Raw genomic sequence first — 56,159 nt, forward strand, 5'->3', positions numbered from 1 at the left:
ATGCTGGAGGACGTGGTGCGCTGCAATAAGTGTGGTTTTTGCCAGGAAGTGTGTCCTACCTATAAGGCCACCGGTGAGGAATTCTCCCTAGCTCGTGGCCGTAATCGTCTCATTCGCCTTTCCCTGGAAGGCACCTTCGATTTAATCCACAACCCGGAGATAAATCACCATATTTATTCTTGCCTCCTTTGCGGGGCCTGTGTCAATGCCTGCCCTTCCTCAGTTATCACGGATACCTTGGTAAAGGCAGCGCGAGCCGAGATCACCCGGGCTAAGGGGCAACCCTTCCCTATACGGTTGGCCTTGAGGGGTGTCCTGGCTAAGCAGCGCAGGCTAAGCCTGGGAGCCAAGGCTTTGCGTTTCTACCAGCGCAGCGGGGCGCGGTGGCTGGCCCGGCATACGGGGTTTTTGAAACTCTTAGGAGCTTTAGGGAAAGCGGAGGGGCTTTTACCTGATATTCCAGGTTATACTTTGCGGGAGCGGTTACCCCAGATCCTTAAGCCCCCGGCCCGACCCCGCCACCGGGTAGCCTATTTTGCTGGCTGCCTTATAAACAATTTCTTCCCCGCCATCGGGGAAGCCACCTTACGGGTGCTCCAACATAACGACTGCGAAGTGGTGGTCCCCTCTACCAATTGCTGTGGGATACCCCATGAAGCCTATGGAGATTTAGAGATGCTTTTGAACCTGGCGAAAGAGAATCTAGAGACCTTTAAGCAGCATCAGGTGGATGCCATTGTTACTGACTGTGCTTCCTGCGCCCACGGTCTACACAATTACGCTAAACTTCTAGAGGATGATCCTCATTATAGGGATTTGGCGCGGGAGGTGGCAGATAAGGTTCAGGATGCCGTAGCCTTCTTGGCTGCGCTGGGTATAAAAAAGGAGATGGGCTCCCTTGAAATAACTGTTACTTACCACGATCCTTGCCATGCTGTACGGGGGCTTAAAGTGAGAAAGGAGCCTAGAGAAATTTTAAGGGCCATTCCAGGTGTGAGCTTCGTGGAGATGAACGAGGCCGACTGGTGCTGCGGCGGTGCCGGCTCTTATAACGTCACCCATTACGAGATATCGCAGCGTATTTTGGAGCGCAAGATGAAGAACTTTAAACTTACAGGTGCCCAGTACCTGGCTACCTCTTGCCCGGCTTGCCTTTTGCAGCTCGCCCATGGGCTTAATGTATATGGTCTACCTGGGAAGACCATTCACGTGATGCAGCTCCTGGATCAAGCTTACCAGAAAGCTTTAAAATAAAAAGCCTGCCGACTTCAAGATAAAAAACAGGCGCCTTCCTAAGCATATCCTATCCCCCGACCGAATAGGAATTATCCTGGAGGTGCGGGGGATGTTTATTGTGGGGCGGCGTAAGGTTATACTTAAAGGGTTAGGGTGGCTTTTAATATTTTTAGCGGGGATGCTAGCCGGGGCCTACCTAGCCGATAGGCCCCCTTTGGCTGTCTTGGTGGGCAGAAGTAAAAGATTGCTTCCTATTTATAGTGTGGCCACTCAAGAAAAAAAGGTAGCCCTATCCTTTGACGCTACCTGGGGAGCCGAATATACTCCTAAGATTTTAGAGATCTTGCGCCAACATAACGTTAAGACTACCTTCTTCCTTACCAATATTTGGCTTAAGAAATACCCCGACGTAGCCAAAAAAATAGCAGCGGAAGGACATGAGATAGGCCTCCATTCAGCTACCCATCCCCATTTTACTTCCTTGACTGAAGAGCAGATGGAACAGGAACTGCGGGAAAACCACCGCTTGGTAGAGGAAATTACCGGATATAAACCTGAATTATTCCGGCCGCCCTTCGGAGATTATAACGATACAGTCATCAGGGTGGTGCAGCGCCTAGGGTACAAGGCCATCCAGTGGGATGTGGACTCTTTGGACTGGCAAGAACACCTTTCGGCAGAGGATATTTACCGCCGAGTCCTCAAAGGAATAAAACCTGGGTCTATAGTTCTCTTTCATAATAATGGAAAACATACAGCTACCGTCCTAGGCCCCCTCTTAGAGAAACTCAAGGTTGAGGGATACCAGGTGGTACCAGTGTCAGAACTCCTCCTTAAAGGGGATTACTATGTGGATCATGCTGGAGTCCAGCGTCCAGCGCGCTAAAAAGTAGCTTTAGGTATTTAAAACAAGCCTAGTCAGGCTTTTAAAGCATACGACTAAACTTAAGACGTAACCAAAGCAAACCTTTGCCCGTCAAGGTTTTGGGGGCAAGCGGAGCCAAGCAGGCTAGGGGCTAAAACTGGGGATGACCTAGGTTTAGAGGAAGTTGGAATGGATCCGGGAAAGATGCTATAATAGGGTAGAAATCGAAGGTAAGAGGGGAGAAGATCCTATTAAGACGCCTTTATGGGAGGCGGTTAAGGCTTACGTTCACCGGGGGATGTTTTCCTGGCATACACCAGGCCATAAAGGGGGCTCGAGTGCGGGCGCGGATTTCCGTGCCTATTTAGGCCGAACTGTATTCCAGGTTGACTTAACAGAATTGCCGGAACTAGATAATCTATACTACCCCGAAGGGGTAATTAAGGAGGCCCAAGAGAGGGCCGCTGCTTTTTTTGGAGCCGGCCATACCTTTTTCCTGGTCAATGGGGCTACAAGCGGTATTATATCTGTTTTCCTGGCCACTTGTCGGCCCGGGGATAAAGTTTTGCTTCCCCGGTATGCCCATCGCTCAGTATGGGCTGGCCTTATTTTAAGCGGGAGCTACCCAGTCTACCTACGGGGCCGTTGGCTATCTAGCCTAGGGTTACCTTTAGGGGTAGCGCCAGAAGAGGTAGAGGAGGCTTTAGTTCACCATAAAGAAGCCAAATTATTGGTTGTGGTGCATCCTACTTATGAAGGCTTGGTCCCCCCTACCCAGCGCCTGGTGGAGTTGGCCCACCAGCATAAAGTACAGGTTCTAGTGGATGCTGCCCACGGTTCCCATTTTGGGTTGGACGAAAGGCTTCCCCCTTCGCCCTTAAAATTGGGAGCTGATTATGTGGTCCAGGGTACCCATAAAACCCTGGGCGCTTTTACCCAAGCCGCTATGCTTCATCTGCGGCCCGGCCTGGATGTGGCTTCTGTGGCTGAGGCCCTCCGGCTAGTGCAAACCTCCAGCCCCTCTTATCTTTTGCTTACTTCTTTAGATGTAGCCCGGTATGAAGCTGAGATTCAAGGGTCTAAGCTCTGGTCCCAGGCGGTAGATAGGGCCTTAAGACTTAGGCAAAACTTACGGTCGTTGGGGCTCCCCTGCTTAGATGAAGGAGAAGTAGTAGGGGAGGCTACAGCAGGCCTAGATGTAACCCGGCTCGTTATACCTACAGTACCCTTAGGCCTTTCGGGCAGGGAAGTAGCTATAGCCTTACGAAGATTAGGGCACGAAATGGAGCTTGCGGCGGCTCGCTATGTGGTGGGTATCCTTACCCCTGCGGATGGCGAGAAAAGCATCCAGGCCTTGATCCGGGCCTTAAGCCAATTGAAAAGGGAAACGGTAAGATATAAGAGCCGGCCAGAAGGGGAGCCGCTGATCTGGGAGGGAATCTTGCCTCCCCTGGCTATGAGCCCCAGGGAAGCTTTCCTAGCCAGAAGACGCTTGGTTCCTGTCCGGGAAGCTCAAGGGAAGATAGCGGCCGAGTTGGTGGCTCCTTGCCCTCCAGGCCTTGTACTTGTGGCTCCGGGGGAAGTTTTGACGCCGGAAATTATAGCTAGGCTCACCTTAATCTGGGGCGAGAATTCCTTTATACAGGTAGTGGACGTATGAAGGGTGTTTTTATCACCTTTGAAGGCCCGGACGGTGCTGGTAAGACCACCCAGCTGAACCTCCTGGCCAACCACTTACAGCAAGAAGGATATAAAGTGTTATGCACACGGGAGCCTGGGGGGACTCCTTTGGCCGAGGATATCCGTAGGATCCTCCTTTCTCCTTGGGAGGAAGAGATATATGGGCTTACGGAGGTTTTTCTTTACGCTGCTAGCCGTGTCCAGCATGTAAAGAAAAAGATCTTACCTGCTTTGGCTGAGGGGAAGGTAGTACTCTGCGATCGTTTTACCGATTCTACCTTGGCTTACCAAGGTTATGGCCGGGGTATAGAACTGGAACTGCTTCATAGACTTAACGACCTGGCCACCGGTGGCTTGAAACCTGCGGTTACCTTACTACTCGATTTACCCCCGGAAGAGGGGTTGCGGCGTGGTAAAAAAGGAGGAGGGGGAACAAGGATGGACAGGTTAGAACAGGAGGATTTGACTTTCCACTATAGAGTAAGGCAGGGATTCCTGGCCCTTGCCCGGCAAGAGCCTAGGCGTATAAAAATTATAGATGCCCGGCAACCCGTGGAAAAGGTTTTCGCTGAAGTACTAGCCGCTGTATCACCTTGGCTTTGGAGGGCTAATTTTGAGTGAAAAGCTAGAAATCCTTCCAGCTCAACAATTGGAACAAGCCTTGGCTATAGGCCGCCTAAGCCATGCTTATCTCCTGGTGGGCGGCACCCCGGAAGAGAAACTGGAAACAGCCCGCCGGATGGCGGCAGCCTTAAATTGTACGGCCAGGCGAGAAGGCCGGGCTTGCGGCCTTTGCCCTTCCTGCCGGCAAGTGTTTAGTGGAAACCACCCGGACTTTCACTATCTTGAGCCTCGCGGGGCTAGCTTAAAGATAGACCAAGTACGCAAATTAGAGATAGAGCTAAAACTTAAAGCTTTCCAAGGAAGGGCCAAGGTGGCGGTTCTCAATAGGGTAGAGGATCTTACTTTAGAAGCAGCTAACTGCCTGCTAAAAATATTGGAAGAGCCTCCTCCTAACGTATATTTTTTCTTCTGGCGACCCAGCCGGATGCGGTTTTACCCACAATTTGCTCCCGTTGTCAGATCCTTTATTTCCCCTCCCAGGGGTTCCCTTCTGTTGGGTGGCTTTACTGGCAAGAGATCCTAGCCTCTGATCTTCGCCGGCTGATGTTAGAAATTTTACCCCGCCTGGAAAAGGAGGAAGATATCCTAGCTATAGTAGAGGGCTTGAGTTTGGCCTGCCGGGAACACCTGGTATGGGAGCTTACGGGTGAGGAGAGACTAATGCTTACGTATAAAGACCTACCGGGAAACCGGCGAGTAGCTCCAGCTGCCTTATGGAGGTGCTACCAGCATTTGAGCCGGGCGCGAGTTTATCTTGAGCAGAACGCTAACCGTCGCCTGGTTTTAGAGGTCACTCTCCTTAACCTTTACCGGGAGTTAACTTCTAGATCCCTATAGGCTGGGGAAGCTCTAGACTGTTTTTAAGATCTTTGGTAAAAGTTACTAGACTAAGAAAGAAGGGGAAAAGATTGGCTATTGTAGTAGGAGTGAGGTTTAAAAAGGCAGGCAAGATATATTATTTCAGTCCTGGAAGTTTAGAGTTAAAGGTGGGAGATAAGGTAATAGTAGAGACAGCACGGGGATTGGAATACGGCGAAGTGGTGGTGGGTCCTCGGGACGTGCCGGAGGAAGAGATTGTACCTCCTCTTAAACCGGTACTCCGGCGGGCCACCCCTGCCGATGAGGAACAAGTTAAGAAGAACAGGGAAGGGGAGCGGGAGGCTTGGGTCATTTGCCAACAGAAGATAGATGAGCATGGCCTACCCATGAAACTAGTTGATGTAGAGTTTACCTTTGATGGCAGCAAGATAATTTTTTATTTTACTGCCGAGGGCAGGGTAGACTTCCGGGAGCTTGTGCGGGATCTGGCCGCCATCTTCCGCACGCGTATAGAGCTACGCCAGATCGGGGTACGGGATGAAGCTAAAATCTTAGGGGGCTTAGGTTGCTGCGGGCGGGAAATCTGTTGTGCCACTTTCCTGGGCGAGTTTCAACCTGTCTCCATCCGCATGGCCAAGGATCAGTGCCTTTCCTTAAATCCTAGCAAAATATCTGGTTTGTGCGGACGCCTTATGTGTTGTTTGCGCTTTGAGGATCATATTTATCAAGAAGCCAAGCCCTTTTATCCTGAGATCGGAGACCGGGTTAAGACCCCCTTGGGTGAGGGGGAGGTGAGTTCCCTTAATATTCTTAAGGGTACGGTGGTAGTAGAACTGCCCGAACGAGGAGTAGTGGAATTTCGTAGGGAGGAAGTTGAGGAAATTGAGTGAATTAAGCCCACAAGATACGTTAATGGCCGCCCTGGCCGGGTTAGAGGTCAAGGTAGCCGAGATACAACGGGAATTAAGGAGGCTTAAAACCCTGGCCCGAAATCTGGAAGAGGAGAACAGCAGGCTCCGAACTTGGCTCGTGGAAGCTACTTCTGGATTTAAAGGAGAGGACAAGCTACGCCTTCTTTATGATCAGGGCTACCATATTTGCCCGGCCCAGTTCGGCCGGGTAAGGGGTACCGAGGGGTGTCTTTTTTGCCATAGTTTCCTGGAGAAGAGGGGATAAACTTGGCGGGTCACCTTTTCTTGGTAGGCACTCCTTTAGGAAACCTGGAGGACATAACTTTAAGGGCCTTAAGGGTTTTAAAAGAGGTAGACCTTATCGCTGCTGAGGACACCCGTAGGACCCGGGAATTGCTTTCTTACTATAACATCCACAAACCCCTTACCAGCTTTCACCAACATAATCGTAAAGAGAAAGGCCCGGTCCTCATCCGGCTGCTTAAGGAAGGGAAGGATATAGCTTTAGTTACAGATGCAGGCATGCCTGGTATTTCGGACCCCGGGGAGGATTTGGTGCGGGAAGCTTTAAAAGCTGATATAGAAGTAGTTCCGGTCCCAGGCCCTAGCGCAGTCATCACCGCTTTAGTTGTTTCCGGTCTACCTACCAGGAGGTTTGTCTTCGAAGGTTTTCTTCCCCGTAAGGGCAAGGAAAGGCAAGAAAGGATCGCAGAGCTAGCTACCGAGCAAAGAACCCTGGTTTTGTTTGAAGCCCCCCACCGCTTGAGCCGTACCTTACGGGAGCTGCTAGAGGCCTGGGGTGACCGCATGGTGGCTGTAGGTCGAGAGCTCACCAAAAAGTTTGAAACAGTTTTCCGGGGGACCTTGCACACAGCTTTGCAGTATTTCGAGGAGAATCCTCCCCGGGGAGAATGTACCTTGGTAGTGGCAGGAGCCCCTAAAGAAGCTCCAGCCTTCATCCCCGAGGAAGCGGTCCTCTTGGTGGAAGCCTTACAAAAGGCAGGGCGGCCGCGCAAAGAAGCCTTGGCTCAAGTAGCCAGGTTTTACGGCCGCCCCCGGCGGGAGATTTATAAAGCCTGTCTTCTTAAGAAGGCCTAAACAGCTATAGAGCTCATAGCTTGGGCACAATCCCGGCACACGTTTTTACCCCGGAAATTGGTTACGTTCTCAGCATTTCCGCAGAATACGCAGGCCGGCTCATATTTTTTAAGGATTATCTTTTCCTGGTCCACATAGATTTCCAGGGCATCCTTTTCTTCAATCCCTAGAGTACGCCGCAGCTCAATAGGGATTACGATCCGGCCTAGCTCGTCTACTTTACGCACAACTCCAGTGGATTTCAACATGGCTCTCCTCCCCCTTTCTTTCTACATGTTTCGACATTCTATCTACATGGTACCACCTTTTCCATTTCTAGTAAACTCGAAGGAAGGGGGAAAAACGGCTATTTTGACCCTTTATAGCCAAAACTTGACAGATTGCGGCCGCAAATTTATAATAACTCCTGAATTCGCAGAAAGGAGACGCCTTAGATGGGGGAGAAGGTTTTTTACGTCACTACCCCGATTTATTATCCTAGCGATCGCCTGCATATAGGCCATGCCCTTACCACTACCATGGCCGATACCCTGGCCAGGTACAAGAGGATGCGTGGCTATGATGTGTATTTCCTTACAGGTTCCGATGAGCATGGCCAGAAAATCCAGCGTAAAGCCCGGGAAGCGGGCCTTGCGCCCAAAGCCTATGTAGATCGTATTGTAGCCACCTTTAAAGAGCTCTGGCGAAGGTTAGATATCTCTTATGACGATTTCATACGTACCACTGAGGAACGCCACAAGAGGGTAGTACAGGAGCTTTTCCGCCGGATATACGAAAAAGGGGATATTTATAAATCCCAATACGAGGGCTGGTACTGTACCCCTTGTGAGACCTTCTGGACAGAGCGGCAATTAAAAGACGGCAACTGCCCGGACTGCGGCCGGCCGGTAGAGCTAGTAAAAGAGGAAAGCTATTTCTTCCGCATGAGTAAATATGCGGACCAGCTCCTTAAGTACATTGAAGAACATCCCGAATTCATCCAGCCGCCCTCCCGGCGTAATGAGATGATAAACTTTATCAAGGGAGGACTGGAGGATCTCTGTATCTCCCGGACCACCTTTGACTGGGGTATCCCTGTCCCCATAGATCCTAAACATGTGATCTATGTATGGTTTGATGCCTTGACTAACTATATTTCGGCCTTAGGTTACGGGACGGAAGACGACAGCCTCTTTAAGAGATACTGGCCAGCGGTTGTCCACTTGGTAGGCAAGGATATTGTCCGTTTCCACACTGTTATCTGGCCTACTATCCTTATGGCTGCCGGCATAGATCCCCCCCGGAAAGTTTTTGGACACGGGTGGCTCCTGGTGGAAGGGGGAAAGATGTCCAAATCCAAGGGTAATGTCGTGGATCCCATGGTCCTTATCGACCGTTACGGCTCTGATGCTATTAGGTATTTTCTTTTAAGGGAGATGCCTTATGGCGGTGATGGTTATTATTCTGAGGAGGCCCTGATCCAGCGCTTTAATAGCGACCTGGCCAATGATTACGGTAATCTTTTGAGCCGTACGGTGGCCATGATCGAGAAATTCTGCGCTGGCGTTATCCCACCACCTTCAGGAGAAGAAGAGGAGCTAGACTGGGAACTTAAAAAACTAGCTGCGAAAACTCCGGCCGAGGTAGAAGAGGCGCTAGAGAATTTCGAGTTTGCGCGGGCCTTAAGCTCTATATGGCAGCTTATAGGCCGGGCCAATAAATACATTGAAGAGACGGCTCCCTGGGCCTTGGCCAGGGATCCGGAAAAGAGATCGCGCCTTAATACTGTCCTTTACAACTTAGCTGAGGCTATACGCCAGGCTACAGTCTTATGCTCACCCTTCATGCCTGGTGTACCACCCCGGGTATGGGAGCAGCTAGGTATTAAAGACGTTGTCCATATCCACACCTGGGACAGCCTTAAAACCTGGGGAGGTATTCCCGCAGGTAGGCGAGTAAAACGAGGAGCTCCCCTATTCCCCCGGATAGAACTAGAAAAGGAGGACAGTGAGGGTGGAGAAACCCTCCAAGTAGAAGCCCGGAAGGAAGAAGTGGGTGAAGTCACCATAGAAGAATTTTCCCGCTTACAGCTTAAAGTGGCTGAGGTAATAGCGGCAGAAAAGGTCCCTCAAACTGACAAGCTTTTAAAGCTTGAGGTAGATCTGGGAGGAGAAAGGCGTACGGTGGTGGCTGGCCTGGCCAGGCATTATCAGCCAGAGGAGCTTGTAGGGAAAAAAGTGGTGCTGGTGGCCAACCTAAAACCGGCCAAATTGCGCGGGATCGTGTCCCAGGGCATGGTACTTGCGGCTGTGGATGGTGATAATTTAAGCCTCATTATCCCAGAAAGGAATATAAACCCCGGCGCCCAGGTCCGGTAAGGAGGGGGCTTTGTGGTATGAACCGGGAACTTATCGATTCCCATGCCCATCTAAATGATCCTGCCTTTAGCCCCGATCTTCCGGAAGTGATCGGGCGCCTTAAGCAGGCCGGGGTAGAAGCGGTAATTAATGTGGGATATGATTTGAGATCCTCACGGGAGGCTGTTGTTCAGGCCCATAACTGGCCTTTTCTTAAAGCTTCGGTGGCCGTCCATCCCCATGAGGCGGCCTCCTTTGACGAGGAAGGTGCCCGGGTTATAAGGTCCTTAGCTTTAGACCGGGTAGTGGTGGCTGTAGGAGAAACAGGCCTTGATTACTATAGGAATCTCTCCCCCCGGCGCAAGCAGGAAGAGGTTTTCCGCTGGCACCTTAATTTAGCTAAACAGCTTAACCTTCCAGTTATAGTCCACGACCGTGAGGCCCATAAGGATATTTTAAGGATATTACGACAGGAAGCTGACGGTCTCCCAGGGGGAGTGATGCATTGTTTTTCCGGTACCTGGGAGATGGCCCGGGCATTTTTGGACTTAGGTTTCTATATCTCCCTGGCCGGGCCCATTACCTTTAAAAATGCGGATAACCTCCGGGAGGTGGCGGCCAAGGTACCCTTGGAACGGCTGCTTATCGAGACGGACGCTCCTTACCTTACTCCAGCTCCCTACCGGGGCCAGCGGAACGAACCGGCTAACTTACGCTTTGTGGCCGAAGGGGTGGCTAGCGCCCGGGGGATACCTGTGGAGGAAGTTATAGAAGCTACCACCCTTAACGCCCGCACTCTATTTAGATTGTGAAAAGGGAAGGCTATAAAAACTTAAGGCCCGGTAAAACCCGGGCTTAAGTTTTCGGGCCTAGCTTTATCCCTGTAAGCATGAGCTTGCGGCGGGGTTCCCGCTGGGGTTTTTCTCTTTGCTGTCGTAGGTTTAAAGTATAAATTTATGGCAATAATAGTAAGCGCCGGTATTAGGGAATAGCTAGTAGCTTAACCCCTAACTGGACGAAGGGCTTTAGTCTGGAGTGGAAATTCCAGGCAGATTTGGCTAAGAAGCCTTTCAAGTCATAAGAATCATACTTTTAGTTAAGGAGTGAAAGTATTTGCCAGAAACCTTAGGTTACCGGGTTTTAAGGGCTGTTGTTTGCCTGGTGTTAAGCCTCTGGGCTCTGGTGGCTATAGGATGGACTGAACGCCAAGTTAGAATTGAGGCTGATGGTCATGCGTTTGAGCTAGTTACCAGAAGTTGGACAGTAGCCGGGGCTTTAGAGGAGGCTGGTATCCAGGTGGAACCTGAGGATCTAGTAATTCCGGATCCGGCCTCACCTATAACACCAGGGCTAGTTATTAGTGTAAACCGGGCTATACCTGTACGCGTTGAAGCCGATGGACAGCAAAAAACAGTAAAGGTTCCTGTACCTACAGTAGCTCAAGTGCTCACCGCGGCGGGACTTACTTTAGGCCCCCTGGATCGGGTGGAGACTAACCTGGCCGGGGCCGAAAACCTTTACCTAAAGGTCTTCCGGGTAACCCAGGAGATCGAGGTAAGGTCAGAGCCTATACCTTTTAAGATCGAAAGGCAAGCAGATTTCCGCTTGGAACGAGGAGTCCAAAAGGTGGTCCGGGAAGGTAAACCAGGGTTACGCTACCTAAAGTACCGGGTGACTAAAGAGAATGGGAAAGAGGTTAAGCGTGAGCTCCTTAATACTTGGGTAGAAATTCAACCCCAGTCCAAGATCATAGCTTATGGTACCCGGACTCCTGAGGTAGCAGCTACAGTGGCCGGGACAGGGAAAGTTTTAGAAATGGAGGCCACAGCCTATACCCATACAGGCAGTCCCACCGCTACTGGTATCTACCCTTACCGCGGTATTGTGGCTGTGGATCCCAAAGTTATCCCTTTAGGAACCAGGTTGTATGTAGAAGGTTACGGATATGCCTGGGCCCAGGACACAGGAGGGCTCATAAAGGGTCATCGCATAGATCTCTTTATGGATACAGAAAAGGAAGCTATTCTTTGGGGACGCCGGCGGGTGAGGGTTTATATACTAGACTAGGGCCATACTGTGGTAGGCAGAGGATAAAGGTAAACCGAGACTAAGCAGGAAAACTTTGGCCAGGTGTAGAATATATAGCTTGACGTAGAGCGTTGCCTGTTTTCAAGGGAGGCAGTCTGGTGGATGGTTGGATAACTGCCTGGCGCGAGGAGAAAAGGTTGCGGTCCCGTCGCCGCTCTTTATTTTTATTTATCGGTGCTTTACTATTGATCTTTGTGGGAGCGGGTTGGGGAATGTTTAACCTGGCCTGGAAAAAGGTGGTTTTAGATATAGACGGCCAGGAGAAAACCTTTCGCACTCGAGCCAGGACTATAGAACAGTTTTTATCTGAGGAACAAATAGCCTTAGCTTCCGAGGATGAGGTTTATCCTCCCCTTACCACACCTTTAAGCAACGGCCTACATATAGAGGTAAGAAGGGCGGTAGCCGTACGGGTCCTGGTGGATGGCAAGGAACAGGAAGTACGCTTGGTACCAGGTACAGTAGGCCAGGCCTTAAAGAAAGCAGGGATCTCCTTAGGCCCCCTGGATCGGGTAGAACCCCCAGATCTAGAAAGATTTATACAGCCAGGGGAGCTTATCAGGGTAATTCGAGTGGAAGCAAAGACCGAAACAGTAGAAGAGGAAGTGGATTACCGTATTATCCGGCGGCAGGACCCGGAGCTAGAGGTAGGGACCAGTCGGATCATTCAGTACGGACGTAAAGGGCTTAAGCGGACCGAGTATGAGGTGACTTATGAAGATGGGCGGGAGGTGAAGCGGGAAGTAATAAAAGAAGAAATAGTCAGGGAGCCTGTGCCAGAAGTGGTGGTCGTAGGAGCCTTAAGGGAGGTTTCTCGAGGTGGTCATACTTTACGATTTAAGCAGGCTCTATGGGTCACAGCTACCGCTTACACCCATACTGGTAACCGTACGGCTACTGGCACTGTACCGCGGCTGGGCACCGTAGCTGTAGATCCTGCCGTAATCCCCTTAGGTAGCCGGCTGTACATTGAGGGTTACGGGTTTGGACGCGCAGAAGATGTGGGAAGCAGTATCAAGGGTAACCGTATAGATGTCTTTTTGGAAACCCTTGAGGCTACCCGGCGTTGGGGTATCAGGCGGGTAAAGGTCTATGTACTAGAATAGGCGGCTTCAATTTCCTTTGTTATGCCGGGGCTTTTGTAGTATAATAAATGTGCCGGAGGGGAGTAAAGTTGTACCCTGCTGTAACTAGCCCCGGCCAGATTATCTCGTTGCTTAAGTCTAAGGGGTTAAGGCCCTGTAAGGCGCGGGGGCAAAATTTTCTTATAGACGCTAACATTGCCAGGAAAATAGTAGAGGAAGCAGGTTTAAGCGCAGCCGATGTAGTAGTAGAGATAGGCCCTGGCCTGGGAGCCCTGACGTGGGAGCTAGCCCAGCGGGCCAGGCAGGTTATAGGTGTAGAAATCGACCGAAATCTTGTTCAGGTGCTGCGCGAGGTCCTGGCGGGGCAGCCTAATGTGTCTTTGGTAGAGGGAGATGCCCTTAAGATAGATTTCGATGAGCTGGTAGGGAAAACCTTAGGGATCGAGGGTAGGGGGAGGTTACCAGCCTACAAAGTAGTGGCTAACCTTCCCTATTATATTACTTCCCCCCTTTTAAACCATCTTTTGAGCAGCGATTTTCACATTGACCGCCTTGTGCTTATGTTACAGCTGGAAGTAGCTGAACGTTTAGTGGCCAGGCCGGGGACCAAGGACTATGGCATGTTGACTGTTTTTACCCAGTACTTTGCGGAGATCCAGTGGGTAATGTATGTGCCCCGGACGGTGTTTTTCCCGCGCCCGGAAGTGGATTCGGCAGTAGTTCGACTTTATAAGCGTTCCCATCCTCCGGTGGAAGTCGGGGATGAAGAATTTTTCTTTCGGGTAGTGCGGGCGAGTTTCTCCAAGCGGCGCAAAATTTTACCCAATGCCCTTAAGGAGCTGGCTGGAGGCCGCGAGGCAGTTTTTAAAGCTTTAGATACCGCCGGGATTGCGCCTTTCCGGCGAGGGGAGACCTTATCTTTAGAGGAATTCGCCAAGCTAAGCCGGTGCCTTAAGAATGAGTTGGGAAGAAGGTGAACCGGCAGTGCATTTCATAAGTCCTACTAAAGGCCGGCTTACACCCGAAGAGATGTTTCAAGACATAATGGCTTTTATAGAAGGAGCACCTGACGCCCAGTACAAGGTCATCATCGGGACAGATTCCCAGGCCCGGGTGAGGACCTGTTTTGTAACGGCTGTCATTATCCACCAGGTAGGTAAGGGTGCGCGCTATTATTATCGTAAGAAGTACCAGCGAAAGCTAAGCTCCTTACGCCAGAGGATTTTTATTGAGGCAGCTTTAAGCTTAGAAGTAGCCAGCTTCTTGGCCCAAAAGCTAGCAGAAAACGGGCATCCTGATCTAAACGTGGAGATACACCTAGACATCGGACCCAATGGGGATACCAAGGAGCTTATCCGGGAAGTCGTAGGAATGGTGGTAGGAAGCGGGTTTGCGGCCAAGATAAAACCCTATTCCTGTGGGGCTACTAAAGTGGCTGATAAATATACTAAGAGTGGATGAGGAAGGGCGGCACACAACTGGAACAGAAGTGCCGCCCTTCCTTTTTAGGTTATGGGGTTTAAATAGCGAAGACGTGGTTGCCGATGACCGCTATTATCTTACGGGTCCATACCCAAGGGCTGGTGGCTGTAGCTGGATTCCAGAAGAAGAGGGCTCCACCGCTAGGGTCTTTACCCGCTAAGGCTTCCCGTGCGGCTTGGTAGGCGGTAGCATTGGGTTGTAACCATATTTGCCCGTTGGTAACCGATTCAAAGGCATCGGGCTCATAAATCACCCCAGCGATGGTTTTGGGGAAGCGGCCGTCTCGGAGGCGGTTTAAGACCACCGCCGCCACGGCAACCTGGCCCGCATAAGGTTCCCCGCGGGCTTCGGCGTAGACAAGGCGGGCCAAAAGATCAAACTCCTCGGGCGTATACGATATCTTTCCACCCCTAGAGGCAAGACTTAAAACCCCTCTCTCAGGGATCCATAAGGTTTGGCCTGGATAGATGTACTCGCTGGTAAGCCCGTTAGCTGCCATTATTTCTTGATAGCTTATCCCGAAGCGAAGGCCGATGAGGAACAAAGTATCACCCGGTTGGACTGTGTAGTTAGTACCGGACTTGGTGGGGATCCATAGCACTTGACCAGGATATATCCAGGCATCCTTTAAACCGTTGGCTTGCTTAATCTCCTCCGCTGTGACATTGTAACGCAGGCCTATGAGGAAAAGGGTGTCACCGGGCTGTACAGTGTAGGTAGCAGCATATCCGGCGTGGGGGTGGAAGAATAGAAATACACTAAAGGCTATGGCGAAAGCCAAAAAATACATTTTTTTTCTTTCTCTGTACTTAATGGCCATCAACTCCTTTTCTGGCTACCGCCTGCCAGCCCCTTACCATTATACAGGAAAGGGGGGAGCCCCGTCATTACAAAATAGTTGGCAAGCCCGGTATTTTATGTTAACAATCTCCCTTCCCTTTTCCCCTACATAAACTGGTAATAAGAAAACGTTAAAGCTTTAGCACTAGAAAGGACAAGGAGGGAAGGGAAGAAAATGGCTGGGATAAAGCCGGGAGATATAGTAGCCCGCCTTTCCTATGGGAAAGATATATTTTTCAAGGTTAAAGCTGTGATAATTACTGACCAGGGTCAAAGGACAGCCTTGCTTAAAGGGTTGGATGTGCGGCTTAGCGCAGATGCCCCCCTAGAAGATCTCGAGCTCCAACCGGCCGAACAAGTTTTATTTTATCGGCACCAGGATATACATCGCTGTAATTCCTATTTCCGTCGGGCGCGGGAACGGCAAGAAGCAAGGCGGGAGGCTTACTTAACTTGGATGGATGTGGCCGCGGGTTCAGAGGGAACCCAGAGGGGAGCCCCAGGGGAGGGGGAGGGTTTTTTTGAGCTTCCCGGCAGGGTGCTGCATGTAGACGGCGATGCTGAATACCTGGACCGGTGTCTCCATGCCTACCAGCAGCTACGCCTGCCGGTAAGGGGGTTTTTTGTAGCTGAGGAGGAGCAAGCCTTTAGGGTTCCTGAATTGCTTTCCCGTTATACCCCGGATATTTTAGTACTTACGGGCCACGACGGGTTGACTAGGCAGAAGGGGGATATGTCTAGTTTAGACAGCTACCGGCATTCTAAGGACTTTGTGGCTGCTATTAGAGCTGCTCGGAGGCTAAGGCCCAGCCACGATGATCTAGTGATCTTTGCTGGAGCCTGTCAATCCTATTATGAAGCTTTGCTTGAGGCAGGGGCTACCTTTGCTAGCTCCCCGGCCCGTATCCTTATCCATGCCTTTGATCCTTTACTGGTAGTAGAGAGAGTAGCCTACACCCCTATCCACGAGACAGTGACGCCCCAGGAGATAATTAAAGATACCATCACCGGGGAAGGTAGTATTGGCGGGGTAGAGATCAAAGGAAAACTGCGGTTAGGTTATCCCGCGTCCCCTCATTTAAGATTTCTTTCTGCCACTTCCGGCTAAAAAAGGTTGGCTTAAAGGCAAAGTAATATAGCGCAAATCGATACCAGGTTACAAGAAAGTTTACATCCCTTAATAAAACCGTAACAAATCCATAATATTGGCTTAATATAGGGTTCGGGCTTCTTGACATAAGGACCATAATTCTAGTAAAATAAAATACCAATCTTGACATCCTCCGACCGGCATATTATAATAAGGTATGTATGCCGGGAAAGAGGGTGGTATGGTTGGCTGGGAAAGAAGTTCTAGCTCTTATTAGGCAAGATTTGGAGGCCCGTGTGGGCCAAAAGATAAAACTGAGAGCTAATCGGGGTAGGAAGAAGATTATTGAAAAGGTAGGTATCTTGGAGAAGACTTATCCGAACATTTTTGTTATCCGCCTGGAGGAACAGAGAAGCCCGGAACGCCGCATCTCCTTTAGCTATGCTGATGTTTTGACCGATACTGTAGAACTTATGGTGGAAGGTGAAGAAGGAGATATTCGGATAGGCGCTAAGGCGAGGAGCTAAGGGGTATTCAAAGCCCTAGCTCCTTTTTAAATCTTAGAGCATCAATCTAGGGATCTTTTATTGTTAACTCTTTTTCTATTGGTCAGCCTATATGATGTGGCAAGGAAGGCGTACCGATGAACCGAACTTCTGAACTTAGTGAAGTATTAGCCAGGTGGCGGGCTACCTTGCTTCAAAAGAAGAATGTGGTGGCTGTGGGGTACGGGTTTAAGATACGCGGAGGTAGGTCTACTGATATTCCCGCCATCCTAGTCTACGTGGCTCGCAAAGTACCCTTAAAGAACCTCCCCCCTAAAGAGCGTATACCACCTTGGGTGGAAGGTTGGCCTACTGACGTGGTAGAAGCCGGAGATATAAGGGTTTACCGCACATAATTCCCTTAGGCCTCACCCCATACTAAAAAGGGGTGGGGCCTTTTGTATTTTGTAGTTCAATCCCTATGATGCCCATGCTGTGGAGGAAGCGGTGCGTCTAAAGGAGGTTATGGGGGTCTGTCCAGCTCGCGTATACCCCTGAGGGGTGCCTTGAATGCGGTACCTGCCGTTATGGGTGTGCCCATGATAATATAGACTGGCGGTATCCTCGGGGTGGCTTTGGGATAATGCACAAATGTGGGTAAAAAAACATAAAAATACCTTAAGCCAAGGGCAGTTTAAAGAAACTTTCCCTTCTACCCTCGACCTGGATGCCTAATATATATTAAGGAGTAAGTAACACATAAGAGCAACAAATTATAACAGTAAATGGAAGGATAACATTTAGCTCCCCAAGGGGCTAGAAAGAGTCTTTACTTTAAGGGAGAGGAGAACATGGGTTGGCGTATCGGATTGGATCCTGGCCATGGCGGGCCTGACCCTGGGGCGGTAGGGGCTAGCGGCCTTATGGAAAAGGAAGTAACTTTAGAGGTAGCCCTTATGTTGGGGGAAAGGCTGTCCATAGCGGGCTGTGATGTAGTATTCTCCCGGCGCGAAGATGTAGATGTATCCTTGCCCGAACGAGTAGCTCTTTTCAACCGCGCTAAAGTAGACCTAGTTGTAAGCCTTCATGTTAATAGCTCATCTAGTCAGGAAGCCTCTTATCTCAGCACCTATATCTTAGCGCCTGGAGGGCAGGCAGAAAAGGCGGCCCGTTTTATCCAGAAGGAAATGGTAGAAGCTCTAAAATGGCCCGATGGCGGGGTACGGGAAGCTAACTTTTATATCCTGCGGGAGACGGAAGCCCCAGCCGTACTGGTGGAGATGGGTTTTTTAAGCCATCCCCAGGAAGAGGCTGCCCTCCGGCGCAAAGAGACACGCCAAACCCTAGCCTTAGCTTTGGCGCGGGGTATAGCTTTATACTTGGGGCTTAATCCAGATGTTTTTTCGTTACCTCAAGACATAGAAGGGCACTGGGCGGAAGCTATTATACGCCGCTGCCTTGAGCTGGGCCTCCTTAAAGGTTATCCTGATGGAACCTTTCGGCCAGACCAGCCTGCTACCCGGGCGGAACTAGCAGCTGGTCTTTTAAATCTTCTAGACAGGATACAAGCTTCTCGTTTATAATAAAAGGGGGTGTAACTTAGCCCTTGCGCGTGCGTTATAAAGTGTGGCTGGAGGAGGGAGAGCACGTCTTTGGTGAGGGGCTGTTCACCCTTCTCCGAGAGATTGAGCAGGAAGGGGCTATCAATAGAGCAGCCAAAAATTTAAGCATGTCCTACCGCCAAGCTTGGGGCCGTATCAAAAAAGCTGAAAAGCGGCTGGGTTTTCAGCTTCTTTTAACCCGGACGGGAGGGGAAGCTGGAGGTGGGGCAGAGCTAACCCCCCAAGGGAAAAGGCTTCTGGAAAGCTACGACCGCTTCCGCCAGCAAGTGGAGGAAGCCATCCAGGACGCCTTTAGAAAAAACTTTGGAAAATTATAGGGAGCTAAAAAGGGTCGGGGCTTTTTGTTAAGAAAGGGGGCCCATACTTTTTTAGCCTTCGTTATGCTTAAAAAAACATAAGGATCATCCAGCAAATCCTCTCCTAATAGGGGAAATAAAAAAATGATAGAGAGGAAGTAAAGCAATGCAAAAGAAAAAAGCGGTTTACTTGAGTTTCTGGGCAGCAAGTATTGTTTTGCTGGTACTCACCCTTTCTAGTTGTGGGTCATCTCAGAAACAATCTAACACAGCGGCGCCTGGTATAAAACCCGCTACTAAAAAAGAAGTCATCCTGGCTACTACTACCAGTACCATGGATACCGGCCTTCTCGATGTACTCCTCCCCCTCTTTGAGAAAAAGACAAATTACGTAGTAAAGCCCCATGCTGTAGGCACAGGCCAGGCTTTGGCTATGGGGGAACAAGGGAATGCCGATGCCCTTTTAGTTCATGCCCCGGAAGATGAGGTTAAACTGGTGGAAAAGGGTATAGCTATTAACCGACGCCTAGTTATGCATAATGATTTTATTATAGTTGGCCCTCCCGAGGACCCGGCCCAGGTTAAAGAAGCCAAGACAGCGGCTGAAGCCTTTAAGCGCATAGCAAGCAAGCAGACCCTTTTTATATCCCGGGGTGACGATTCCGGCACCCACAAGAAAGAAAAATCTATATGGAAAATTGCTGGCATAAAGCCTTCTGGCAAGTGGTACCAGGAAGCGGGGGCGGGCATGGGACAGACTTTAAACATAGCTTCAGAGAAGGGCGCTTATACCCTTACCGACCGGGGAACTTACTTGGCTCTAAAGAAAACTTTAAGGCTGGCCATCCTTTTAGAAGGGGAGAGATCCCTCTTAAATATTTACCATATCATGCAGGTTAACCCAGAAAAATTCCCCCAGTTACCCATAAACAGCGAGGGGGCCAAGGCTTTGGTGGATTTCTTCATCTCCCCAGAGACTCAAAAAATGATTGGCGAATTCGGGAAAGACAAATACGGGGAACCCCTTTTCTTCCCAGATGCCGGTAAAAAAGAAGAAGAGTTAGGCAGGTAGAAGGCGCTGGAAATATTAGGCAAAAAGAGCCAGGAATATCAGGTAAAAAGAATAACGAAAGAAGAAAAGAGTAGCAAAGTATTTTTGGATAAATTAAGAGGCGGATTAAACACTAAAAGGGAAATCTTGGGAAGTGAAAAGGCATGGAGGCGCTCTGGGAAGGCCTTCTTTATGGGTTTAAGCTCCTTATAGGTTTGGATCCCGGTGTTTTAGAGGTTGTAATTTTAACCTTTAAAGTGAGCGGCCTGGCCACTTTGGTAAGCATTTTGATAGGAGTACCTTTGGGGTTTCTACTGGCTTTTACCTCTTTCCCAGGCCGGCGTTTTATCGTGAGCCTCATCAACACTTTCATGGGGCTTCCCCCTACGGTGGTGGGCCTATGGGTAAGCTTCCTCCTTTGGCGGAGCGGTCCCTTAGGGCGCTTAGGCCTTATCTATACTCCTACGGCTATGATCATAGCCCAGGCTGTTATTGCTGCCCCCTTGGTGATAGGCTTATCCATGGCTGCTTTTCAGCAATTACCTGCCCGGCTTCCAGTCCAGATTCTAGCCCTGGGCGCCTCCCAGACCCAACTTTTCTGGTTTTTGCTGAGGGAAGGGCGCCTGGGTCTCCTAGCCGCAGTAATCGCAGGTTTCGGGGGTGTGATATCTGAAGTAGGCGCTTCTCTAATGGTAGGAGGTAACATCCTCCACCAGACGCGGGTTTTAACTACGGCCATAGTTATGGAAGTAAGCCGGGGCAACTTTCCTATGGCCTGGGCCTTAAGCTATATTCTCCTGGGTTTAAGCTTTAGCATAACAGCGGTTTTGACTCTGCTCCAACAAGGGAGGCGGAAAGCGTGGGGTTAAACTTACGTTTAGAAGGAATTAAAGTAGTAAAGGGAGGCCGCCAGGTGCTAGCGGTGGATGAACTTTATATCGCAGGGGGAGAAGTCTGGGGGTTGCTGGGGCCCAATGGAGCAGGTAAGAGCACCCTCTTGCAGGTGGTAGCCCTCTTAGAAAGGCCAGACCAGGGCCGTCTTTACTTCGATGGCGAGCCCATTATCTGGCGACGCCGGGAGTTATTGAGACTTAGGAGGAGGCTTTCCCTGGTCTTTCAAGAACCCCTCCTTCTTAGCACGACTGTATATCAAAATGTGGCTCTGGGCTTACGCTTCCGGGGGATGGAGGAAAAAGAGATAAGCCGAAGGGTAGAAGGATGGCTTAAGCTTTTGGGTTTAAGCCATCTGGCTTCCCGTTATCCTTGGGAATTATCGGGGGGCGAAGCCAGGAAAGTTAGCCTGGCTCGGGCTTTAGTGCTGGAACCCCACCTTTTACTCTTGGATGAGCCCTTTACTGGTCTAGATCTTCCTACCCGCACCCTTTTCCTAGAGGAACTCCGCCGTATAGTTAAAGAGAGGAACATCACAGTTCTCTTTGTTACCCATGATTATACCGAGCTTCCCCTGCTGGCTGACCGGGTAGTCCTCCTTTCGGAAGGAAGGATTTTAAGCACAGGGCGGCCGGAAGATTTGGTATCTCTCCTGCCAGGAGCAAGATCCCTGCCTGGGCCTGGACAAAGGTTCCTTCCATTCGTTACAATACAATCAGGGGGTTAGCCCTAAGAATAAAAGAATAGAGGAAGCGGAAGATGCCAGGCAAAATTTTAGTAGTGGATGATGAACCTGCCATTTTAGAACTGGTAACTTATAATCTAGAACAGGCGGGCTTTTCTACCCTCACGGCCACTGATGGGGAAACGGCTTTAAAGTTGGTAGAGGCTGAAAAGCCCGACCTAGTTATCCTAGATATCATGCTTCCTAAGATCGATGGATTCGAGGTATGCCGCACTATTAGGGCCCGCCATAATACACCTATCCTTATGCTTACGGCGAGGAGGGAAGAGGTGGACCGGGTGCTAGGCCTTGAATTAGGGGCCGATGATTATCTAGTCAAGCCCTTCAGCCCCCGGGAGCTCGTGGCTAGGGTCCGGGCAATACTACGCCGGGTAGCTGAAGCTGGTGGCCGGAAGGATGGCCTTATAATTGTAGGTGATTTAGTCATCAACCCAGAAAGCCATGAAGTCCAGGTAAGGGGGAAACCGGTAGAGCTCACCTTAAAGGAATACCAGCTTCTAAAGTTCCTAGCGGAGAATCCTGGGCGGGTTTTTACCCGCGAAGCCCTGCTAGATAGGTTGTGGGAAGGGGACTATTTTGGAGATACCCGTACCATAGATGTGCATATCCGCCACTTGAGGGAAAAAATAGAAGAAGATCCCAGCAACCCCCGTTATATCTTAACCGTACGGGGAGTAGGGTATAAGTTCCGCGAAAAGTGATCTCCCCCGTGGAAGGGTAGGGCTTCCCGCCTTGTAAGACTTAAGGGAATTCCTCTTAAACCCGTGCCTTAAACTTGGTGGCGCGGGTTTTGTTTTACTTTCATAAGGGCTCGGGTTAGGGCGCTATAGATATCAGCGCGGTACTGGGTTTCCAGCATGGATGCTTTAGTGTACAAGGCCCCCTTTTCCCTCACCACGTACCGGGGCGGTAGCTCATTTAGGGCCAGGGCTGCTATATCATACCGGCAAATTTCGCACTTACAGGCTTCGGGGTCCTGTTCTAACACGGTATCTAGCAATTCCCACACGCAATCTTCCATATAGTTTTTAAGGGTAAGTTCCTTAGGCACTGCCTCTCGCTCCTTTAAGATTACCTAAGTTTACTTTAAGTAACTTCACCAAGGGATTCGTTCCTTAAGGTTTTCTTTCCTTCACGGGGGAAAAATAATTTTTTAGAGGGAGACTTATGGGTGTATATCTTATCGGCGGAAACGAAGATCGAGAAGAGCGCTGCGAGGTTTTACGGGGGTTTTTGGAGGCTGGTGGGGGAGACCAGGCCGAGGTGGTGGTTATACCGGTGGCCTCTCAGAACATGGAGGAGGCCGGGGAGGTATATTTACGGCTTTTTACCCGCCTGGGCGCAAAACGGGTAGAAGCTGTAGCCCCGACTACGCGGAAGGAGGCTAACCAGGAGGCCCTGGAGCGCTTGGTAGAGAAAGCTAAAGCAGTATTCTTTACTGGCGGGGACCAATTAAGGCTCACTTCCCTTTTAGGAGGAACCAACTTGGACCGTGCCTTGCACCGGGCCTTCCAGCGCGGTACTTTAATGGGGGGTACTAGCGCGGGTGCGGCGGCCATGAGTTCCACCATGATCGTAGCTGGAGAGGGGGAAGTAGCACCTCAAGTTGATGTGGTACGTATGGCCCCTGGCCTGGGGTTTATCCGCGAGGTCATCATAGATCAACATTTTGCCCAACGAGGTCGCTTGGGCCGCCTTCTTGCCGCTATAGCCTACAACCCCTATATACTGGGGTTAGGTATAGATGAGGATACCGCAGTATGGGTGGATGGGGATAGATTGCAAGTATTAGGAAGAGGTACGGTTACAGTGGTGGATGGCCGGGGTATTGAGCATACTAATATATCTATAGCTGGGCCAAAACCCTTGGCCCTTACTGGTGTGGCTCTCCATGTTTTGCCAGCAGGTTATGGCTTTAATTTGGATACCCGGTGCCCCCTACCCCCTTTAAGCTAAACCTTCCCAACTTACCTTTATCCTTTAACATCCGGTATAATTTTCCTTTGGCTGGTTAAACTAGGAATCGGTTGGGAGGGAATTAAGGATTTTATGAAAATACTCGACTTCCGGGCCCTAGAGGGGCCCAATATCTTTTGCTTGCGCCCGGTGCTGGTGGCCCGGCTCGATTTAGGGAACTATGCTGAGGTTAATACTGGCCAAATCTTAAGTTTTGGGGAAAAACTTATGGCTACCTTGCCGGGTCTTAAGGATCACCATTGCTCCCGGGGATATAAAGGGGGATTTCAGGAGAGGTTGCTGGAGGGGACTTACCTGGGTCACGTGGTGGAACACGTCGCCCTAGAGCTCCTCTGGCTGGCCGGTGAGGAGGTTTCTTACGGCAAAACCCGGCATACCCAAACCCCCGGGCTGGTAGAGATCATCCTGGAGTACAGCTGTAAGAAGGCTGCGGAAACAGCCCTTGGTCTTGCGGTGGATTTGGTCTTAAGCCTTCTTCAGGAAAAAGATTATAACGTCCAGGCCACCCTAAAAAGGCTAAAGGAGGTTCTCGATAAGCACCGCCTGGGCCCCAGCACAGAAGCCATTGTAGCTGCCTGCCGTCGCCGCGGTATTCCAGTACGGCCCTTAGGGGAAGGAAGTTTGCTCCAGCTGGGGTACGGCTGCCGTAGCCGCCGGATATGGGCTACTATAACTGAAAACACTAGCTGCCTAGCCGTGGATATAGCCAGGGATAAGGCTTTGACCAAAAAGCTACTAAAGGAGTTCGGCTTGCCGGTACCCCGGGGGTTGGTAGTTGAAAGCCCGGAGGAAGCAGTAACTGCGGCCCATGAGCTGGGTTTTCCTGTAGTAGTAAAACCCCTCCACGGAAACCAAGGGAAGGGTGTTTTTACCAACCTTAAGAAAGCCTCCGAGGTTAGGCGGGCTTACCGGGAGGCGGCAGCCTACGGTCCCGTTCTGGTCGAAGAGCATCTTCCTGGACGTCAATATAGGCTTTTAGTGGTTAAGGGAAAATTTATAGCCGCTTCCGAGCGCTTGCCCGCGCAGGTTGTGGGTGATGGCCAGCATTCCATCCGGGAGCTTATTAAACTAGCCAATTTAGACCCAGCCCGCGGCGAAGGTCACGACCGCCCCTTAACCAGGCTGCCTTTAGATAGCCTAACCCTTTTTACCTTAAGGCGCCAAGGATGGTCCCTAGAGGATATACCTCCTAAAGGTACAGTCATCCTTTTAAGGGAAAGCGCTAACCTAAGTACGGGCGGGACCGCGGTAGATGTAACTGACCGGGTTCACCCCCGTAATGCCGAATTAGCTATAGAGGCGGCCAGGATCATCGGCCTGGATGTAGCTGGGGTGGATATGATCTGCCCCGATATTACCCGCCCGTTAACTACTGGAGGGGGTGGAATTGTAGAGGTAAATGCAGCTCCAGGAATCCGTATGCACCATTTTCCCACAGCTGGTCAGCCCCGGGATGCCGCAGCGGCCATAGTGGAAAGCCTTTTTCCTCCGGGAGACGATGGCCGCATCCCCATTGTATCTATCACGGGCACCAACGGTAAAACTACCACAGCCCGCCTTATCGCCTATATCCTGGGCTTGACTGGTTTAACGGTAGGCCTTACCACCACCGATGGGATATATATTGGAGGACGGCTAGTGGAAAAGGGAGATGCGGCGGGTCCAGCTAGTGCCCGGAGGATCTTGGCTGACCGGAGGGTGGAGGTGGCTGTGCTGGAAACAGCCCGCGGAGGGATTTTGCGGGCGGGGCTAGCTTACGACCGGGCGGATGTAGGTATTGTACTTAACGTTAGCGAAGATCACCTGGGTCAATATGGGGTGGAAACCTTGGAAGATTTAGCCTACGTTAAATCCCTGGTGGTAGAAACAGTCAAGGAGGACGGCTGGTCAGTGTTAAATGCCGACGATCCTTTAACAGCACGGATGCGGGATCAAGCCCGGGGTAAGGTCATATTCTTTAGTTTAAACAGCCGTAACCCTATAGTGGTAAATCACCTAACTGGTGGGGGTACGGCCGTCTATACTCAAGCTGGCTATATCTTTATAGCCCAGGGGAGCTTAAAAAAGAGGCTTCTGCCCGTTTCCGCAGTAACTTGCGCCTTTAAAGGTCTGGCCCGCCATAACCTGCAGAACGCTTTAGCTGCTGTAGCTGCCTGCCTGGCTTTAAATATCCCTTTTTCTACAATAGCCCGGGGTTTAAAGGAGTTCGGCCGGGTACCAGAGCATAACCCAGGGCGCCTGATGTTCCAGGAAATTGGCGGGGTTAAGGTTATTATAGATTATGGCCATAACCCGGCAGGTTTTGAGAGCGTGCTTAAGCTAGCCAGGCAGATCTCCCCTGAGGTAATAGGGGTAATCGGGGTGCCGGGGGACCGGCCGGACAGTTCTATCCTTAAGAGTGGAATGGTGGCGGGCCGCTTCTGCTATCGGCTGGTCATAAAGGAAGACAAGGATCGGCGGGGCCGGAATCCCGGGGAGGTAGCTAGCTTGCTACACCGAGGAGCCTTGGCTGCGGGGCTTTCTCCGGAAAGGATAGAAGTGGAGCTTAAAGAGAAGGAGGCGGTTAATAAAGCCTTAATGAGAGCGCGACCTGGCCAGGTAGTAGCCATTTTTTACGAGGAATTAGAGGTAGTTTGTCAGGTAGTTAATAGGTTTAAGAGTGAAAAAAGAGGATTTTTGCTAGATATGGTGTATAATTAAGGGACAGGGGATTTTGGTCTTAAGCTTTTACTGACCTTAAGAAGGAATGTGAGGTTCTTTTGCAGGAGATCACCTTACGGGCTTATGCCAAGATCAATTTAACTTTAGAAGTTAAAGGGACCAGGGACGACGGATACCATGAAATAAGTACTATCTTCCAGAGTATAGCCCTGCACGATACAGTGACCTTGCGACGAGCGGAAAGTATCGAGCTAGAAGTTAAGGGGATGGAAGGGCTTCAAAGGCCGGAGAATCTGGCCTGGCGGGCGGCCGCGCTCTTGCGGGAAAGGTATCCTTTTCCAGGGGTAAAAATAATCCTAGAAAAAAATATACCTGTAGCTGCTGGCCTGGCTGGGGGGAGTACCGATGCCGCAGCTGTCCTTATAGGCTTAAATTATCTTTTCGGTTTAGGCCTTACTCCTGGTATGCTGGCTTGCTTAGGGGAAAGGCTGGGTGCCGATGTACCCTTCTGTATCCTAGGGGGTACTGCCCTGGGTAGGGGAAAAGGGGAAAGGTTGCTGCTTTTACCTTCTCCTCCTCGCCTGTGGCTGGTTATAGTTAGACCCTCCTTCGCTGTTAGTAGCCGGGAAATTTATGCAAGTTGGGATGCTGGCGTAGGCGGTAAGGATTTTGTGTTACCCCAAGAAGAAGAAGCTGTGGCAGCCTTGTATCATGGTGACCGGCAAGCTTTAGTGGCTTCTTTAGGCAATGCCCTGGAGAAGGTTACCTGTACCCTTTATCCTGAGGTGAAGGCTATAAAGGAGCGCTTGTTGGCCTATGGGGCAGAGAAGGCCGTCATGTGTGGCAGCGGCCCGGCTGTCTTCGGGGTAGTCCCTAACCGGGAGGAAGCGGAGAGGATCGCCCGGAGGCTAAAACCTAAATACCCGGATACCTTCATTACGCATACTTTATAAAATCACGTGTTATAAATTTATGCTCCTTGCTGTTTCTGTTTTGTTCTATGAACTTTGTGCCTAACTTTGCCTTTCGCCAAGCTAGAGTTTGGAAAGCAGGTTTTTCAATAGGGAAACTTGAGACAATTTAAAGATGGGGGAGTTTAAATTCCGGAGGGAGATATTTATGAAAAATATACTAGCTGGGAAGCTAGAAAACTATAAGCCTCTACGGGAGATCGTCTTTGAAACTTTGCGCGAAGCCATCATTACGGGCCAGCTCAAAGCAGGGGAGCGCCTGATGGAAGTACAGCTGGCGGAAGAAATGGGGGTAAGCCGTACCCCTGTCCGGGAAGCCATCCGCAAGCTGGAATTGGAAGGCTTCGTAGTCATGATACCCCGGAAAGGAGCTTATGTGGCTGATATTTCTACAAAAGACATCGCTGATGTTTTTGAAATACGGGCTGCCCTGGAAGCTTTGGCTGCTGCCCTGGCCTGTGAACGCATTACCGAAGAAGAACTGGAAGAACTTGAGCGTCTACTTGTACGGGTGGCTGAATGTGTAGAAAAAAACGACTTAGAAACCCTTATTCAAGTAGATACCCAATTTCACGATGTCCTATACCGTGCCAGCCGCAACGACCGGTTGGTCCAGATAATAAACAACTTAAGGGAGCAGATCCAGCGGTTCCGTACTACTTCCCTGGCTACTCCTGGCCGCATGCGGGAAACCTTGGAAGAGCATAAGGCTCTGGTGGAGGCTATTGCTGCCCGGAACGTTGAACTTGCTCAACGTCTGGCCCAGGAGCATATAGAAAACGCTGAAAATCGCATGCTAGAGGCCATCCGGGAAGAGATGCGTGCACGCCAGGGGGAAAGCTCATAAGTTAAAGAAGGGGTAAAAGGGCATAAAGGAGGTTTTGTATAAAAAAGCTCCGGTTATTAAGAAGCTCCGGTACGGTTCCTTTATTTTTGAAGGGTTAGGACTTTAGGAGGTAAAAGGGATGAGGAACATTGACGGGATAGTGCTGGCCGGGGGTAGCCCGGGGAAGGGAGAGATTTTAGGAGCCACCACCGAAGCCCTCCTCCCTGTGGGTGGTCGTCCTATGGTTACGTGGGTATTACGGGCACTACAAGATTCAGGCTGTATAGAGCGCCTGGTCCTGGTGGGACCGCCGGAGCTTTCGACATTAGCCGAAGAAGAGGGGGTATACTGGGTTTTAGCTGGGTCTTCCGCTGTAGAAAGTGCCTTGAACGGGTACCGGGCTTTGGAGGGGAGCAGATGGCTTCTCTTGGCTACAGCCGATCTCCCCCTTCTTACCCCCCAAGCGGTGAGGGATTTTTTAGAGCGCTGCCTTAAGGTAGAGGCAGACCTTTATTATCCCATTATTACCCGCCAATCTGTGGAGGAAAAATTCGGGGGAGCTCGCCGCACATATGTGCGCCTTAAGGAGGGGACCTTCACAGGGGGCAACTTGGCCCTTATGCGGGCGGACGCCCTTATGCCTTGTGCCCTTCAGGGGGAAAAATTAGTTAAGCTGCGCAAAAGCCCTTTAGGCCTGGCCAGACAGATAGGCCTTTTGTTTATTTTGAAATTTATTTTAGGCAGGCTTACCCTAGCGGAAGTGGAGAGGAACTTTTCTCATCTTTTAGGAGTCCGTGGGGTGGCTATAATTACTCCTTATCCAGAGATAGGTATGGATGTAGATAAACGGGAGGATTGGGAGCTGGTGCGCCGGGTCTTTGACTCGGCAACATTTCTGGGGGGAGGGTAAAAGGTGGAGGGAGTAGTAGCCGTCATCTTGGCGGCCGGCGAAGGGAAGAGGATGCGTTCCGACTTACCCAAGGTTCTTCACCGGGTAGCGGGTAGGACCCTCGTTGAGCATGTGTTGGCGGCTGTGGAGGGAGCCGGTATCCACGAGATCGTTTTGGTGATAGGCCATGGGGGTGAGCTAGTACGTTCTTATTTAGGTCCTCGCTATAAATATGCCTGGCAGGAAAGGCAGTTGGGAACAGGACACGCCCTGGCCCAAGCTCAAGAGCTTGTGAGGGGAGCCTCGACCCTCCTAGTATTGTGTGGCGACACCCCCTTGCTCCGGTCCTCCACCCTGGCTGCCCTGGTGGCTGCCCACCGGGAGGAAGGGGCTGCGGCTACCTTGCTGGTGGCTTGTGTGGAGGATCCCACCGGGTATGGCCGGGTGTTGCGCGACTCCCATGGTCTAGTACAAAAGGTAGTGGAAGAACGGGATGCCACCCCCGATATTAAAGCTATTAAGGAGATTAACAGTGGGACCTATTGTTTTACCGCTTCCCTGGTCTGGCCAGCTCTAGAAGAGATAAAGCCTTTAAATGCCCAGGGTGAATATTATTTAACAGACATAATTGAGCTTTTCTGCCGTAGGAATGAAAAGGTCCAGGCTATAAAATGTGCAGATCCGGAGGAAATCTTAGGGGTAAACGACCGGGTGGAACTGGCCCGTGCTGCTCAAGTACTTCGCCGGCGAATAAACGAGGAACTTATGCTTAAAGGGGTGACTATAGTAGACCCCGCTACTACCTTTATCGATGCCGGGGTAGAAGTGGGCCGGGATACAGTGATATTACCCTTCACTTTTTTAGAAGGGAGGACCTCTATTGGTTCCCGTTGTATTATTGGACCCCAGACTACCGTAAAGGATAGCTCCATTGGGGAGGAAACCTCCATAAGTTACTCCGTTATTTGGGAAAGCGTAGTAGGTTCCCGTTGTCAGATAGGCCCCTTCGCTTACTTGCGACCGGGAACAATTTTAGCTGACCGGGTGAAGGTGGGGGATTTTGTAGAAATCAAAGCTTCACGGGTGGGCGAGGATAGCAAGGTACCCCATTTGACCTACTTAGGGGATGCTGAAGTGGGGAAAAACGTGAATATCGGAGCGGGCACCATTACCTGCAACTACGATGGCCACCAGAAATGGCCCACTATAATAGGCGATGGAGCTTTTATCGGTAGCAATACCAACTTGGTGGCGCCGGTAGAAGTGGGGGAAAAGGCTTTAATAGGCGCGGGTTCCACTATAACTAAAAATGTACCGGCAGGAGCCTTGGCTTTAGCTCGGGCCCGGCAGGTCAACCTTCCAGACAGAGGCCGGGCTAAGCTAGATAAAAGGGAAAGGTCGGGTGAGGGATGACCAGCGAAACAGATATGCTAAAGATCTTCACAGGCAATGCCAACCCTAAGCTCGCCCAGGAGATCTGCGCCTACCTTAAGGTGCCCCTGGGGAAAGCTAAGGTGGGGCGCTTCAGCGACGGGGAAATAAGCCTAGCCATAGATGAAAGCGTGCGGGGGGCTGATGTCTTTGTAATCCAGCCTACCTGTAACCCGGTGAACGATAACCTAATGGAACTTTTAATCTTGATAGATGCCCTGCGGCGGGCCTCGGCCTGGCGCATAACAGCAGTAATACCATATTATGGATATGCCCGCCAGGAGCGGAAGACCCGGGCGCGAGATCCCATTTCAGCTAAGCTGGTGGCTAACCTCATTACTGCTGCTGGGGCAGACCGCGTCCTCACCATGGACCTGCACGCTGGGGCCATCCAAGGTTTTTTTGATATACCGGTAGATCATTTGACAGCCATACCTATCCTGGCCGATTACTTTAAGGCCTTAAATCTTAAAGAGCTGGTTGTAGTCTCGCCTGACGTGGGGGGTGTGATTCGAGCCCGTAATCTAGCCGAACGGCTCAAGGCAGAAATAGCTATCATCGACAAGCGTAGACCCACCGCCAACGTAGCTGAAGTAATGAACATAATTGGCGAAGTGGAGGGCAAGACAGTAATCATGGTAGATGATCTCATCGATACCGCTGGAACCATATGTTTGGGTGCACAGGCTTTAAAAGAGCAAGGTGCGCGGTCCATCTACGCTTGCTGCACCCACCCGGTGCTCTCCGGGCCTGCCGTGGAGAGGCTGGAGGCGTCCCCCATTGAGGAAGTAGTGGTTTGCAATACCATTCCGGTACCCGCGGAAAAGAATACGCCTAAGCTCCGCCATCTCTCAGTGGCTCCCCTTTTAGGGGAGGCCATCATACGTATCCACCGGGACGAATCCGTCAGTACCTTGTTTGATTAAGAGTCGAGATCCAGTGCCAAACTATGGGTTAAGCTTTAACTTAAGGAGAAAGCAAAACTTATTTTCCTTGTTTCCTTTTGCCCGGGAAAATCTAGTTGGGCTTTAACGGTTTATCCTTTTGGCTTAAGCCAGGTAAACGCTTAAGGTACCGGTTTAAACTCTGGCCCCATTTTTCGGTAGCTCTTGAGGCAGCTTCCCAGCTAGGCCAGCTCAAAGCACCCCGTCGGCGCTGGATGAGGTTGGGGGCTTCAGCCTTGGCAATTAAAGCATCGCGGCCGCAGGTGCGGATGGTAGAAGCCGGAAGTAAGGTATGGCCTTGCCACAGCTTCCCTTTTAACTCCAGCTCTTGTATTTTACCGTCCCGGGGATCAAAAAAGAAATCCTCTACAGTACCTAAGACGACCCCCTCTTCTGTTATTACCCTGGCTCCCACCAGGGGCAGAAGTTTCTTAGCTAGCTCCTCTAGCTCAGGTAGGGAGCGCAAGTTTACTACTGCTGAAGCTTCATCGATGGTCACGGCGTGGCTACCAATATTTTTCACATGGCTGTACGGTATTACAGGTTGCTCTTTAAACCAACCCTTACGGTCTAGGATAAGGCCAGCTATTTTTAAGTTTTGGAGATCGAGGAGGAGCCGCTTTACGCGCCCTACTACTTGCCCGTCGGCTAGGCTTATTACAGGCATTCCCAGGATTTTTTTACTGCGGTGCAGCATTCTTTTCACCTCCCGGATAGAAAATGTTTATGCTTAAGATGACCAATTTATGCTACATTATAATTTCAGGAGAAAGGGGAGAATTACATTTTATGGAAGCCAGTGTATTAACAGTTCAGCCTAGGCAGAAAACCGGTAAAGGACCGGCTCGTCGTTTAAGACAGCAAGGTTTGTTACCAGCAATTTTATACGGCCGGGATGCGGGGAATCTTCCCATAATGATTAAGCTAAAGGAACTCCAGAGGGTTTTAGAAAGGGAAGGGGAGAGGGCCTTAGTCAAAGTCCATCTGGAAAAGGATGGTGCAAGACAAGAATACATGGCCCTACTCCGGGAAGTCCAGCGCGACCCCATACGGGGCGACCTGCTTCATGTAGATCTCTACCAGGTTCCGGCCGGAGAAAAGATCACTGTTACGGTACCTGTGGTTTTAGAGGGCGAACCACGAGGGGTCAAAGCTGGGGGTATCCTCCAGCACGGTTTATCAGAGCTGGAGATAGAATGTTTACCTGCTGACCTGCCGGAAGCCATTGTGGTGGATGTGAGCGGCTTGGACGTTGGTGACCATCTTACCGTGGCCGATATTAAGCCACCTAAAGGAGTGAAGATACTTTCGGAACCCGAGGGCCTCATTGCCACCGTGGTGGAACTGGAGAAGGGTGAGGAGGCCGAGGCCGAAGAGGAAGGGGGAGCTCCTGAGGGAGCTTAAAAGGAGACGGTATAACGTTTGAGGCAAACGGGGAGGATAACCGGTGAAGATGGTTGTGGGCCTGGGTAACCCAGGCCCCTTGTACGAGACCACGCGCCATAATGCTGGTTTTATGGCCTTAGATCTCCTGGCCGATGAATTAGGGATAAACTTTACCCGGGAAAAGCAGGGGGCCCTCATAGGCACAGGTCAAATAGAGGGCCGGCGAGTTCTTTTAGTTAAGCCCCTCACCTTTATGAACCTTAGCGGCCAGGCGGTGGCCGGGCTCGCCCGCTGGTACGGTATATATCCTCAGGATATTCTAGTGCTTTTAGATGATCTGGACCTGCCCCCCGGACGTTTGCGCATCAGGCCACGGGGTAGCTCAGGCGGACATAAAGGTTTAGCCTCTGTACTTGAAGCCCTGGGGACCGAAGGGGTACCACGTGCCAGGATCGGTATTGGACGACCTCCTCCGGGTAAGGACGTGGTGGAGTACGTCTTGGAGCCTTTTACTAATCAAGAATGGGAGGCTGTCCGTCCCATTCTAATACGGGCCGCCGAAGCCGCCCGTTTTTGGATCCTAAGCGGAGACATAGAAGAGGTCATGAATCGATATAATTGTTAAAGCATAGCGAAGGCGGGAAGGAAACGATAATTGCCGGAATTAAAGGCTGTTTTGGTTGGATCTTTAGCTGCAGTTCTAGCTTGGCCTGTCAACCGTTTCTTTCTTCCTAAATGGAGATTCAACATTTCCCTTTGGGGCCCCCTCTGGGAGGAAGGACTGAAAACAGGCTTGGCCCTCGCCTGGGGGGGTTCCTTGTTCTTTGCTCATTTTACCTTTGGGCTCATCGAGGGAGCCTGGGAATGGAGCTGGGGGCGAAAGGGTGCGGCTTGGGCAGCTATAGGAGGGCATACCCTGTTTGGCCTGGCCGCCGTCCTGGCCTGGTGGGCCTCTAATTCCCCCTTTTGGGCTTGGGGAGCGGGAGCCTTGCTACATATAGGGTGGAACTTATTCCTTTATTTTCTCCATCGCCAATTTCCTTCTCCTTGACTTAAGGAGGCTGGGCGGGCTATAATGGAAAAAGCAAGGCCCTGGCCTAATAGAGGGCCTTTTAGTATGGAAAAACGAGAGGTAAACGAGAGGGTATATGTATAATCACGGACTCTTGCAAATCGTTAGAGATAGCGCACAATTTCACAATCTCGCGGAAGGCCTCCGGCGGGGGCTTGCTGAACAGCAATTATATGATATTCCGGATGGGCTAAAAAGCCTCTGGGTTACGGCCATGGTAGCCCATTTTCAACCCCTACTGGTCATAACGGCTTCCTCAGAGGATGCCCAGCGCCTAGCTGCTGACGTGGATGCCTTCTGGCCTGGAGAAGGGATTGAATACCTGCCGGCAGGGGAACTTTTGCCCATAGGTGTTCATGCCTATAGCCCTGAGATACCCGCCCAACGCATACGGGTTTTAAGCGATTTATTGCGGGGTAAGGCCAAAGTAGTGGTTATGGCTGTAGAAGCCTTGGCCGGCAAGCTTCCACCCCCAGACCTTTTCCGCTCCACCCTTTTAACTCTAAAAGTAGGACAGAATATCGACCGTGAGAATTTGCTAGACCGCTTGGTCCGCTTGGGGTACCGCCGGGAGGAAATAGTGGAGGCGCCCGGTCATCTTGCTGTACGGGGTGGGATTATCGATATCTATCCCCTGGGTGCCGAACAACCAGTAAGGTTAGAATTTTTTGGGGATGAAATAGATTCTTTACGCGCTTTTGATCCGACTACGCAGCGTTCGGTACAAGAACTGGAGGAAGTAGTTATCACCCCAGCCCGGGAAATGGTGGCTCCAGAGGAACGGGAGCTAGGGCTTGCTCGCCTGGAAGAGGAATACCTAAGGACATTAGAGCGTTTAAAAAAGAGCCGGCCCCAGGCTGCCCGGGAGCTAGAAGAAAGGATGGACCAGCTTTTGGCTAGCCTTAAGGCTGGCGATTGGCCTGAAGGGGTAGATCAACTAGGCCCCTTTTTCTATCCCCGGTTAGCCAGTATCCTCGAATATTTCCCCCGGCCGCCTGTGCTCATCCTTGACGATCCCCAGCGGTTGATGGAAGAAGCCAAGCGGCGGGAAAAACACCGGGTAGATATCTTTACCCAGATGTTAGAAGGAGGATTAGCTTTACCTTCCCAGGGAGAAGCCTACGCTACTGTAGCAGAACTGGAGAATTTGTTTGCGAGGTATCAGCGGATATACTTCTCCCTCCTTCCTCGGCGGGCTACCCCAGGAGTACGCCAGATTATAGGTGTAGGTGCCCAGTCTATTCCTGCCTTTCAAGGGAAAATAAAATTTTTAGTCCAGGAATTATCCCGCTTTCGCCGGGAACAGTACCGTATTATCCTGATGGTCGCTGATCCTGGACGCATAGAGGCTTTACAGCAGAATCTAGGGGCGGAAGGCTTAGAGACAGTAGCCCTAAAAGATGTATCCTCTCCGCCCCAGCCGGGCCAAGTGGTGGTGGTTCCCGGCCGGCTTCGCCAGGGCTTCAGCTGGCCCCAGATGCGCCTGGTTATCTTGGGAGACGCTGAGCTTTACGGGCCCGTACGCCGTCCCCGGAAGCATAAAGTGGTCCGGGAAGGCCTGCGTATAAGCTCCTTTGCCGACCTTAAAGAGGGGGACTATGTGGTTCATGTTCATCACGGTATCGGCCGGTACTTGGGTATCCAACAATTGGAAGTAGAAGGCATTAAAAAGGATTACCTGGTCATACAATACGCAGGTAACGACCGGTTATACGTGCCCATTGATCAGATCTCCCTGGTCCAAAAATATATTGGGGCGGAGGGGCATGTGCCGCGCCTTTATCGCCTGGGAGGTAATGAGTGGGCTAAAGTTAAGGGCCGGGTACAGGAAGCTGTACGGGCTATGGCCGAAGAACTTTTAAATCTTTACGCTACCAGGCAGACTATACAGGGGCACGCCTTTTCCCCAGATACGCCTTGGCAACGGGAGTTTGAGGAAGCCTTCCCCTACACGGAGACTCCCGATCAGCTTAAAGCCATAGCCGAGGTCAAGGCCGATATGGAGAGACCTAAGCCTATGGACCGGCTCTTGTGTGGGGATGTGGGGTACGGCAAGACAGAGGTGGCTTTGCGGGCTGCCTTTAAGGCGGTTATGGATGGGAAACAAGTAGCTGTGCTGGTACCCACTACTGTTTTAGCCCAGCAACATTACAATACCTTCAAGCAGCGTTTTGCCCCTTATCCCATAAAGGTAGCTGTTTTAAGCCGTTTCCTTTCACCTAAGGAACAGGCGGAAACTGTGGCGGCCCTGGCCCGGGGAGAGATCGACATCATCATCGGTACCCACCGGCTTCTTTCTAATGACGTCACTTTTAAAGACCTGGGCCTAGTTATAATCGACGAAGAACAGCGCTTTGGGGTAGCCCATAAGGAAAAGCTTAAGCAACTCCGCTATAGTGTGGATGTGTTGACCATGACCGCCACTCCTATTCCTCGAACCCTGCACATGGCCCTGGCTGGCGTGCGGGATATGAGCCTTATCGAGACGCCGCCGGAAGATCGTTTTCCGGTCCAGACTTATGTAGTGGAGTATAGCCCGGAACTGGTGCAGGAGGCCATCCGGAGGGAACTGGAACGGGGCGGCCAGGTATACTATGTCCATAACCGGGTGGCAGATATCGACCAGGTAGCTTTCACCTTGCAACAGCTGGTACCTGAAGCCAGGATAGCTGTGGCTCACGGCCAGATGCCGGAGGAAGAACTGGAAAGGATAATGCTAGATTTCATCGAGGGCCATTATGATGTCCTGGTCTGCACTACCATTATTGAGAATGGACTAGACATCCCTAACGTCAATACCCTGATTGTAGACGAGGCTGATACCTTCGGCCTAGCCCAGCTCTATCAGCTTCGAGGTCGCGTGGGGCGCAGCAATCGCCTGGCCTATGCTTACTTTACCTACCGGCCAGATAAGGTTTTAGGGGAGGTGGCGGAAAAACGGCTGGCCGCCATCCGGGAGTTTACTGCCTTGGGTTCAGGATATAAGATCGCCCTCCGCGATCTCCAGTTACGGGGTGCCGGGAATCTTTTAGGCCCTGAGCAGCACGGCCATATGCTGGCTGTGGGTTTTGACCTTTATTGCCAATTACTGGAGGAAGCTGTACGTAAGCTTAAAGGCCAACCTATACCTTCTGAGGTATCTACGCCGCGCGGTGCTTCCGTAGAGCTTAAGGTAGACACCTTTTTAAGTGACGATTATATCCCTGATGCTAGCCTCAAGATGGAATTTTACCAGAGGTTCCTTGCGGCCAGCAGCGTGGCGGAGGTAGATGAAATAGCAGCTGAAATGATAGACCGCTTTGGCTCCCCGCCCCCGGCGGCGGAAAATTTAATTCTTATGGCCCGCATAAGGCTTTTGGCTGGCGAATTAGGTATTACCAGCGTCCAACAGCGCGGCGGGGAAGTAGAACTCAAATTCAACGATAAACCAGTCTTAAAAGGGGAAAAGCTCCTTCAGCTTTCCTCTTTCTTTCCACGTCGACTTTCCTTTTCTTCCGCTGGTGGCTTGGCCATCAGGGTGCGCATTAAGGGTCTGGACAGCCATAGCCTCCTTAAACTCCTGCAGGAACTCTTAAGCCGTATGCGAGAATTAGCCCAGGCTTAAGGCAGCTTAAGGAAAAACATGAATAAACACCTAAAGGGGGTTATATACTAACAGTGAAGCTTGAACCCTTGCCAGCCACCCAGGGAGGAAAAGGGGGGAAAATTAGTGAAAGCAACAGGCATAGTTCGGCGCATAGATGATTTAGGTCGTGTGGTGATACCTAAGGAGATCCGCCGGACCTTACGCATCCGCGAAGGCGATCCTCTGGAGATTTTCGTGGATCGGGACGGAGAAGTAATCCTAAAAAAGTACTCTCCCATCGGCGAACTAGGCGATTTTGCTAAGGAATACGCTGATGCCCTGCATGAAGCCGTCGGGCATATCGCCTGTATTGCCGACCGGGACAACATCATAGCTGTAGCCGGCGCCCCGAAAAAGGAATTCCTGGATAAACCCATCGGCCCGGCAGTAGAGAAGGCTATGGAAGAACGCAGATCAGTGATTATTAACAATCCTGGAGAGCACATTTTATGCAAGGAGTGCCCCGAGGATACAGAAGGCGAACCTTGCAAATTCTCCGCTGAAGTTATAGCGCCTATTATCGCGGAGGGAGATCCCATTGGAGCTGTTATCCTTTGCTCGAAGGACCCGAATGTTAAAATGGGGGAGATGGAGTTAAAACTTGCGGAGACAGCGGCAAGCTTCCTAGCCAAACAAATGGAGCAATAAAAAGAAAAAGTGCAGGCCCCTTTATAAAAAGGGGCTTGTTTTTTGGTTAGATTGCCAGGTAAAATAAAGGCGGCATAGAGAAGCCTTGGGAACGGCTGATTCTAGAGGACTTAAGGTGGCGGATCACTTCCCCATGCCCGGTAGATGTTATATTGCAGGCTTAGGTCCCGGGAACCCTGAACATATACCTCTAGCCTTGTGGCAGTTGCTAGAACAAGGTTCTCGCCTCCTTTATTTGCGCACAGCCTACCATCCAGCTGTCAAAGCCTTGGAGGAGCGCGGGATTAAGTTCACCTCCTTTGATCCCCTTTATGAGACAGCCGCCTCCTTCGAGGAGCTTTACCGAGAGATAGTGCGCACTCTCTTACGGGCCGCAAAATCGCAAGAAGTAATATATGCGGTTCCCGGCCATCCTCTGGTAGCGGAGGTTTCTGTTAGCCTCCTCCTTAAAGAGGCCGGGGCCCAAGGGATAGAGACGCCCCTCATCCCAGCTTTAAGTTGCTTGGACGCTGTCTTCGTTGCCCTGAAACTCGATCCGACTAGTGGTCTGTTTATCCTGGATGCCCTGGCTTGGCCTGGCCGCCCGTGGAACCTGGGGCAAGGGGCCCTTATAACTCAAGTTTATAACCGGCGGGTAGCTGGGGAGGTTAAGCTTAAGCTTATGGATTTCCTTCCTGATGAGCACCCTGTGGTGGTGGTTAGGGCTGCCGGAGTGCCAGGCGAGGAGAGGATCCGGGAGATACCCTTATACAAGCTAGACAGGATAACTTGGCTAGACCATTTAACCACCCTGTACGTAACCCCCTATCCAGAAGGGGATAAGTATACCTTAGAAGGGCTACGGGATCTTATGGCCCGCCTCCGTGGTCCTGAAGGTTGCCCCTGGGATAAACAGCAAACCCACCAGACCCTTAAACGTTACCTCCTCGAGGAGACCTATGAAGTTTTAGAGGCTCTGGAGGAGGGCGATATGCATAAACTAAGCGAGGAATTGGGAGACTTACTGCTACAAGTAGTCTTCCACGCCCGGTTGGCCGAGGAAGAGGGCTTTTTCAACTTGCGGGATGTAGTGGTGGGTATTGTAGATAAAATGATCCGGCGCCATCCCCATGTTTTTGGCCAAGCTAAACTTAAGACAGCCCAGCAGGTCTTAAAGCGCTGGGAAGAGATCAAAGCCCTAGAAAGGAAGGATAACGGCGAGGAGGCCCTTTTACAGGCACCCCGGATCCTTCCAGCCTTGCTTCGCGCTTTAAAGGTACAGGAACAAGCCGCAAGGGTAGGTTTTGATTGGCCGGAAGTAAAGGAGGTGTGGGCTAAGGTCTACGAGGAACTGGAGGAGCTTAAGGCTTCCGTGAACATAGGTGAGGAAGAAAAAATTACTGAAGAGGTAGGGGATGTGCTTTTTGCCCTGGTGAACTTGGCTCGCTGGCTTAAAGTGGAACCCGAGACCGCCCTTACTAAGACCATCGACAAATTTTGCCGTCGCTTTCATTATATAGCGGAGGAAGCTCGTCGGCAGGGGCGGAAGCTGGAAACCATGACGCTAGAAGAGATGGACACCCTTTGGGAGAAAGCAAAAAATTAAAGGTATACTAGCTGGTAATGCAGGAGAATGTTGGATTTTGGCGAATAAGGTATAAGGTTAGAAACCATTATTAATAAAAATATTGTAAAGGAGGGTCGGTACTTGAACAAGGCCGAATTAGTAGCCAGCGTGGCGGAGAAAGCCGAAATGACCAAAAAAGATGCTGAGAAGGCTGTGAATGCCCTCTTTGCCAGCATCGAGGAGGCCCTGGCCAGGGGGGACAAAGTACAACTGGTGGGTTTCGGCACCTTTGAGGTGAAGGAGCGTGCTGCCCGGGTGGGCCGTAACCCGCGGACTGGCGAGGAGATCTCCATCGCCGCCACCAAGGTACCTGTATTTAAGGCTGGTAAAGCCCTGCGGGATGCAGTTCTTAAATAGGCAGGTTTAAAGCTTAAGTTGCGGCTGGATAAATTTTTGAAGGTTTCTCGGTTAATTAAGAGGCGGACCCTGGCCAAGGAGGTCTGCGAGGCGGGCGCAGTTCAGGTTAACCGGCGGCCAGCGAAGGCCAGTACAGAAGTTAAGCCCGGCGACATCATCACGTTAACCTTAGGGCCCAGATGGCTGATTCTAGAAGTCCTAGCCACGCCAGACCATGTGCCTGCCGAAAGGGCCAGGGAACTTTACCGTATCTTGGAGGAAGGCAGGGTTACCTCTAATTTCCAGGCATAGCCTCACCCAGGGCCGTTGATACTACTTCCAAAAGGAGAAGGGTGGGAGGCTATGCCTGAAAGAATTAGAAGGTGGACTGCCTTCACGCTGCTCGTGGCCCTCGCCTTGGCTATAGCTGTAGGAGCCTTTATCCGGGGTGGCCGGGCCTTCCGGCGGCCACTGGGGGTAGGTCAAGAGCCCACCATCTCCCTGTACCTCCACAAGACAGGCGAAACCAAGAGTATCAAAATGGAAGATTACATCCAGGGTGTGGTGGCAGCGGAGATGGACCCTAATTGGCCTGTCAATGCCCTGGCGGCTCAGGCCATCCTAGCCCGCACCTTTACCCTAAAAAAAGTCCAAGAAGGTGGAGTGAAGGCACGGGGAACAGATGCCTCCACCAGCACTGAAGAGTTTCAAGCCTATGCCCCGGAGAAAATAAACGATAATGTTCGGCGTGCAGTGGAGAATACCCGTGGTCTAGTCGTTAAATCGGGTGGGCGGCTTATCAATGCCTGGTTTCATGCTGCGGGAGGCCCCCAGACAGCTGCTTCAGCGGTAGAAGGTTTAGATTTTCATCAAGAACCAGCACCGTATGTGCATAGTGTTAAGGATCCTGGGTTGGCCATCGCTCCTCCAGAAGATAAAGCTTGGAGCGCAAGCTTCAGCAAGGACGAACTAGCCACGGCTGTCCGCAAGATAACCGGCCAAGATCCCGGCCCTATCACCAGTGTGCGCATAGCTGAAAAGGGTCCTTCTGGTCGGGCCACCAAGATTGAAGTGGGGAAGCTAACTGTAAGCGGGCCCGCCTTACGGCTAGCCTTAGGTAGTGATCGCCTCCGCTCTACTTTCATAACTGGGGTAGAGGTGCGGGGAAACCGGGTAATCTTCCGAGGACAAGGCTATGGCCACGGGGTAGGGATGAGCCAGTGGGGCGCCCGGGCCCTGGCCGAACAGGGCAAATCCCCGGAGGAGATCATAAAATACTTCTTTAAGGATGTAACCTTGGAAAAGGCCTGGTAAAACCCAGGCTTTTTTATTTGGGTAACATAGATTCCCCCTTAAGGCCATAAGAATAAAAAGGGGGGAGTAACCGTGGGCGAGGGGCAACACCGGGTGGAAGTATTCGAGCGCCAAAACATTTGTGTAAGCGGAGTAGTACAGGTTATGGGATACGATGAAGAAGAGATAATCCTAGAGACAACTTGCGGACTTTTGATTCTTAAGGGTAAAAATTTCAATATTTCCAGCTTAAGCCTCGAGAGCGGCACTTTGGAAGCTAGCGGTTTCTTGCATTCCCTAGATTACCGGGAGGAAGGAACCGCCAAAAAAAGCTTCCTCCGCCGGATCCTTAAATGAACCTACCTTATGGCCCCTGGCTTACCTTTCTGGCCCTAGCTGGCTGGGGGATAGTCCTGGCCTTTTTACTGGACTGTTACCGGATTTGCCGTTACTACTGGCGGCCTTCTCGCTTGGTAACCCAGGTTACCGACTTAAGTTTATGGCTGTTCCTCCTAGTTTTTACTTTCTTCCTCCTTTTCCTTATTAACTGGGGAGAATTTCGGGCTTATGTCCTAGTAGCCTGGGCCCTAGGCGCCCTCCTCTATAGTCAAGGCAGCCACCTGGTACGCCCTTGGCTTTACCGCTTATTCCGCTTCTTCCCCTTTCCCCACCATAACACTCATCGCCGAAAAACCTAAACCCAGGTCCTAAAGGTCTTAGCCCCAAGGTCCTAATAAAATTTAAGCCGGTCCTAGAGAAGGATTTTTTAAGCACCAGTCGAATAATAAATGTACTAAGTTTGTCCACAGATTGTACACAACCTGTAGATAAAAGGCTACAGGAAGGCCTGCCTCTGTGCACATAGAGATTCGCGGTGTAGAGAAACTAAGCTTCCGGGAAAGACAAGTAGTAGCCCTTAAAGAGTCTGGCCTTAGCAATGAGGAAGTGGCCCGGCGTCTGAATTTAAGCCCGAGCAGCGTGGCTACCCTTTACCACCGGGCCCGGGCCAAGGGTTACCAAGTTGTGATCATCCTGCCGGGGGAAATCTTGGGGCTCCCGGAAGGAGAAGGAGAGGATTAGTCTGCACCCTTCCCAGAAGCCCTCTTATTCACCCTTTAGACCTCTTTTTCACAATCCCCAGGGGCCATCTTATCGTTCCTTCCGTAAGACTCCTTCACCCCTTTCCCCTGCCCCGTTACCAGGGAAAGGCCATCGCCCAGGCACGCCTTTTCGCCTTCCTCGGGTGCTTTTACTCCTGGGTATGTTTTATCTACTTTATTCTTTTCTGCATTTAGGGATAAACCTTTACCAGGTAGAGAAGGAACTAAATTTTTATCGGCAGCAGAAAGCAGCCCTCCTGGCTGAGCAGGCCCGCCTACAAGAAGAGATACAGAAGCTAAACAGCGATACTTACATTGAGCGAGTAGCCCGGGAAGAGCTGGGCTTTATTAAACCTGGAGAGAAGATTATCTTACCCGCCCGGCCTGCTCCAGATATCCCGCCTTATGTTCCGCCACCACCGGGGCATGAATTCCGCGACTAAAGTTCTTTTCTAACCTAAACCCGCGTATATATAGGGGTAGGACAAACCCTAGGATGCTGGGGATCACTGGCGGTTGGGGGGCATTTTCCTTGCGCAAACTCTTGGGTATTGCCATAATTTTCCTTTTTGCCCTAGTGATCATCTTACCTTCCCTTATTATTAAGGGCTTAGGAAGCTTACGCGGCCCAGTGGAAGTGGAGACCCAGGAGCGGGTAGTTCGCCTTTGGGATCAGGCCCGGGGTGAAGTTATCGTCCTTCCCCTGGAGACCTATGTAGCTGGTGTAGTGGCGGGAGAGATGCCAGCCGAATTTGAACTGGAGGCCCTTAAGGCCCAGGCTGTAGCGGCCAGGACCTATACCCTAAAAAAAATAGAAGAAGCTCGCGCAAAACCGGACTCCAAGCATCCCCAGGCGGACCTGTGTACAGATCCCTCCCATTGCCAAGCTTGGGTCCCGGAGGGGGTCTTAAGACAGAAGTATGGATTTTGGCGGGGCTTGCGGTATGAGAAAAAAATCCGTCAGGCTGTAGAAGCTACCCGGGGCTTAGTACTCACTTACCAGGGCGAGCTCATCGTACCCGTATACCATTCCAACAGTGGGGGCAGGACGGAGAGCGCAGCGGCTGTGTGGGGTTACGATATACCCTATCTCCAGAGCGTCCCTTCTCCTTGGGACCGGGAGGCGCCGCGCTTCCGGAATACGGTCACCTTTACCCTGGCTGAGCTAGACCAGAAGCTAGGGGTCAACCTCTCGGTGGTTCCCGCTGCCGCCCTTATTCCTCCCAAGGGGCAAGCCATTAAGGTAGAGGAGTACACCCCCACAGGTCGTATTAAGACTATAAAGATCGGCAATAAAACCTTTAAAGGCACAGAACTGCGGCAGCTTCTGGGCTTAAGTTCTACTGATTTTACCTGGCAGGTCCAAGGCGATCGCATAACCTTTATAAGTGTAGGTAATGGGCATGGTGTAGGTTTAAGCCAGTACGGAGCGAACGGTATGGCCAAAGAAGGGAAGAACTTCTTGGACATTCTCTATCACTATTACCGGGGTGTGAAAGTGGAAAAAAGATGAAAGAGAAAGGGAGGTAGACGGCTAAATCCGCCCTGGAAATTGCGCCCCATCGGTTTTATAAATTAGGTATAAAAAGGTAAAAAATGGGGTAGACTCTGGCCGAGGTGAGGCTCATGGAAAAATTCTTTAAACTTTTAAAGCAAGAGGCTGCCCACCTGGGCCAGATAGGGCAGATTTTAAGGCGAAAGGGTTTCTATCTCCTTTTCTTGACTGCCTTACTAGCCGGTACTTATTATCTGGTAACCAACACGGCCGTGTTCCAGGGCAAGGTCAAAGTGCACCCATTACCTATAGAGAGTCCGGCCAAGGCCCCGGTAGAGCCCCTGCCGCGGGAAGCCTTAAGCGGGTCGGAGACTGTACCGCCAGAGCTTAAGGATAAAACGGGAGCCTACTCAGCACAGGCAACCCCCCATACCACTCCTTTAGATCAGGAAACAGCTACGAAGGGGAAAGAGCTAACTTTAAACCGGCCTTTACCAGGTAAAAAGGCGGTTTCCTTCGGTTTCGCTTGGTCGCAGGCCTTCGGGGACTTTCGGTTCCACCCTGGCTTGGATCTAGAGGGCCGGTTGGGGGAGGAAGTCCGGGCTGCTACCTCCGGTACGGTCTCCCTAGTAGAATATAGTGACGACTGGCGCTACCGGCTGGTGATAGATGCGGGCGACGGTTATCAGGTTATCTATGCTCACCTGGATTCCGTTAAAGTGACTAAAGGTAGTAAGGTAAAGCCAGGGGATGTGCTGGGTACCTTGGGCCAGCCTGGCCGTGCCGAAGCTTCTAGCTCCGTCCATCTTCATCTTGAACTAAAGAAAAACGGGCAAGCCCTCGATCCAGCTCCTTACTTGCAATAACCTGGTCTTTTTTAAGCAGCCTCCCAATAAAATTTATAGGGGATTTGGAATAGGGGAGGCTGCTCCATGCAAGACCATATCCGCGAGCGGGTGCTAAAAATAGCCGCCTACCTCGTACAGCACAACTGTACTGTACGGCAGGCGGCTATTGTTTTTAGAGTCAGTAAAAGCACGGTCCACAAGGATGTGACCGAACGCCTGCCGCGGCTAAATGAAGATCTGGCGGGTAAGGTACGCCAGGTTCTGGATCAAAATAAGGCGGAGCGGCATTTAAGGGGAGGGGAGGCCACCCGGAAAAAATACCAGGAGAAAAAAGAAAGGAGGATTTCTCCTCCGGTTGCAGAATAATACCATCTAGGCCAGCCATATCCATCAGACCGGGGGAGAGGAGGAAAACCCATAAAAGCTATGTTCGGCTTAAGCCAGGACTTAGGCATCGATCTGGGAACAGCCACTGTACAGGTTTACCTTCCAGGACGGGGTATTGTACTGAATGAGCCGTCGGTAGTAGCTTTAGACCGTGAGAGTAACCGTATCATTGCCGTAGGAGAAGAAGCCCGGCGGATGCTTGGGCGTACACCGGGAAATATCATCGCTTTACGCCCCTTAAAGGAGGGGGTTATTGCTGATTACGACAGCACGGAGCGCATGCTCCGCTATTTTATTGCTAAGGCCTGTGGCGGGCGCCAGAGCTGGATCAAACCCCGGGTTATGATCTGCATTCCTGCCCAGGTTACTGGCGTAGAAGAGCGGGCTGTGCGCCAAGCCGCCCTTCAGGCTGGAGCCAAAGAAGCTCATCTTATTGAAGAACCTCTAGCGGCGGCCTTAGGCGCAGGCTTAGATATCTCCGAACCCAGCGGCTCCATGGTGGTGGACATAGGAGGGGGTACCACCGACATAGCCGTATTATCCTTGGGGGGCATAGTTTGCAGTAACTCCATTAAAGTGGCGGGGGACAAATTTGATGAGGCCATAATCCGCTACTTGCGCCGGGAGAAAAATCTTATGATAGGGGAAAGATCGGCAGAAGAACTAAAAATCCATATCGGTACAGCCCATTTAAGTTCTAAACCGGAACCGCGGGAGATGAACGTACGGGGCCGCGACCTGGTGACTGGTCTTCCCCGAACAGTAACCGTGACCTCCGAGGAGATCTTCGAAGCCATCCAGGATCCCCTCTGGCGGGTAGTAGGAGCGGTTAAGGAGGTCCTGGAGCGCACTCCCCCGGAGCTGGCCGCGGATCTCGTGGATAAAGGTATCGTGATGACCGGTGGAGGAAGCCTCCTTCATGGATTGGACCGGCTTTTAAGTGAAGAGACAGGATTACCTGTATACATAGCTGAGGATCCTATCTTTTGCGTGGCCAAGGGTACAGGGAAAGCCCTTTCCATGTTGGATACCTTAGGGCATATTACCCGTAAAAGATAGTTAGAAGCTAGTTTTAGTAAAGATTAACCTAAAAATAGCTACCTTCAAAATATAAAAACTTAGGCAGCTACCGGTATGTACCCCGGTGCTGCCTAAATTGTAACTTATACCTCCTAGACCACCTTTTTCTTAGGTAGGCGGGGCTGCTTAGTTTTGCTAGCCTCGATCTGCTCGTCAATATCCATAATGCGGACCAGGATCTCCGCCCGGTCTTTTTGAGGGGCATGTACCCATTGTTCCAGGAGGGCTCTTCTTTCGCGGAGGAGGCTGCGCTGGATGTCCCTCACCTGGGGTTACCTCCTTTCTTAGGTTACTTAAGTACCACTAAATTAAGTATGTGTTTTTTCTTTCCACTCTATTATAGCATAAAGGGACCGACTTTGTGAATTATTTCTTGAGAAAAAAGTATGAATTCTTTGCTTTAGCTAGCTATTTTTTATGCCCTTGATTAGGTAAAAGGAATTAAGAGGAATAACGTTGTTTATGTCGAAAGTGAAAATGTAATGGTAAAGGAGGGGGGCACTCTGAACCTTAAAGGTACTTTACACCAGCTAAATAAGATAATACTTAAAAGGCGAGGGAGCCTGGGGCTACCCATTAGCATCTTCCCTTTATTTCTAGTCTTGCTCCTTACCTTGGTAGTAGCCGGGTACATTATTTTTCTGGGAGGAGGGCGGGAAGTCCAGGCTAGCGGTCCCTTACCTGGTAGCAACGAGGACCCTTTAGTAACGAAATCTTATGTAGAAAAGTATGTGAATGAGCGGATACAGGAACTTAAGAAAAGCTTGGATGAAGAGCTATCAGAGCTTAAGAAGAAAATTTCCGAGCTTCCTACAACTCAACTTAAGCAAGTTATACTAGCTATAGGCAACACTACAGCTTATGTAAACGGTGTGCCTTACGTTCTACCCGTAGCCCCCTATCAGGACCAGGCTACAGGTACTTCTATGGTCCCTTTTCGTTTTGTGGGGGAAGCCCTAGGAGCGAGGGTGGACTATAAGGGAGACACCAACACGGTAAGTTACACCCTGGGGTCCACATCGGTGGTATTGACCATCGGCTCCCGCCGTGCCCTTATTAATGGTGTGGTGCGGGAGCTACCAGCAGCACCTAGACTAGTGGGAAGCACGACTATGGTCCCTCTCCGGGTGGTAAGTGAGGGCTTAGGAGCCCAAGTACAATGGTACGAAGGGACCAAGAGTATTACTATAAATCTCCCTCCCCTTTAATCCTATTCCAAATTTAAGTTTCCAAAGCGAAGGGAAAGGAGCGAAAGCTTAAGTTGGAAGAGGAATTCTGGGGAGAAGCCCAGGTCCAAAAGAAACCCTCCCGAAAAAGGAGCTTACTTCTACAAATACTAGCTTTTATTTTGCTGGGGGTCCTTCTTTTTACCGGTTTCGGAGTGGCTGGTTATCACCTGGCCGCTTACCTGCTGGGACAACCTATAGCCATGGGAGACACCGGCCAGGGAGGAGAGGGAGCCCAGACTAAGATACCTGCTGCTGTCCTCCTTATCGGGGTAGATGCCCGAAAGGAGGACGAGCCTTCTCGATCCGATACCATAATCCTGGCCTTTTTTGACCCTTCCGGGCACCGGGTAGATTTATTATCCATCCCCCGGGATACTTATGTACGCATTCCTGGATACGGCCCTGACAAAATCAATGCTGCCCATGCTTTAGGCGGTCCCCAGCTCCTTATGGAGACCATAAATAGTTTTTTAGGTGCCCGGGTAACTAAATATGTAGAACTGGACTTTCAAGGCTTTGAGAAGATAGTGGATATCCTAGGCGGGGTCGATATAGAAGTGGAAAAGCGCATGTATTATCCAGAGGAAGGTATCAACTTAAAACCTGGCTTTCAACATTTAAATGGACATGACGCTTTAGCTTATGTGCGTTTTCGTAACGACCCCGAAGGTGATATTACCCGTATAGGCCGGCAGCAGAAATTCCTTAAAGCCATGCTCGACCAGGCCCTCCGCTTAGGCAGTCTACCTAAGATCCCCAGGCTTGTGGCTGAGATAAACAAATATGTCCGTACTAATTTAAGCACTATGGAGATGATCAGTCTGGCTCTTTTCTTAAAGGATATGAACAGCAGCGCTGTAATAACCCACTTGGTACCCGGCGAAGGGAAATATCTTAAAGGGATAAGTTATTGGATAGCGGATCAGGAAAAGCTTAAAGCCGTGCTGGCCCAGATTCCCTACTGGCAAAAGAGGTATCCATAAAAGTATTCCCTAAGAAATCGTCATGCCATATCCGAAAGAAAGCTAGCCCCAAATTATACCTTTAGGGAGGTCGTCGTCAATACAGAAGGCCAAGTCTTGCCAGGTGTTGGGCTGCCGGGTAGATGGATTTACCTTAAAAGAGGCTGTAGAGCTTTTAAGCTGCTTTATTGCTTCAGGCAAACCCCATCATGTAGTTACCCTTAACGCCGAGATGGCCTACCGGGCCTTACACGACCCCGAACTTAAAGATATTATAAACCGGGCCGATCTAGTCACTCCCGATGGAGCTGGCGTTGTGTGGGCTACCCGGATCCTAGGTACTCCGGTGCCAGAGAGGGTAGCAGGCATAGATCTGGTACAAGCTTTAGCCTGGCAGGCGGCGGAAAAAGGCTGGCGCTTATTTTTATATGGCGGTGTTCCAGGGGTGGCGGAGGAAGCGGCGCGGAAACTAAAAGAGCGGCACCCGGGCCTTAACATAATTGGAACTTCCCACGGGTACTTAAGTAAAGAAGAAGAAAGGGAACTTTTACAGCACCTTAAGGAGAACCGTCCCCACCTACTCCTTGTAGCCTTGGGTTCGCCTAAACAGGAATATTGGATAGCCCAGCACTTAAAAGAACTCGGGGTCCCGGTGGCTATAGGTGTAGGAGGGAGTCTAGATGTACTGGCAGGACGTATCAGGCGGGCACCTCGCTTTATGCAGGGCTTAGGCCTCGAGTGGTTATATCGGGTTTTGCAGGAGCCGAAGAGGGTAAAAAGGGTCCTTGCTCTACCGAAATTTATAATAGCGGTGTTAACTCAAGCAAGAAAACTGAAGAGGACAAAGAGGCTAAAGTAGAGGGCTCATGCAGGGAGGGAAGGAGTCATTTCGAGAAAAGCTAGTAGGGCAAGCTTCGTTTTGATTTTTCTTTTTCTCTTTACCCCCCTTATTTCTTGGGTTAAATTTTATGTAAACTCTTTTCCCCCCTCTTTCTTAAGCGATCGCGCAGCACACGTTATAGGAGCCGAGGCTTTGAGGGCACCAGGGCTGGTTGTGCCAGGAGGTTTAAAGGGCCAAGGGGAAGTGGTAGGGCTTGCTGATAGCGGGCTGGATACCGGGAAGTTAAATGATCTTCATCCGGATTTTCAGGGCCAACCTGGCCGCCTGCCTAAAATCCTTATGCTTAAAAGCTGGGCAGGTCGAAGTATACCCGATGATCCCTTGGGCCATGGTACCCACCTAGCCGGGATAATAGCAGGTACAGGTTTAGCTTCGGGAGGTAAATACATAGGGATAGCCCCGGAGGCCAGCCTCTACTTTCAGGCCCTCCTAAATGAGGAGGGAGAAATTTCCCTCCCCCTAGATCTAGGGGATCTCTTCCGGCCGGCTTATGCTGCTGGTGTGCGGATACATGTGGACGGCTGGGGAGGCGGCCCCAACAAATATAGCGATACTACCCGGCAGGTGGACTCTTTCGTCCGCAGCCACCCCGATTTCCTCCCTATTTTTGGCGCTGGCAACAGTGGCCCAGTGCAGGGAAGCCTTACCTCCGAGGCCAATAGCAAAAATGCCCTGGTAGTGGGGGCGAGCCAATCCGTAAGGCCAGCTCTAAGCCCTGATGCCCAGGATGCTTTAAAACAAGCCCCCTTTTCTAGCCGGGGCCCTACAGGTGATGGCCGGATAAAACCTGAGCTTCTAGCGCCTGGCGCAGGTATTGTGGCCCCGCGCTCCCGGTTAGTTCCCTCTAATTTTCCGGCTAACCCCAGCTACCGTCTAGAAAGCGGTACGAGCCAGGCGGCGGCTGTTGCTGGAGGAGCGGCTGTACTTTTACGCCAATACCTTAGAACAGAATACGGGCTAAGTAATCCTTCGGCCGCCCTCCTTAAAGCCGCCCTTATTAACGGCGCCCGGGGAGGTTTTTCTTTTTCGGAGGGGAGCGAGACCTTCGGTATCTTAGACCTGGCCGGAACTATCCTTTCCCTGGAAGAAAAACTTATGCGCTTAATAGACGAGACGTGGGGTTTGGCGTCGGGAGAGACAGCTAGCTACGAGTGGGAGGTAAAGGATACGCGTTTTCCCCTCAAAGTTACCCTGGCCTGGACCGACCCCCCTGCCCTGAGCGGAGCTAGCCCCGCCCTGGTAAACGATCTAGACCTGGTAGTTTTAGGGCCGGATGGTACAGAATACCGGGGCAACGATTTCTCGGGTAAGGGGATTAAAGATAATCTCAACAATGTGGAACAAGTTTACATAAAAAACCCCCTTCCTGGCCGCTACCTTATCCAAGTAAAGGCTTCACAAATTAAGGAGCCGGCTGTTACCGGGAGCCCTTCCCCCCGGCAGGACTTCGCTTTAAGCTTTGGCCAGGTGCTTTATCACGCTATAGTTACTGATGTTGAGGCTGGGGGCCGTTTAAGGATGGCTGGCGGTGAGATTATACCCTTTCCCCCTGGGGGGGTTAAAAACGTGGTGAACGGGTATATCTCATCTTCTAGTCCAGAAAGTATCCTTCCTGGCTCTGACCTTTATTTAGGCCCCAGCACAGCCTATGTAGTCGGGGCCACCTGGCAGGCTGGTGGTATTCAAGTACTTGCTACCCCTGGCGGTGAGATGGTTGTGGAGATAAGCCGGGAGGCCCGGGAAGGGGGCTTTTACCTAAACCCCCTGGCTAAAGAGGCCTTTTTCTTAAACGGCCGCCCAGCTAATCCACAAGATATACCAGCGGGTGCAGAGGTTACAGCCAACCTTAACCCCTCCACCCTCACCCTGTGGCGCGTTCTGGCCAGGGTTGTGGAACGGGAAGGATTTGTGGCCAAGATAGATAAGGAAGAGAGGAAAATTTGGCTTTGGGGAGAAGATAAACCCTACACAGTTGCTCCTCGCGCAGGCGTCTCCTTTGGCGACCGTCTAGTAGCTGTGGACCGGTCTGATCTCCCCTGGGGGGCGCCGGATAAGGGGGAGCTGGAAGGCATCCTTCCTGGTATGGCCGTACGCTTAAGTATTTCCCCTTGGACGGGTGAAGTATTATATCTTGAAGTCAAAAGAGAGATGGCCCTCGGCAGATTAACCAGCGTGGATGCTGTTTCTGGCCGGCTAAGCTTAGAGGGAGGGGTTACTTTAGAGCTTTTCCCTGGAGCCCCAGTCTTTCGCGACGGCCGGGAAACGAACCTTAGTGGCCTAAAAATAGGAGACTGGGTGCAGGCTTTGACCTTGCCGGGAGAATATAAGGTTATTTCCCTTAAAGCCTACAGCCAGGTGCTTTATGGTCGCTTACTTTACATAAGCCGGGAAAAAAGCCTTCTTTACCTGGTGGATAGTTTTAACCGCTTCCATGTCTTAAGCTTAAATCCTACTGCGGAAGTTTACCGCTGGGGCCTTGAAGCTGGCCGGGAAGCCCTGGCGGCTGGTGACTGGGTGCGGGTAATTTTGGCCCCTGGAAAGGAAGAAATTTTGCGGGTGGACATAGCCCTGCCGGTAGAGGAAAAGGAAGCGGTACTTGCGGGCTGGGATGAAGACCGGGAAGCCCTTAAATTAGCAGACGATACCGTCTACCCCGTGTCCCGCGCCACCCTCGTTACTTTAGGCGGCTACCGGGTACCCGCCCGCGATCTCCCGCCAGGGCTTAAAGCCCGGATAGTATATGTCCCTTCGTCAGAAGGCTTTCTTCTTGCCCAAGTTATAGCGGAAGTGCCGCCAGGCCGTCCGGCCCCGGAGCTAAAGGTTTCTGCTTTTTCCCGGGGAGGGAAATACTATCTTACCGGCTGGACCAGTGCTGACCGGCTCTATCTTTATCGCGAAGATGGAAGCTATCAATTGGTAAACCTTTTACCTGGTGGAAGCTTTTCTTTAGAAGCACAAAGCTTAGAAGATAAGAGCTGGCTTTTAGTAGCCTTAGACCAGCGGGCAGGGGCTATAACGGCTCAGAAGGTGGAGCTAGGAGGAGAAGTAAGCCTTCCCTTCTGGGATACTTACGGCCACTGGGCCGCCCAGGATATAAAAGAGCTTTCCCGGCAGGGGCTCCTGGCTGGCTATGAAGACGGGTCTTTCCGGCCGGATAAACCTGTAACGAGGGTAGAGTTTATAGTATTCCTTGATCGCCTAGCGGGGATGAAAGAAACGGGCCCCAAGGAAGCTTGGAAGGGCCTCCCTGCAGAGCTTCCCTTTACAGATGCCCAGGAAATTCCTCTTTGGGCTAAAGAAGCGGTAGTTAGAGTCTACGTCCGGGGATGGCTTAAAGGTTTTGATGATGGTACTTTGCGGCCTTTGTCTTTCCTTACCCGGGCGGAAGCTGCTGCTTTTCTTATACGGTATATGGGAAGCCATGCTCCCTCCCCCGCTACTTTCCTGCCTTTCCGGGATGGGGACGAGGTCCCCCTCTGGGCCAAGGATACAGTGGCCAGAGCTTATGCGGCAGGTCTTTTGCGCGGGGTAACTCCCGATACCCTAGCTCCCCTTTCTCCCCTTACTCGCGCCCAGGCCGCTACCTGTTTAAAGCGTCTTTTAGATGCACTTCCTTAAAGAACCCACTCCCTTTATTTCTTCCTTTACTTGTTTTAACTAAATCTTGTAGCGTATAATTAAGGAAGACATTGAGGCGGCGCTAAGGTTCGCCGGTTCTTTTGTTAACTACGGGGAGCAAGAATGGCCCCGGAAAACCCTATTTAAGGTGCGAAAGGTAAGGGGATAACAAAATGCAAGATATTTTAGAACTTATTCTAGAGAGGATCCGTGAGGTGGCCGACCCTGACAAAATCATTCTTTTTGGTTCCCGCAGCCGGGGCGACCAGGATCCCCATAGCGATTACGATCTTTTAGTGCTAAAAAGCGGGGTGAGCAACCGTCGGGCCCTGGCTCAGAAGATATATAAGAGCCTGGCTGGGATACCGGTTTCAGTTGACATAATAGTGGAGACGCCGGAAAGGGTGGAAACATATCGAGAGGCGTCCGGGTTTGTTTACCGGGAAGCCTTAAAGGGGATAGTGGTTTATGAGAAAAGGGAATAAAGATAGGGCCTGGGAAGTGTGGTTACAGAGGGCTAAAAGCAACCTAGCCCGGGCCAAGCAGGGCCGCCAGTCCGAAGATATACTTTTTGAAGATCTCTGCTTTGATGCCCAGCAGGCGGCGGAAAAGGCCCTAAAAGCCCTGCTTCTCTACCTTAACCTTGATTATCCCCGCACCCATTCCATCGGGCATCTTTTAAGCTTAATAGAGCGGCGGGGAAAAATTCCTATACCACAAGAGGTAAGGGAAGCAGTAACCCTGACAGATTATGCTGTCACCACCCGCTACCCCGGCGACTGGGACCCGGTGGATGAGGAGGAATACCAAGAGGCTGTGCGCCTGGCTGAAACCACTTATAACTGGGTTTTGGAGGAAATTGGAAAGCAGGGATACCGCCCTCGGTTGACATAATAGTGAAAGTTGAAGGGATAGGAACATACCGGGAGGGGAGTTGAAGCGGAGTGAAAGCAGAGCCTTAAAGGCCTTCCTGAATATCATTGATAGGAGCTAGCTTTTAGGATAAAATGGGGGTGAGAGGGTTGGGTTTGGAGGAATTATCGCCTCCCTGTTGCGGCGTTGATGCGTGTATGATAGATCCTAAGCCTCGTCCGAATCACAGGATTTATATAGAGGTTTTAAGGGAGATGACCCCAGAGCAGCGGTTGGCCAAAGCCTTTGAGCTATCCGCCTTAGGCAAAGAACTTTTTTTGCATGGATTACGAGAAAGGTATCCAGATCTTTCGGAAGAAGAAATAAGAAAAATATACCTGGAGCGCATTAGTAAATGTCACAACAGAAATTATTAGAGAAGGTTATTTGTGCTCTAGAAAACGCAGGTATCCAATATATGTTAACTGGTTCCCTCGTTTCAAGCCTTCAGGGAGAACCCAGATTAACCCATGATATTGACATAGTTATCTCCCTTCCCAAGGACGCTGTAAACAAACTATTGGCCGCATTTTCTCCCCCAGATTATTATCTTAGCAAGGAAAGTATTTTAGCTGCTATTGATGAAAAAAGCATGTTTAACTTACTCGATGTAAGGGAAGGGGATAAAATAGATTTCTGGATATTGACAGATGAACCCTTTGATAAATCTCGCTTTTCTCGCCGGATAGTTACAACGTTTATGGGGCTTAGGATGTATGTCTCTGCTCCTGAAGATACAATACTTGCCAAATTAAGGTGGGCCAAGTTGGCAGGAGGAAGTGAAAAGCAACTCACTGATGCCTTGCGGGTATATGAAGTCCAATTTGGAAAGTTGGATATGGAGTACATGGAGTACTGGGCGAAACAGTTAAACGTGGGAGATTTGCTAGGGGAGATCAAAAGAAAAAGTTGCATAAAATAAGGCCCTCTAATCTTTTTTAAGTAGACTACAGGGCCTTAACTTTTTTGCCTCTTTTGGCTCTTTTACTTTTTCTCCAGCCAGAGCATTATTACCTGCTCGCCTGCTTCCTTATCTAATATGCTAAGCTGCTTTTCCAGGAATTCGGCTTGGCTGATAAGCTCTTCCCGCTCTTTTTCTGTGGAAGCTGCATTGGCTTTGGCTACCGCTTCACGGTACTGCTCTAAAGTGGCGCTAAAACGGGCAGTAATATCCTCGCTTTCTTCGCGCTTATCTAACAAGGTGCCAAGTTTTGAAAGACTTTCTACTAAGCTGGAAGCTTTTTGCGGTGTTACGGTGAACCTTATGCCTGCTCGTACACTATTTCCTGTATTCTGCACCGCGACAATCTCGAAGGCAGCTCCCACCCCCGTCCCTGCCTTAAGGGCCGCGGCCAGTGCCTTTTCCATATCGTCTGCTGCCACTTTAAGGAAGGTACTATTTATCTTGCGCTCTTTATTTAAGAAGGTGACCGGTAAAAGATTCTGGCCTTGAGCTACTGCCTGGGGCTCAGGAGGAGTACCCTGCCTTGACGGGCCAGGCTTTAGACCAGGAGAAGAACTTCTCTCTTCCGGCCCAGGAACACTCTCTCTTCCCTTATCCTCCCCCAGAGAGAACTTTTCCCTATTTTCTTTGGGTAGGGACTGCGCTTTTTCCCCGGGCGCTTTGTAATCCTGGTCACCTTTGGAATCTACCACGCCAGATGGTGTGGTATTTCCTTCTTGCTCCTTAAAGGATATCCCGCTGTTAAGATCCGGTTTTGGGCCGCTCGCTTCCGACTCTACTTGCCCTACCTGGGGCAGGGGGTTTAAGGCTGCCAGTATCTTGGCGGGAACCCAGCCCCGGGCTGCGTAAGCTAGGGAGCTCCCTGCTAGGGTTAGGGCCACGCCTGCAGCAGCGACCCATCTCTTCCACCCAGAGAGATAAGGACGGTGGCCTTCTATTTCCTTAAGCCGTGCCATTACCCCTGCCACCAGCCCAGCTGGAGCTAGAGGAGTGAAGCCTGGGAGGGAACGCAAAGCCTCTAGAAGGGTTTTAAGCCCAGTAAGCTCCTCATAGCAGGCAGGACATAAGCCTACATGGGCTAAAACTTCAGCCTCTTCTTTAGGGCTTAAGTAATTATCAAGATGTAGGGAGAAAAGCCTCCTTGCTTCCTGGCAGTTCATTTTGTCGCACCAGCTTTACGTTAAGTCTACAGCGATTTTCTACCGTTTTCCCAGGCCCTCTCTACCTTAAAACCTTAAATTTATTACGTTATTCTCTACTACATCTCTCTTTAAGGCCGGGTGTATCCCTCGCCCGGACTTCTTTTTACAGCGACCTTCCCCGCCTTACCCTCTTTTAGCTTTGAGGCTCCTTCCCCTTCCAGTTCAGCTACCTTCTCCTTCAGAGCCTGGCGGGCCCTGTTTAGCCTAGATTTAACTGTGCCCAGGGAACACCCCAAAACCTTGGCTATGTCCTCGTAGTTTAACCCCTGGAACTCCCTTAGCACCAGCACTGCGCGGTACTCGGGAGGTAGGTTTTCCAGGGCTTGTCGTATGTAACGCTGCTTTTCCTTTTCGGCCAGGACTTCCTGGGGGTCAGATCCTGTAGCTGCTAGATCCCGGCTGACCTCCCCCTCCTCCGTGAGGAGCGGTTCATCCAGGGAATAAGCTATATTGTCTTTTTTATTTTTGCGCCGGGAATTAAGGTATACATTAACCGTTATACGGTGTAACCATGTGCCTAGATCAGCTTCAAACCGGAATTTCTCTAGGTTA

63 protein-coding genes and 1 pseudogene (2 of these 64 cut by a window edge) are annotated in these 56,159 nt (G+C 51.0%); 57 read left to right on the forward strand and 7 right to left on the reverse strand.

All coding sequences use genetic code 11. The annotated features are described in order from the left end of the window. From B9A14_RS00660 to rsmI, 9 genes are all read left to right on the forward strand, one after another. Positions 1-1,254, forward strand: the 3' portion of a protein-coding gene (locus tag B9A14_RS00660; RefSeq protein WP_084663032.1) for a (Fe-S)-binding protein. It extends 21 nt beyond the left edge of the window; only the last 1,254 of its 1,275 coding nucleotides appear in the window; its start codon lies beyond the left edge, outside the window; it ends in the stop codon at positions 1,252-1,254. A 91-nt stretch (positions 1,255-1,345) separates the two neighbouring features. Then, positions 1,346-2,122 carry a polysaccharide deacetylase family protein gene (locus B9A14_RS00665; protein ID WP_084663033.1) on the forward strand — a complete coding sequence of 259 codons (777 nt, stop codon included), beginning with the start codon at positions 1,346-1,348 and terminating at the stop codon, positions 2,120-2,122. Positions 2,123-2,285: 163 nt separating this feature from the next. After that, entirely contained in the window at positions 2,286-3,761 is a 1,476-nt protein-coding gene (locus tag B9A14_RS00670; protein WP_084663034.1) for an aminotransferase class I/II-fold pyridoxal phosphate-dependent enzyme, read from the forward strand. Continuing rightward, positions 3,758-4,402, forward strand: a complete 645-nt coding sequence (gene tmk, locus B9A14_RS00675; protein ID WP_084663035.1) for a dTMP kinase — start codon at positions 3,758-3,760, stop codon at positions 4,400-4,402. Before B9A14_RS00670 ends, tmk begins: the two co-directional genes overlap by 4 nt. Then, a complete protein-coding gene (locus B9A14_RS00680; RefSeq protein WP_172839000.1) occupies positions 4,395-4,928 on the forward strand; it encodes a hypothetical protein in 534 nt (177 codons plus the stop codon). The genes tmk and B9A14_RS00680 overlap by 8 nt, the downstream gene beginning before the upstream one ends. Before the next feature lie 20 nt (positions 4,929-4,948). After that, complete coding sequence (locus B9A14_RS00685; RefSeq protein WP_084663037.1) at positions 4,949-5,242, forward strand: hypothetical protein; 294 nt, start codon at positions 4,949-4,951, stop codon at positions 5,240-5,242. Positions 5,243-5,313: 71 nt separating this feature from the next. Next, entirely contained in the window at positions 5,314-6,114 is an 801-nt protein-coding gene (locus B9A14_RS00690; protein WP_084663038.1) for a PSP1 domain-containing protein, read from the forward strand. Further along, the gene (locus B9A14_RS00695) at positions 6,107-6,400 is read left to right on the forward strand and encodes an initiation control protein YabA (RefSeq protein WP_084663040.1); all 294 of its coding nucleotides are present in this window, start codon (positions 6,107-6,109) and stop codon (positions 6,398-6,400) included. Before B9A14_RS00690 ends, B9A14_RS00695 begins: the two co-directional genes overlap by 8 nt. Before the next feature lie 2 nt (positions 6,401-6,402). Further along, positions 6,403-7,233 (forward strand): 16S rRNA (cytidine(1402)-2'-O)-methyltransferase, encoded by an 831-nt coding sequence (rsmI, locus tag B9A14_RS00700; RefSeq protein ID WP_084663042.1) that lies wholly within the window; start codon positions 6,403-6,405, stop codon positions 7,231-7,233. On the opposite strand, the gene B9A14_RS18130 is transcribed toward rsmI, so the two are convergent. Next, positions 7,230-7,481 carry an AbrB/MazE/SpoVT family DNA-binding domain-containing protein gene (locus B9A14_RS18130; RefSeq protein ID WP_084663044.1) on the reverse strand — a complete coding sequence of 84 codons (252 nt, stop codon included), beginning with the start codon at positions 7,479-7,481 and terminating at the stop codon, positions 7,230-7,232. The genes rsmI and B9A14_RS18130 overlap by 4 nt on opposite strands. Before the next feature lie 186 nt (positions 7,482-7,667). On the opposite strand from B9A14_RS18130, the gene metG reads away from it, so the two are divergent. The 6 genes from metG (at position 7,668) to B9A14_RS00735 (ending at position 14,203) form a co-directional block, all read left to right on the forward strand. Further along, positions 7,668-9,590, forward strand: coding sequence for a methionine--tRNA ligase (metG, locus tag B9A14_RS00710; RefSeq protein WP_084663046.1), 1,923 nt, complete (start codon positions 7,668-7,670; stop codon positions 9,588-9,590). Positions 9,591-9,607: 17 nt separating this feature from the next. Further along, on the forward strand, positions 9,608-10,381 hold the full coding sequence (locus B9A14_RS00715; RefSeq protein ID WP_084663048.1) for a TatD family hydrolase: 774 nt from the start codon (positions 9,608-9,610) through the stop codon (positions 10,379-10,381). 301 nt (positions 10,382-10,682) lie between these two features. Then, positions 10,683-11,636, forward strand: coding sequence for a resuscitation-promoting factor (locus B9A14_RS00720; protein ID WP_084663050.1), 954 nt, complete (start codon positions 10,683-10,685; stop codon positions 11,634-11,636). A gap of 119 nt (positions 11,637-11,755) precedes the next feature. After that, positions 11,756-12,763, forward strand: coding sequence for a resuscitation-promoting factor (locus B9A14_RS00725; RefSeq protein WP_084663052.1), 1,008 nt, complete (start codon positions 11,756-11,758; stop codon positions 12,761-12,763). Positions 12,764-12,831: 68 nt separating this feature from the next. Further along, on the forward strand, positions 12,832-13,719 hold the full coding sequence (gene rsmA, locus B9A14_RS00730) for a 16S rRNA (adenine(1518)-N(6)/adenine(1519)-N(6))-dimethyltransferase RsmA (RefSeq protein ID WP_231967861.1): 888 nt from the start codon (positions 12,832-12,834) through the stop codon (positions 13,717-13,719). Continuing rightward, positions 13,700-14,203 (forward strand): ribonuclease H-like YkuK family protein, encoded by a 504-nt coding sequence (locus tag B9A14_RS00735; RefSeq protein ID WP_157109717.1) that lies wholly within the window; start codon positions 13,700-13,702, stop codon positions 14,201-14,203. Before rsmA ends, B9A14_RS00735 begins: the two co-directional genes overlap by 20 nt. 58 nt (positions 14,204-14,261) lie before the next feature. On the opposite strand, the gene B9A14_RS00740 is transcribed toward B9A14_RS00735, so the two are convergent. Further along, the gene (locus B9A14_RS00740) at positions 14,262-15,044 is read right to left on the reverse strand and encodes a cell wall hydrolase (protein WP_084663056.1); all 783 of its coding nucleotides are present in this window, start codon (positions 15,042-15,044) and stop codon (positions 14,262-14,264) included. Between the two features lie 195 nt (positions 15,045-15,239). Here B9A14_RS00740 and yabG point away from each other — a divergent pair, with 195 nt between their 5' ends. From yabG to B9A14_RS00790, 10 genes and pseudogenes are all read left to right on the forward strand, one after another. Then, positions 15,240-16,172, forward strand: a complete 933-nt coding sequence (gene yabG / locus B9A14_RS00745) for a sporulation peptidase YabG (protein WP_084663058.1) — start codon at positions 15,240-15,242, stop codon at positions 16,170-16,172. Between the two features lie 227 nt (positions 16,173-16,399). After that, positions 16,400-16,681, forward strand: a complete 282-nt coding sequence (locus B9A14_RS00750; protein ID WP_157110007.1) for a Veg family protein — start codon at positions 16,400-16,402, stop codon at positions 16,679-16,681. A 116-nt stretch (positions 16,682-16,797) separates the two neighbouring features. Continuing rightward, the gene (locus B9A14_RS00755) at positions 16,798-17,055 is read left to right on the forward strand and encodes a hypothetical protein (protein ID WP_084663062.1); all 258 of its coding nucleotides are present in this window, start codon (positions 16,798-16,800) and stop codon (positions 17,053-17,055) included. A gap of 134 nt (positions 17,056-17,189) precedes the next feature. Continuing rightward, positions 17,190-17,300, forward strand: a pseudogene (locus B9A14_RS18165) (4Fe-4S ferredoxin); the annotation flags it as partial. Between the two features lie 190 nt (positions 17,301-17,490). Then, on the forward strand, positions 17,491-18,222 hold the full coding sequence (locus B9A14_RS00765) for an N-acetylmuramoyl-L-alanine amidase (protein WP_084663064.1): 732 nt from the start codon (positions 17,491-17,493) through the stop codon (positions 18,220-18,222). A 29-nt stretch (positions 18,223-18,251) separates the two neighbouring features. Beyond that, on the forward strand, positions 18,252-18,578 hold the full coding sequence (locus tag B9A14_RS00770) for a winged helix-turn-helix domain-containing protein (RefSeq protein WP_231967979.1): 327 nt from the start codon (positions 18,252-18,254) through the stop codon (positions 18,576-18,578). A gap of 145 nt (positions 18,579-18,723) precedes the next feature. After that, entirely contained in the window at positions 18,724-19,629 is a 906-nt protein-coding gene (locus B9A14_RS00775) for an ABC transporter substrate-binding protein (protein WP_084663068.1), read from the forward strand. A 143-nt stretch (positions 19,630-19,772) separates the two neighbouring features. Further along, positions 19,773-20,477 carry an ABC transporter permease gene (locus B9A14_RS00780; RefSeq protein WP_084663070.1) on the forward strand — a complete coding sequence of 235 codons (705 nt, stop codon included), beginning with the start codon at positions 19,773-19,775 and terminating at the stop codon, positions 20,475-20,477. After that, a complete protein-coding gene (locus B9A14_RS00785) occupies positions 20,468-21,226 on the forward strand; it encodes an ATP-binding cassette domain-containing protein (RefSeq protein WP_084663072.1) in 759 nt (252 codons plus the stop codon). The genes B9A14_RS00780 and B9A14_RS00785 overlap by 10 nt, the downstream gene beginning before the upstream one ends. Before the next feature lie 32 nt (positions 21,227-21,258). Continuing rightward, the gene (locus tag B9A14_RS00790; protein ID WP_084663074.1) at positions 21,259-21,945 is read left to right on the forward strand and encodes a response regulator transcription factor; all 687 of its coding nucleotides are present in this window, start codon (positions 21,259-21,261) and stop codon (positions 21,943-21,945) included. A gap of 68 nt (positions 21,946-22,013) precedes the next feature. On the opposite strand, the gene B9A14_RS00795 is transcribed toward B9A14_RS00790, so the two are convergent. Further along, positions 22,014-22,295, reverse strand: coding sequence for a late competence development ComFB family protein (locus B9A14_RS00795; RefSeq protein WP_157109718.1), 282 nt, complete (start codon positions 22,293-22,295; stop codon positions 22,014-22,016). Between the two features lie 116 nt (positions 22,296-22,411). Between B9A14_RS00795 and B9A14_RS00800 the strand changes: the two genes are divergently transcribed. From B9A14_RS00800 to B9A14_RS00830, 7 genes are all read left to right on the forward strand, one after another. After that, entirely contained in the window at positions 22,412-23,200 is a 789-nt protein-coding gene (locus B9A14_RS00800) for a cyanophycinase (RefSeq protein WP_084663076.1), read from the forward strand. A 93-nt stretch (positions 23,201-23,293) separates the two neighbouring features. Continuing rightward, complete coding sequence (gene cphA / locus B9A14_RS00805) at positions 23,294-25,921, forward strand: cyanophycin synthetase (RefSeq protein WP_157109719.1); 2,628 nt, start codon at positions 23,294-23,296, stop codon at positions 25,919-25,921. Between the two features lie 59 nt (positions 25,922-25,980). Continuing rightward, positions 25,981-26,835 carry a 4-(cytidine 5'-diphospho)-2-C-methyl-D-erythritol kinase gene (gene ispE, locus B9A14_RS00810; protein ID WP_084663080.1) on the forward strand — a complete coding sequence of 285 codons (855 nt, stop codon included), beginning with the start codon at positions 25,981-25,983 and terminating at the stop codon, positions 26,833-26,835. Between the two features lie 166 nt (positions 26,836-27,001). Beyond that, the gene (locus B9A14_RS00815; RefSeq protein ID WP_084663082.1) at positions 27,002-27,700 is read left to right on the forward strand and encodes a GntR family transcriptional regulator; all 699 of its coding nucleotides are present in this window, start codon (positions 27,002-27,004) and stop codon (positions 27,698-27,700) included. Positions 27,701-27,818: 118 nt separating this feature from the next. Next, the gene (locus B9A14_RS00820; RefSeq protein WP_084663084.1) at positions 27,819-28,589 is read left to right on the forward strand and encodes a nucleotidyltransferase family protein; all 771 of its coding nucleotides are present in this window, start codon (positions 27,819-27,821) and stop codon (positions 28,587-28,589) included. 3 nt (positions 28,590-28,592) lie between these two features. Next, entirely contained in the window at positions 28,593-29,981 is a 1,389-nt protein-coding gene (gene glmU, locus B9A14_RS00825) for a bifunctional UDP-N-acetylglucosamine diphosphorylase/glucosamine-1-phosphate N-acetyltransferase GlmU (RefSeq protein WP_084663086.1), read from the forward strand. After that, positions 29,978-30,925 (forward strand): ribose-phosphate diphosphokinase, encoded by a 948-nt coding sequence (locus B9A14_RS00830; protein WP_157109720.1) that lies wholly within the window; start codon positions 29,978-29,980, stop codon positions 30,923-30,925. Before glmU ends, B9A14_RS00830 begins: the two co-directional genes overlap by 4 nt. A 91-nt stretch (positions 30,926-31,016) precedes the next feature. Here B9A14_RS00830 and B9A14_RS00835 read toward each other — a convergent pair whose 3' ends face one another. Beyond that, on the reverse strand, positions 31,017-31,640 hold the full coding sequence (locus B9A14_RS00835; protein WP_084663088.1) for a PRC-barrel domain-containing protein: 624 nt from the start codon (positions 31,638-31,640) through the stop codon (positions 31,017-31,019). Positions 31,641-31,669: 29 nt separating this feature from the next. Here B9A14_RS00835 and B9A14_RS00840 point away from each other — a divergent pair, with 29 nt between their 5' ends. The 17 genes from B9A14_RS00840 to mreB all read left to right on the forward strand — a co-directional run bounded on the left by B9A14_RS00840 (position 31,670) and on the right by mreB (position 45,798). Beyond that, positions 31,670-32,347, forward strand: coding sequence for a 50S ribosomal protein L25/general stress protein Ctc (locus B9A14_RS00840; protein ID WP_197686540.1), 678 nt, complete (start codon positions 31,670-31,672; stop codon positions 32,345-32,347). 49 nt (positions 32,348-32,396) lie between these two features. After that, positions 32,397-32,954, forward strand: a complete 558-nt coding sequence (gene pth, locus B9A14_RS00845; protein ID WP_084666981.1) for an aminoacyl-tRNA hydrolase — start codon at positions 32,397-32,399, stop codon at positions 32,952-32,954. A 30-nt stretch (positions 32,955-32,984) separates the two neighbouring features. After that, positions 32,985-33,380, forward strand: coding sequence for a hypothetical protein (locus tag B9A14_RS00850; protein ID WP_084663092.1), 396 nt, complete (start codon positions 32,985-32,987; stop codon positions 33,378-33,380). Between the two features lie 115 nt (positions 33,381-33,495). Beyond that, the gene (mfd, locus tag B9A14_RS00855) at positions 33,496-37,005 is read left to right on the forward strand and encodes a transcription-repair coupling factor (protein ID WP_231967863.1); all 3,510 of its coding nucleotides are present in this window, start codon (positions 33,496-33,498) and stop codon (positions 37,003-37,005) included. A gap of 105 nt (positions 37,006-37,110) precedes the next feature. Then, on the forward strand, positions 37,111-37,674 hold the full coding sequence (spoVT, locus tag B9A14_RS00860; RefSeq protein WP_084663096.1) for a stage V sporulation protein T: 564 nt from the start codon (positions 37,111-37,113) through the stop codon (positions 37,672-37,674). 133 nt (positions 37,675-37,807) lie between these two features. Then, complete coding sequence (gene yabN / locus B9A14_RS17625; protein WP_084663098.1) at positions 37,808-39,259, forward strand: bifunctional methyltransferase/pyrophosphohydrolase YabN; 1,452 nt, start codon at positions 37,808-37,810, stop codon at positions 39,257-39,259. 102 nt (positions 39,260-39,361) lie between these two features. Further along, on the forward strand, positions 39,362-39,637 hold the full coding sequence (locus B9A14_RS00870; protein WP_084663100.1) for an HU family DNA-binding protein: 276 nt from the start codon (positions 39,362-39,364) through the stop codon (positions 39,635-39,637). Positions 39,638-39,655: 18 nt separating this feature from the next. After that, positions 39,656-39,928, forward strand: coding sequence for an RNA-binding S4 domain-containing protein (locus B9A14_RS00875; RefSeq protein ID WP_084663102.1), 273 nt, complete (start codon positions 39,656-39,658; stop codon positions 39,926-39,928). A gap of 51 nt (positions 39,929-39,979) precedes the next feature. Continuing rightward, complete coding sequence (locus B9A14_RS00880) at positions 39,980-40,930, forward strand: SpoIID/LytB domain-containing protein (protein WP_084663104.1); 951 nt, start codon at positions 39,980-39,982, stop codon at positions 40,928-40,930. Positions 40,931-41,002: 72 nt separating this feature from the next. Continuing rightward, the gene (locus B9A14_RS00885) at positions 41,003-41,266 is read left to right on the forward strand and encodes a YabP/YqfC family sporulation protein (RefSeq protein ID WP_084663106.1); all 264 of its coding nucleotides are present in this window, start codon (positions 41,003-41,005) and stop codon (positions 41,264-41,266) included. After that, the gene (yabQ, locus tag B9A14_RS00890; RefSeq protein ID WP_084663108.1) at positions 41,263-41,607 is read left to right on the forward strand and encodes a spore cortex biosynthesis protein YabQ; all 345 of its coding nucleotides are present in this window, start codon (positions 41,263-41,265) and stop codon (positions 41,605-41,607) included. Before B9A14_RS00885 ends, yabQ begins: the two co-directional genes overlap by 4 nt. Before the next feature lie 157 nt (positions 41,608-41,764). Then, a complete protein-coding gene (locus B9A14_RS00895) occupies positions 41,765-41,989 on the forward strand; it encodes an RNA polymerase sigma factor (protein WP_084663110.1) in 225 nt (74 codons plus the stop codon). Positions 41,990-42,170: 181 nt separating this feature from the next. Continuing rightward, positions 42,171-42,452 carry an FtsB family cell division protein gene (locus B9A14_RS00900; protein WP_084663112.1) on the forward strand — a complete coding sequence of 94 codons (282 nt, stop codon included), beginning with the start codon at positions 42,171-42,173 and terminating at the stop codon, positions 42,450-42,452. 89 nt (positions 42,453-42,541) lie between these two features. After that, a complete protein-coding gene (gene spoIID / locus B9A14_RS00905; protein WP_157109721.1) occupies positions 42,542-43,522 on the forward strand; it encodes a stage II sporulation protein D in 981 nt (326 codons plus the stop codon). A 113-nt stretch (positions 43,523-43,635) separates the two neighbouring features. Further along, positions 43,636-44,370 carry a M23 family metallopeptidase gene (locus B9A14_RS00910; RefSeq protein WP_084663116.1) on the forward strand — a complete coding sequence of 245 codons (735 nt, stop codon included), beginning with the start codon at positions 43,636-43,638 and terminating at the stop codon, positions 44,368-44,370. A 66-nt stretch (positions 44,371-44,436) separates the two neighbouring features. Further along, positions 44,437-44,718 carry a sporulation transcriptional regulator SpoIIID gene (spoIIID, locus tag B9A14_RS00915; RefSeq protein WP_084663118.1) on the forward strand — a complete coding sequence of 94 codons (282 nt, stop codon included), beginning with the start codon at positions 44,437-44,439 and terminating at the stop codon, positions 44,716-44,718. A 60-nt stretch (positions 44,719-44,778) separates the two neighbouring features. Further along, positions 44,779-45,798 (forward strand): rod shape-determining protein, encoded by a 1,020-nt coding sequence (mreB, locus tag B9A14_RS00920; RefSeq protein WP_084663120.1) that lies wholly within the window; start codon positions 44,779-44,781, stop codon positions 45,796-45,798. Positions 45,799-45,911: 113 nt separating this feature from the next. On the opposite strand, the gene B9A14_RS16860 is transcribed toward mreB, so the two are convergent. Further along, on the reverse strand, positions 45,912-46,085 hold the full coding sequence (locus tag B9A14_RS16860; protein ID WP_157109722.1) for a hypothetical protein: 174 nt from the start codon (positions 46,083-46,085) through the stop codon (positions 45,912-45,914). 216 nt (positions 46,086-46,301) lie between these two features. Here B9A14_RS16860 and B9A14_RS00925 point away from each other — a divergent pair, with 216 nt between their 5' ends. From B9A14_RS00925 to B9A14_RS00960, 8 genes are all read left to right on the forward strand, one after another. Then, positions 46,302-47,027, forward strand: coding sequence for a copper amine oxidase N-terminal domain-containing protein (locus B9A14_RS00925; protein WP_084663122.1), 726 nt, complete (start codon positions 46,302-46,304; stop codon positions 47,025-47,027). A gap of 53 nt (positions 47,028-47,080) precedes the next feature. Beyond that, complete coding sequence (locus B9A14_RS00930; protein WP_084663124.1) at positions 47,081-48,031, forward strand: LCP family protein; 951 nt, start codon at positions 47,081-47,083, stop codon at positions 48,029-48,031. 103 nt (positions 48,032-48,134) lie between these two features. Next, complete coding sequence (locus B9A14_RS00935; RefSeq protein WP_084663126.1) at positions 48,135-48,869, forward strand: WecB/TagA/CpsF family glycosyltransferase; 735 nt, start codon at positions 48,135-48,137, stop codon at positions 48,867-48,869. Positions 48,870-49,043: 174 nt separating this feature from the next. After that, a complete protein-coding gene (locus B9A14_RS00940; RefSeq protein ID WP_157109723.1) occupies positions 49,044-52,529 on the forward strand; it encodes a S8 family serine peptidase in 3,486 nt (1,161 codons plus the stop codon). A 173-nt stretch (positions 52,530-52,702) separates the two neighbouring features. Beyond that, positions 52,703-53,014 carry a nucleotidyltransferase domain-containing protein gene (locus B9A14_RS00945; protein WP_084663130.1) on the forward strand — a complete coding sequence of 104 codons (312 nt, stop codon included), beginning with the start codon at positions 52,703-52,705 and terminating at the stop codon, positions 53,012-53,014. Beyond that, complete coding sequence (locus B9A14_RS00950; RefSeq protein WP_084663132.1) at positions 52,998-53,423, forward strand: HEPN domain-containing protein; 426 nt, start codon at positions 52,998-53,000, stop codon at positions 53,421-53,423. Before B9A14_RS00945 ends, B9A14_RS00950 begins: the two co-directional genes overlap by 17 nt. Before the next feature lie 176 nt (positions 53,424-53,599). Beyond that, the gene (locus B9A14_RS00955) at positions 53,600-53,818 is read left to right on the forward strand and encodes a hypothetical protein (protein ID WP_172839001.1); all 219 of its coding nucleotides are present in this window, start codon (positions 53,600-53,602) and stop codon (positions 53,816-53,818) included. Continuing rightward, entirely contained in the window at positions 53,797-54,363 is a 567-nt protein-coding gene (locus B9A14_RS00960) for a hypothetical protein (RefSeq protein WP_084663136.1), read from the forward strand. The genes B9A14_RS00955 and B9A14_RS00960 overlap by 22 nt, the downstream gene beginning before the upstream one ends. A 62-nt stretch (positions 54,364-54,425) precedes the next feature. On the opposite strand, the gene B9A14_RS00965 is transcribed toward B9A14_RS00960, so the two are convergent. Together B9A14_RS00965 and B9A14_RS00970 are read right to left on the reverse strand one after the other, a co-directional pair. Further along, entirely contained in the window at positions 54,426-55,565 is a 1,140-nt protein-coding gene (locus B9A14_RS00965) for an anti-sigma factor family protein (RefSeq protein ID WP_084663138.1), read from the reverse strand. A gap of 110 nt (positions 55,566-55,675) precedes the next feature. Then, positions 55,676-56,159 carry the 3' portion of a sigma-70 family RNA polymerase sigma factor gene (locus B9A14_RS00970; protein ID WP_231967864.1) on the reverse strand. Its footprint extends 149 nt past the window's final position, so 484 of the gene's 633 nt are visible here — the last part of the coding sequence; the start codon falls outside the window, past its right edge; the stop codon is at positions 55,676-55,678.

Source organism: Thermanaeromonas toyohensis ToBE, from assembly GCF_900176005.1.
Taxonomy (GTDB): Bacteria; Bacillota; DSM-521; order Neomoorellales; family Neomoorellaceae; genus Thermanaeromonas; species Thermanaeromonas toyohensis.

Coding starts and splice junctions, on each gene's coding strand:
- pth (WP_084666981.1), top strand. CDS start 32,397: ATGGTTGTGGGCCTGGGTAACCCAGGCCCCTTGTACGAGACCACGCGC.
- metG (WP_084663046.1), top strand. CDS start 7,668: ATGGGGGAGAAGGTTTTTTACGTCACTACCCCGATTTATTATCCTAGC.
- B9A14_RS00965 (WP_084663138.1), bottom strand. CDS start 55,565: ATGAACTGCCAGGAAGCAAGGAGGCTTTTCTCCCTACATCTTGATAAT.
- cphA (WP_157109719.1), top strand. CDS start 23,294: ATGAAAATACTCGACTTCCGGGCCCTAGAGGGGCCCAATATCTTTTGC.
- B9A14_RS00955 (WP_172839001.1), top strand. CDS start 53,600: ATGATAGATCCTAAGCCTCGTCCGAATCACAGGATTTATATAGAGGTT.
- B9A14_RS00800 (WP_084663076.1), top strand. CDS start 22,412: ATGGGTGTATATCTTATCGGCGGAAACGAAGATCGAGAAGAGCGCTGC.
- spoIIID (WP_084663118.1), top strand. CDS start 44,437: ATGCAAGACCATATCCGCGAGCGGGTGCTAAAAATAGCCGCCTACCTC.
- B9A14_RS18130 (WP_084663044.1), bottom strand. CDS start 7,481: ATGTTGAAATCCACTGGAGTTGTGCGTAAAGTAGACGAGCTAGGCCGG.
- B9A14_RS00755 (WP_084663062.1), top strand. CDS start 16,798: ATGAACCGAACTTCTGAACTTAGTGAAGTATTAGCCAGGTGGCGGGCT.
- B9A14_RS00830 (WP_157109720.1), top strand. CDS start 29,978: ATGACCAGCGAAACAGATATGCTAAAGATCTTCACAGGCAATGCCAAC.
- B9A14_RS00835 (WP_084663088.1), bottom strand. CDS start 31,640: ATGCTGCACCGCAGTAAAAAAATCCTGGGAATGCCTGTAATAAGCCTA.
- B9A14_RS00910 (WP_084663116.1), top strand. CDS start 43,636: ATGGAAAAATTCTTTAAACTTTTAAAGCAAGAGGCTGCCCACCTGGGC.
- B9A14_RS00820 (WP_084663084.1), top strand. CDS start 27,819: ATGAGGAACATTGACGGGATAGTGCTGGCCGGGGGTAGCCCGGGGAAG.
- B9A14_RS00665 (WP_084663033.1), top strand. CDS start 1,346: ATGTTTATTGTGGGGCGGCGTAAGGTTATACTTAAAGGGTTAGGGTGG.
- B9A14_RS00715 (WP_084663048.1), top strand. CDS start 9,608: ATGAACCGGGAACTTATCGATTCCCATGCCCATCTAAATGATCCTGCC.
- mreB (WP_084663120.1), top strand. CDS start 44,779: ATGTTCGGCTTAAGCCAGGACTTAGGCATCGATCTGGGAACAGCCACT.
- B9A14_RS00780 (WP_084663070.1), top strand. CDS start 19,773: ATGGAGGCGCTCTGGGAAGGCCTTCTTTATGGGTTTAAGCTCCTTATA.
- tmk (WP_084663035.1), top strand. CDS start 3,758: ATGAAGGGTGTTTTTATCACCTTTGAAGGCCCGGACGGTGCTGGTAAG.
- B9A14_RS00960 (WP_084663136.1), top strand. CDS start 53,797: ATGTCACAACAGAAATTATTAGAGAAGGTTATTTGTGCTCTAGAAAAC.
- B9A14_RS00840 (WP_197686540.1), top strand. CDS start 31,670: ATGCTTAAGATGACCAATTTATGCTACATTATAATTTCAGGAGAAAGG.
- B9A14_RS00765 (WP_084663064.1), top strand. CDS start 17,491: ATGGGTTGGCGTATCGGATTGGATCCTGGCCATGGCGGGCCTGACCCT.
- B9A14_RS00775 (WP_084663068.1), top strand. CDS start 18,724: ATGCAAAAGAAAAAAGCGGTTTACTTGAGTTTCTGGGCAGCAAGTATT.
- B9A14_RS00685 (WP_084663037.1), top strand. CDS start 4,949: ATGTTAGAAATTTTACCCCGCCTGGAAAAGGAGGAAGATATCCTAGCT.
- B9A14_RS00790 (WP_084663074.1), top strand. CDS start 21,259: ATGCCAGGCAAAATTTTAGTAGTGGATGATGAACCTGCCATTTTAGAA.
- B9A14_RS00740 (WP_084663056.1), bottom strand. CDS start 15,044: ATGGCCATTAAGTACAGAGAAAGAAAAAAAATGTATTTTTTGGCTTTC.
- yabQ (WP_084663108.1), top strand. CDS start 41,263: ATGAACCTACCTTATGGCCCCTGGCTTACCTTTCTGGCCCTAGCTGGC.
- B9A14_RS00880 (WP_084663104.1), top strand. CDS start 39,980: ATGCCTGAAAGAATTAGAAGGTGGACTGCCTTCACGCTGCTCGTGGCC.
- B9A14_RS00925 (WP_084663122.1), top strand. CDS start 46,302: ATGGTAAAGGAGGGGGGCACTCTGAACCTTAAAGGTACTTTACACCAG.
- B9A14_RS00945 (WP_084663130.1), top strand. CDS start 52,703: ATGCAAGATATTTTAGAACTTATTCTAGAGAGGATCCGTGAGGTGGCC.
- B9A14_RS00950 (WP_084663132.1), top strand. CDS start 52,998: ATGAGAAAAGGGAATAAAGATAGGGCCTGGGAAGTGTGGTTACAGAGG.
- B9A14_RS00900 (WP_084663112.1), top strand. CDS start 42,171: ATGTTTTATCTACTTTATTCTTTTCTGCATTTAGGGATAAACCTTTAC.
- yabN (WP_084663098.1), top strand. CDS start 37,808: ATGCCCGGTAGATGTTATATTGCAGGCTTAGGTCCCGGGAACCCTGAA.
- yabG (WP_084663058.1), top strand. CDS start 15,240: ATGGCTGGGATAAAGCCGGGAGATATAGTAGCCCGCCTTTCCTATGGG.
- B9A14_RS00735 (WP_157109717.1), top strand. CDS start 13,700: ATGAGTTGGGAAGAAGGTGAACCGGCAGTGCATTTCATAAGTCCTACT.
- B9A14_RS00815 (WP_084663082.1), top strand. CDS start 27,002: ATGAAAAATATACTAGCTGGGAAGCTAGAAAACTATAAGCCTCTACGG.